The organism is Pseudomonas inefficax (genome assembly GCF_900277125.1).
In the GTDB taxonomy this organism is placed as follows: Bacteria; Pseudomonadota; Gammaproteobacteria; order Pseudomonadales; family Pseudomonadaceae; genus Aquipseudomonas; species Aquipseudomonas inefficax.
Genome location: NZ_OPYN01000207.1, coordinates 284613 through 340735 on the forward strand (window position 1 = coordinate 284613; position 56123 = coordinate 340735).

A 56123-nucleotide genomic window follows, 5' to 3' on the forward strand; every position below is an offset into this window, starting at 1 on the left:
GACAGCAGCTACAACATGAATCCGTTTCACCCTTCACGCTCCGCCAGGCCAGCCTGCTGCCAGGCCTGGAAGGCCGGCCACTGGTAAATGGTTTCGATATAGGTCGCCGCCTCGGCAGGCACTTCCACGCGGTAAGTGCGCAGGCGCACGGCCACCGGGGCGAAGAAAGCATCGGCCAGGCTCGGCTTGCCGAACAGGAAGGGGCCACTGTCCTTCGCCGCAAGGCGGCATTCCGACCACAGCGCAACGATACGGTCGATATCGATTTGAACCTCCAGCGGCACGCTGTCCAGCGCCTGGTCACGCGACAGGTCGAACGGCATGGCGCCGCGCAGGGCGAAGAAGCCGCTGTGCATCTGCGCGCAGGCCGAACGGGCCTGGGCCCGGGCAGCCACGTCGGCAGGCCAGAGCTGGGCGTCGGGGTGGCGTTCGTTGAGGTATTCGGCAATGGCCAGCGAGTCGGCGATCACACCGTGCTCGGTCTTGAGCAGCGGTACCTTGCCGGTTGCGGAGAAAGCGAGGAGGCGCTGACGGGTGTCAGGCTGGTTGAGTTTGATCAGTGTTTCTTCGTAAGGCACGCCAGCCAGTTCGAGGGCCAGGGCGCCACGCAGCGACCAGGAGGAATACAGCTTGTCGCCGATGATCAGGTGATAGCTCATGGTTCGGCTCCATCGGTTTGGGAATTTTGGGGCTGCTCTGCAGCCCTTTCGCGACACAAGGCCGCTCCCACATGGGGCGGTGTACGCAGGTCCTTGTGGGAGCGGCCTTGTGTCGCGAAAGGGCCGCAACGCGGCCCCAACTACATCAGGTACGGTATTCGGCGTTGATCTTCACGTACTCGTGGGACAGGTCGGTGGTCCAGATGGATTCGCTGCACTGGCCACGGCCCAGCTCGATACGGATGGTGATTTCTTCCTGGGCCATTACCTTGGCGCCCTGGTCTTCGGTGTAGCTCGGGCTGCGGCCACCTTTGCTGGCAATGCACACGTTGTCCAGGTACACATCGATCAGGCTCACATCCAGCTCCGGTACGCCGGCACGGCCAACGGCGGCGAGGATACGGCCCCAGTTGGGGTCGGAGGCGAACAGCGCAGTCTTGATCAGCGGCGAGTGGGCCACGGCGTAGCCGACGTCCAGGCACTCCTGGTGGTTGCCACCGCCGTTGACCTGCACGGTAACGAACTTGGTGGCGCCTTCGCCGTCACGGACGATGGCCTGGGCCACTTCCATGCACACTTCGAACACCGCCTTCTTCAACGCTTCGAACAGCGCGCCGCTGGCTTCGGTGACTTCCGGCAGGTTGGCCTTGCCGGTGGCGATCAGCATGCAGCAGTCGTTGGTCGAGGTATCGCCATCGATGGTGATGCGGTTGAACGACTTGTTGGCGCCATCCAGCATCAGGTCCTTGAGCACCGCAGGGGCAACCTTGGCGTCGGTAGCGATGTAGCCGAGCATGGTGGCCATGTTCGGGCGGATCATGCCTGCACCTTTGCTGATGCCGGTGACGGTAACGGTCACGCCATCGTGCTGGAACTGGCGGCTGGCACCCTTGGGCAAGGTGTCGGTGGTCATGATGCCGGTGGCAGCCTCGGCCCAGTGGTTTTCCGACAGGTTGTCAAGGGCGGCCTGCAGCGCGCCTTCGATCTTCTCGACCGGCAGCGGCTCGCCGATCACGCCAGTGGAGAACGGCAGTACCGACTCGGCCGGTACGCCGGCCAGTTCGGCCAGCTTGGCGCAGGTACGCTCGGCGGCGGCCAGGCCTGGCGCGCCGGTGCCGGCGTTGGCGTTACCGGTGTTGGTCAGCAGGTAGCGCACGGTGCCCTGCACGCGCTGCTTGGACAGGATCACCGGCGCTGCGCAGAAGGCGTTGAGGGTGAACACGCCGGCCACGCTGGAGCCTTCGGCGCAGCGCATGACCACCACATCCTTGCGCCCAGGGCGCTTGATGCCGGCAGAAGCGATGCCGAGTTCAAAACCCGGGACCGGGTGCAGGGTGGGCAAAGGACCAAGACCAACAGCCATTAGAGCGCTCCTAGAAATTACGGTTGATATCGAAAAGCGGGGCCGCTTCGCGCCCCATCGCGACACAAGGCCGCTCCCACATAGGACGGCCCAGCGTTGCGGCTGTGCGCTATCCCTGTGGGAGCGGCCTTGTGTCGCGATAGGGCCGCAACGCGGCCCCATTCAGGTCAGATCACTCGATCTGCCCGTGGCAATGCTTGAACTTCTTGCCCGAACCACACCAGCACGGCTCGTTGCGGCCCAGCTTCTGCTCGTTGCGCACAGGTGCCGAGGCGACGGCCACTTCGGCGCCCTCCTCGTTCAGTTGCTCGCTTTCCAGGCCCGGTGCAGCGGCGTGCTGGAACTGCATGCGGCTGGCCAGTTCCTCGGCCTCGCGGCGCAGACGGGCTTCCTCTTCGACCGGGTCTTCGCGGCGTACCTGAACGTGCGACAGCACGCGGATGGTGTCGCGCTTGATCGACTCGAGCAGCTCCTGGAACAGGCTGAAGGATTCGCGCTTGTATTCCTGCTTCGGGTTCTTCTGCGCATAACCACGCAGGTGAATACCGTGACGCAGGTGGTCCATGGTCGACAGGTGGTCTTTCCACAAGTCGTCCAGCACGCGCAGCAGGATCTGCTTCTCGAAGGTACGCAGGGCTTCGATGCCGGCCTGATCTTCCTTCTCGGTGTACGCGGTGGTGATTTCGTTCAGCAGCTTCTCGCGCAGGGTCTCTTCGTAGAGGTGATCGTCCTCGTCGAGCCACTGCTGGATCGGCAGTTTCATGGCGAAATCGCTGGCCAGCGAAGCCTCCAGGCCGGCCACGTCCCACTGCTCGGGCAGCGACTGCGGCGGAATGTGCTGGCTGATGGTAGCGTCCAGCACTTCCTTGCGGAATTCGACGATGGTGTCGCCGATGTTCTCGGCGGCCAGCAGGCTGTTGCGCATGTGGTAGATCACCTTGCGCTGCTCGTTGGCCACGTCGTCGTATTCCAGCAACTGCTTGCGGATGTCGAAGTTGCGGCCTTCGACCTTGCGCTGGGCCTTCTCGATGGCGTTGGTAACCATGCGGTGCTCGATGGCCTCGCCGGACTGCATGCCCAGCGCCTTCATGAAGTTCTTAACCCGGTCAGAGGCGAAGATACGCATCAGGCTGTCTTCCAGCGACAGGTAGAAGCGGCTGGAACCCGGGTCGCCCTGACGGCCGGAACGGCCACGCAGCTGGTTGTCGATACGGCGCGATTCGTGGCGCTCGGAGGCGATCACGTGCAGGCCACCCGACTCGATCACTTGCTGGTGACGCTTCTGCCAGTCGGCCTTGATCTGGGCAATCTGCTCGGCAGTCGGGTTTTCCAGGGCGGCCACTTCGGCTTCCCAGTTACCGCCCAGCAGGATGTCGGTACCGCGGCCGGCCATGTTGGTGGCGATGGTAAGGGCACCTGGCGCACCGGCTTGCGCGATGATCTCGGCTTCTTTCTCGTGGTACTTGGCGTTGAGCACCTTGTGGTCGATACCTTCCTTCTTCAGGAGGTTGGACATGTGCTCGGACGTTTCGATGGTCGCCGTACCTACCAGCACCGGGCGGCCGTGGGTCATGCTTTCCTTGATGTCGGCGATGATCGCGGCGTACTTCTCGTCGGCAGTCAGATACACCAGGTCGTTGAAGTCTTTACGCGCCAACGGCTTGTTCGGCGGAATGACCATCACGTTGAGCCCGTAGATCGACTGGAACTCGAACGCTTCGGTGTCAGCGGTACCGGTCATGCCGGACAGCTTGGTGTACAGGCGGAAGTAGTTCTGGAAGGTGGTCGAAGCCAGGGTCTGGCTCTCGGCCTGGATGTTCAGGTTTTCTTTGGCTTCGATGGCCTGGTGCAGGCCTTCGGACAGACGACGGCCTGGCATGGTACGGCCGGTGTGCTCGTCGATCAGCAGGACCTGGCCGTCCTGAACGATGTATTCGATGTTGCGGTGGAACAGCTTGTGCGCGCGCAGGCCGGCATAGACGTGGGTCAGCAGGCTCAGGTTATGCGCCGAGTACAGGCTCTCGCCCTCGGCCAGCAGGCCGGACTGGGTGAGCATCTCTTCGATGAACTGGTGACCGGCTTCGTTCAGCTCGACCTGACGGCTCTTCTCGTCGATGGTGAAGTGGCCTTCCTGGGTGACCTGGCCTTCGACCTCTTCGATGTGCTGGGTAAGGCGCGGGATCAGACGGTTGATCTCGATGTACAGCTTGGAGCTGTCCTCGGCCTGACCGGAAATGATCAACGGGGTACGCGCTTCGTCGATGAGGATGGAGTCGACTTCGTCGATCACGGCGAAGTTCAGTTCACGCTGGAACTTCTCTTCCTGGCTGAATGCCATGTTGTCGCGCAGGTAGTCGAAACCGAATTCGTTGTTGGTACCGTAGGTGATGTCGGACGCGTAGGCGGCGCGCTTTTCTTCCGGCGGCTGGAAGGCCGAGACGATGCCGACCGACAGGCCGAGGAACTCGTACAGCGGGCGCATCCAGTTGGCGTCGCGGCGGGCCAGGTAGTCGTTGACGGTGACCACGTGCACGCCCTTGCCGGACAGTGCGTTGAGGTACACGGCCAGGGTACCGACCAAGGTCTTGCCTTCACCGGTACGCATTTCTGCGATCATGCCCTCGTGCAGGGTCATGCCGCCGATCAGCTGCACGTCGAAGTGGCGCATGCCCATCACGCGCTTGCCGGCCTCACGGGCCACGGCGAAGGCTTCAGGCAGCAACTGGTCCAGTGTCTCGCCTTTGGCCAGGCGCTCCTTGAACTCTGCGGTCTTGCCCCGCAGTTGCTCGTCGGAGAGGGCCACCATCTTCTCTTCGAAGGCATTGACGATGTTCACCGTCTTGAGCATGCGTTTTACTTCACGCTCGTTCTTGCTTCCAAAAAGTTTCTTTAACAAAGGCGCAAACATATCGGCAGGATCTTCCACACGTAGGGATGGAGGGCGGCCCCATGAGTCGCCCGTGCAGCCCTGAGGCCGCATGCGAACGAGCATTCTACCCGGAAACGATGGTGAGGAAAGTGGTGGATTTCCACGATGCTTGTACAGCGTTTTGGCGGGGGCTGGTTTTAGATAGGGGCATTTTCCCTGAGTTCAAGGTTCGGGAAGATGAAACGTATCGCGAATGAGTCTTGTCTTTTGTTATCTGTGCCGGCCTCTTCGCGGGTAAACCCGCTCCCACAGGACCACCTACACATCAAGGGCAGTGCCGTACCTGTGGGAGCGGGTTCACCCGCGAAGAGGCCAGTGCAGGCTATAGAGATGTTAGACTGCGGACCATGTAACCTCATGCGTACCCCCATGGCCTACAAACCCTCCCCCGCCCAGCCGCCCTCGGCCCTGCTCCGCCAGGTCCGCCCGCTGCGCCTGCTGCTGAACCAGGCCGAACGCCTGGAGCACCTGCAGCGCCTGCTGGAAAGCCAGCTGCAACCGGCCGCCCGCGAGCACTGCCATGTGGCGTCGTGGCGAGATGGCACATTGTTGCTGGTGGTAACCGACGGCCACTGGGCAACCCGCCTGCGTTATCAGCAGAAACGCTTGCTGGCGGCATTGCAGGGAATGGAAGCCTTCGGCAACCTCAGGCGCATCCTGTACAAGGTCCAACCCCCGCTGGTGCCCGCCAAGCGTGGTGGCCATGCGGCAGAACTGTCCAACAACGCAGCCGAGAGCCTGCGCGATACCGCCGGGGGCATCACCGACCCCAAGCTGCGCGCAGCGCTGGAAAGGCTGGCAGCTCACGCCCAGGACAAGCGCTGACACCTTCGGGACTGCTGCGCAGTCCATTCGCGGGTACGCCCGCCCTCTTAGAACTGCACATAACTCATTGAATTAGCGGGGACTCTGTGGGAGCGGCTTTAGCCGCGAACACCGGCGCAGCCGGTGCCATTCACCGCGCTGGATTCTTCGCGGCTAAAGCCGCTCCCACAGGGTACGCGGACCGCTTGCGAATTCGGTTCTCTATGCGACAGCGCAGCCCAAAGACTGGGCGAGCGGGCGTGCCCGCGAATGGCCGGACCTGCCGGGCAAAATGCGTCAGCAATAAAAAAGGCCACCCGAAGGTGGCCTCAATGAACTAGAGAGTGTTCGAACTTACACGGCCGCAACAGGGCGCATGTACGAGATCGGTGCCGTGCTGGCATCTTCGAAAGTGACCACTTCCCAGGCATCGGTTTCGGCAATCAGCTTGCGCAACAGCTGGTTGTTCAGCGCGTGGCCGGACTTGAAGCCCTTGAACTCGCCGATCAGGCTGTTGCCTAGCAGGTAGAGGTCGCCGATGGCGTCGAGAATCTTGTGCTTGACGAATTCGTCTTCGTAACGAAGGCCGTCTTCGTTCAGCACGCCGTCCTCATCAACCACGATGGCGTTCTCGACACTGCCACCCAGCGCAAGGTTGTGCTTGCGCAGGTACTCGATGTCACGCATGAAACCAAAGGTGCGCGCGCGGCTGACTTCCTTCACGAACGAGGTGCTGGAAAAGTCGACGCTGGCGCTCTGGGTCCGGTTGCGAAGCACCGGGTGATCGAAGTCGATCTCGAAGCTCACCTTGAAGCCGTCGAAAGGCAGGAAAGTGGCGCGCTTGTCGCCCTCTTCCACGGTTACCTCACGCAGGATGCGGATGAACTTCTTGGCTGCGTCCTGTTCTTCCAGGCCTGCAGACTGAATCAGGAATACAAAGGGTCCGGCGCTGCCATCCATGATCGGCACTTCCGAGGCGGAGAGCTCGACGTAGGCGTTATCGATGCCCAGGCCCGCCATGGCGGAGAGCAGGTGCTCGACCGTATCGACCTTGACGTCACCGTTGACCAGCGTCGTCGACATGGTTGTCTCGCCGACGTTGGCCGCGCGCGCCGGTATTTCGACCACAGGGTCGAGGTCGGCGCGGCGGAAGACGATGCCGGTGTCAACAGGTGCAGGCTTGAGGGTCAGGTAAACCTTCTCCCCGGAGTGCAGACCGACACCTGTGGCACGGATGGTATTCTTCAGGGTGCGTTGTTTAATCATGGCATTGGCCGCTTCAGCGCAAATTGCGAACAGGTATCAACAAAGGCTGGGGATGATAACAGACCCAACCTTTGATGAATACCAATCACCTTTATACCCCTGATAAATTCCATTAATCAGCCTGACGACGCAGGAATGCCGGGATATCGAGGTAGTCCAGGTCATCCTGAGGGTTCAGTTTAGCGGCTGCAGCAGCACCTGCATGGGCCTGGTTGCGCATTACGGTCGGGCGCTCCAGGTCACGGTAGTTGACCGCAGGCTGCTCCTGACGGACCGGCGCCGGGTTGGAAGCCTCGTACGCCTGCTGGGCAGTCTGCAGGGTGTTGTCGACCACCTTCACAGGCTTCTCGATGCGCGCGCCCAGGCCAGTAGCCACTACAGTCACGTGCAGCTCGTCACGCATGTCCGGGTCGATCACGGTGCCGACCTTGACCATGGCGTGGTCGGAGGCGAAGGCTTCGATGATGCTACCGACGTCGGAGTACTCGCCCAGCGACAGGTCAGGGCCTGCGGTGATGTTCACCAGGATGCCGCGGGCGCCCTGCAGGTTGACGTCTTCCAGCAGCGGGTTGCGGATCGCTGCCTCGGTGGCTTCACGCGCACGGTTCGGGCCGCTGGCGCAGCCAGTACCCATCATGGCCATGCCCATTTCACCCATCACGGTACGCACGTCGGCGAAGTCGACGTTGATCATGCCCGGGCGCTTGATGATATCGGAGATACCGCGCACGGCACCGGCCAGTACGTCGTCGGCCTTGGCGAAGGCAGACAGCAGGCTGGCATCCTTGCCCAGGATGGTCAGCAGCTTCTCGTTGGGGATGGTGATCAACGAGTCGACGCTTTCGGCCAGCATGCGGATGCCTTCATCGGCGATCTGCATGCGCTTGCGGCCTTCGAACGGGAACGGACGGGTCACCACGGCAACGGTGAGAATGCCCATTTCCTTGGCCACTTCGGCGATGATCGGCGCTGCACCGGTACCGGTACCGCCGCCCATGCCGGTGGTGATGAACACCATGTTGGTGCCCTGCAGCACCTCAGCGATGCGCTCACGGTCTTCCAGCGCGGCCTGGCGGCCGACTTCCGGATTGGCACCGGCACCCAGGCCCTTGGTCACGCCAGTGCCCAATTGCAGGATGGTGCGCGCGCCGATGTTCTTCAGCGCTTGAGCATCGGTGTTGGCGCAGATGAATTCCACGCCTTCGATGCTGCTCTTGACCATGTGGTTGACGGCGTTGCCGCCACCACCGCCAACACCGATCACTTTGATGACCGGGCTTTGCGGGACGTTGTCTACGAGCTCGAACATTTTCCCTCTCCTTACAGTTCTCTAGTTGTCGCGCCTACCACTACTGCTTTGAAACTTAGAAGTTGCCCTGGACCCAGCGCTTGAAGCGTTCAAGCACTGGAGCCTTCGGTTCATCGCCATAGCTGTTGTTGCTGCTGTTACCGGTCAGGGGCAAGTCTTCGGTCTGCTTCTGCAGGCCGTAGGTGAGCAAGCCCACGCCGGTGGAATAGATCGGGTTGCGCACCACGTCGCTGAGCCCCCGAACGCTGTGCGGCACGCCCAGGCGTACCGGCATGTGGAAGATTTCCTCGGCCAGTTCCACGGCGCCTTCCATCTTCGCGGTGCCGCCGGTGAGGACGATGCCGGCCGGCACCAGGTCCTCGTAGCCGCTGCGGCGCAGTTCGGCCTGGATCAGGGTGAAGAGCTCGTCGTAACGTGGCTCCACCACCTCGGCCAGGGCCTGGCGCGACAGCTCGCGCGGTGGGCGATCACCCACGCTCGGCACCTTGATGGTCTCGCCGGCGCCAGCCAGTTTGGCCAGGGCGCAGGCGTAGCGGATCTTGATTTCTTCGGCGTACTGAGTAGGGGTACGCAGGGCCATGGCGATGTCGTTGGTCACCTGGTCGCCGGCAATCGGGATTACCGCGGTGTGACGGATCGCGCCCTCGGTGAAGATGGCGATGTCGGTGGTGCCACCACCGATGTCCACCAGGCACACGCCCAGCTCCTTTTCATCGTCGGTCAGCACCGAGTAGGCCGAGGCCAGCTGCTCGAGAATGATGTCGTCGATTTCCAGGCCGCAGCGGCGTACGCACTTCTCGATGTTCTGTGCCGCGTTGACGGCGCAGGTGACCACGTGGACCTTGGCTTCCAGACGTACGCCAGACATGCCCAGCGGCTCGCGCACGCCTTCCTGGTTGTCGATCACGTAGTCCTGCGGCAGGGTGTGCAGCACGCGCTGGTCGGCCGGGATGGCCACGGCCTGGGCGGCGTCGAGTACGCGCTCCAGGTCGGCCAGGCTGACTTCGCGGTCGCGGATGGCGACGATGCCGTGGGAGTTCAGGCTGCGGATGTGGTTGCCGGCCACGCCGACGAAGGCCGAGTGGATGCGGCAGCCGGCCATCAGCTGCGCTTCTTCCACCGCGCGCTGGATCGACTGCACGGTGGACTCGATGTTCACCACCACGCCTTTTTTCAGGCCGCGGGACGGATGGGTACCGATCCCGACGATTTCCAGGGTGCCGTCCTCGCCCACTTCACCAACCAGCGCCACCACCTTGGAGGTGCCGATGTCCAGCCCGACGATCATTTTGCCGCTATGCGCGTTTGCCATGGTCCTGCCTCTCTCTAATTCTTCGCAACGGCGGGTTGGGCCGTCGTCGGTGCAATCGGTTCCCGCCAACCAACGGCAAGTCCGTTGGAATAACGCAGATCAATGCGGGCGATAGTGGTGATCTGGTCTTTGAGTGTCTTGTCGTAAATGGCAATGAAACGGCGCATCTTCTCCACCAGATGGTCGCGCCCCAGCAGCAGCTCGATGCCCGGCCCGGCGCTGCTCGCGCCCGTGGTCAGGAACCAGCTGCCTCGCTCGCGCAGCTCCAGGCGAGCGATGGAAAAGCCCAGGGGGCGCAGCATCTGGCTCAATACCTGATACTGCTGCATCACTTGTTGCTGAGCACGCTGCGGCCCGGCCAGCTGCGGCAGGTGCTCGTAGTTGGCCAGTTCGCGCGGGGTAAAGGCCTGGCCCTGGTTGTTGAGCAAGGCTTCGTCACCCCAGCGCGCCACCGGCAACTGTTCTTCCAGGCGGATCACCACCTCGTCCGGCCACACCCGGCGCACTTCGGCATGGGCGATCCACGGCATCTGCTCGAGCTCCGCGCGCATCGCCGGCAGGTCGACACTGAAGAAGCTCGCTGCCACGTAGGGCGCGATACGCTGCTGCACCGACTGCTGGCTGATGTAGCTGAGGTCACCCTGAACGTCGATCTTGGTGATCGGCCGGTCGGCGTAAGGCATCAGGCGAATGGCGCCCTCGTAGGCGCCAAACCCGGCCGCCACCAGCAGCACCGGCCACAGCAGACGCTTGAGACCACCCAGGCTTGGCCGCGGCAGGCGCGCCGATACGGGCTCGTCGGCCACCAGCCGGCTGGCACCACGCGGCACCGGCTTGCTGCGGCCGGTAACGGGTTGCTGCTGACGTATCATCGCGCCTTGCATGGTTGTTAACCTCGCGTCGCCACGCTTTCGGCCAGGATCGCCAGCACCAGTTGCTGGAAGTCCAGGCCGGCCGCGCGGGCCGCCATGGGCACCAGGCTATGGTCGGTCATGCCGGGTGCGGTGTTGACTTCGAGCAGCCAGAACTGGCCCTGCTCGTCCTGCATCACGTCCAGCCGCCCCCAGCCTTCGATGCCGATGGCATCGCAGGCACGCGCGGTCAGGTCGATCAGTTCCTGTTCCTTGACGCTGTCCAGGCCGCACGGAATGCGGTACTGGGTATCGTTGGCGATGTACTTGGCGTCGTAGTCGTAGAACACGTGCGGCGTACCCAGGGCGATTGGCGGCAGCACCTGGCCGCGCAATACCGCGACGGTGAACTCCGGCCCGTGGATCCACTGTTCCACCAGCACCTGGGAATCGTATCGGGCGGCGTCCTGCCAGGCGGCGACCAGTTCCTGGGCGCTGTTCACCTTGGCCATGCCGATGCTGGAACCTTCATGGGCGGGTTTGACGATAAGCGGGAAGCCCAGTTCCGTGCTGGCCTGCAAACAATCGCTTTCGCTCGCCAGCACCGCATGGCGCGGGGTCGGAATGCCCAGGCTCTGCCACACCTGCTTGGTGCGCAGCTTGTCCATGGCCAATGCCGAGGCAAGGATGCCACTGCCGGTGTAGGGGATGCCCAGGCACTCGAGCAGGCCTTGCATGCTGCCGTCTTCACCGCCACGGCCGTGGAGGATGATGAAGGCGCGGTCGATCTTCTCGTTTTGCAGGCGGTCGAGCAGGTCGTCACCCACGTCGATGGCGACCACGTCGACACCGGCAGTGGTCAGCGCGTCGATCACCGCGGCGCCGGACTTGAGCGACACTTCGCGCTCGGCGCTCTTGCCGCCGTACAGCACCGCGACGCGGCCGAACGCCTTGGCGTCCAGGGTCGAGTGCAGCTTGTCGTAGGCGCTGGTCATTTCGACTTCTCCTGCTTGGCGCCAGCGAACAGCGGGCTTTTCATCAATTGAGGGGCCAGGCCGCCGACATCACCGGCACCCTGGCAGATCAGGATGTCGCCAGCGCGCAGCAGTGGCTTGACCACCGGCGCCAGGTCGACGCCACGTTCGATGTAGATCGGGTCCAGCTTGCCGCGCTGACGGATGCTGTGGCACAGCTGGCGGCTGTCGGCGCCGGGGATCGGCTCTTCACCGGCCGGGTAGACCTCCATCAGCAGCAGCACGTTGGCATCGCCCAGCACCTGGACGAAATCGTCGTACAGGTCGCGGGTACGGCTGTAGCGGTGCGGCTGGTAGACGATCACCAGGCGACGGCTTGGCCAACCGCCGCGCACGGCCTGGATCACTGCAGCCACTTCGGTCGGGTGGTGGCCGTAGTCGTCGACCAGCATCACGCTGCCGCCTTCGACCGGCAGTTCACCGTACACCTGGAAGCGGCGGCCGACGCCCTGGAAGCCGGACAGGCCCTGGACGATGGCTTCGTCAGTGATGCCTTCGTCGGTGGCAATGGCGATGGTGGCCAAGGCATTGAGCACGTTGTGGTTGCCCGGCATGTTCACCGACACCTCCAGCGGCTCGCGGTCGCGACGCAGGACGGTGAAGTGGGTCTGCATGCCCATCTGGCGCACATTGATGGCGCGGATGTCGGCCTCGTCGCTGAAGCCATAGGTCACGGTCGGGCGCTTGACCTGTGGCAGGATCTCGCGCACGACCGGGTCGTCCAGGCACATCACGGCCAGGCCGTAGAACGGCAGGTTGTGCAGGAACTCGACGAAGGTTTTCTTCAGTTTGTTGAAGTCACCTTCGTAGGTCGCCATGTGGTCGGCGTCGATGTTGGTGACCACGGCCACCATCGGCTGCAGGTGCAGGAAGCTGGCATCGCTCTCGTCTGCTTCGGCAATCAGGTAGCGGCTGGTACCCAGCTGGGCATTGGTGCCGGCAGCGGTCAGGCGGCCACCGATGACGAAGGTCGGGTCCAGGCCGCCAGCGGCGAACACCGAGGCCAGCAGGCTGGTGGTGGTGGTCTTGCCGTGGGTGCCGGCAACGGCCACGCCATGGCGATAGCGCATAAGCTCGGCGAGCATTTCGGCACGCGGCACCACCGGAATGCGCCGCTCGAGGGCGGTGGCGACTTCCGGGTTGGCCGGGTTGATGGCGCTGGACACCACCAGCACATCGGCGGTGGCGGCGTTCTCGGCGCGGTGGCCGACGAAGATCTCGGCGCCGAACGATTCCAGGCGCTCGGTGACCGGCGAGGCCTTCAGGTCGGAACCGGACACTTCATAGCCCAGGTTCAGCAACACTTCGGCAATGCCGCACATGCCCACACCGCCGATACCGACGAAGTGGATACGGCGGATACGGCCCATCTTCGGCTGGGGCATGGCTTTCTGGCTCTCAACCATGGGCCACCTCCAGGCAGATATCGACCACGGTGCTGGTTGCGGCAGGTTTGGCCAGGCGCCGTGCGGTGCCTGCCATGACGTTGAGTTTCTCGGGTTGCATCAGCACCTCGTTCAGGCGTTCAGCGAGCTGCGCTGCGCCAGTTGTCGCTTGTGGCATCAGGAAGGCAGCGCCTTCCCGGGCCAGATATTGGGCGTTGTGGGTCTGGTGGTCGTCGATCGCATGGGGCAAAGGCACCAGCATCGAAGGCAGGCCCGCTGCCGCCAGCTCGCTGACAGTCAGGGCGCCGGCCCGGCACACCACAATGTCGGCCCAGCCATAGGCTTGGGCCATGTCCTTGATGAAGGGCTCTACCTGAGCCTCGACGCCCGCCTCGCGATAACGCTCGGCGGTGACCGGCGCGTGTTGCTTGCCGGCCTGGTGGAATACCTCTGGCCGCAGTGCGGCGGGCACTTCGGACAGGGCCTTAGGCAACAATTTGTTCAATGGTTCCGCACCCAGGCTGCCGCCCATCACCAGCAGGCGCGCACGGCGCTCGGCCAGGGGCGCGCGCAGGGCGTCCATGAACAGTTCCGGGCGCACCGGGTTGCCAGTGGTGCGCAGTTTGTCGCTGGCAGCGAAGGTGGCCGGGAAGGCTTCGCACACGCGTGCAGCCAGCGGCAGCAGCAGGCGGTTGGTGGTGCCGGCACGGGCGTTCTGCTCGTGGATCACCAGCGGTACGCCGCACAGGCGTGCGGCGACGCCGCCGGGACCGGTCACATAGCCACCGAAACCGACCACGCATACCGGCTTGAGCTCACGCACGATACGCCGCGCCTGCAGCACGGCCTTGACCAGGGTGAACGGCGCCTTGAGCAACGACAGCTTGCCCTTGCCGCGCAGGCCGCTGACCTGGATCAGGTGCAACGGCAGGCCGGCCTGGGGCACCAGTTCGTTCTCGATGCCACGCGGGGTGCCCAGCCAGTGCACGCTATAACCGCGCGCCTGGAATTCACGGGCGCAAGCCAGGGCCGGGAACACATGGCCCCCGGTGCCGCCCGCCATGATCAGTACGTTCTTGCCGTCAGCGGCCATGATTGGTCTCCTCGGCAAAATCGCTTTCGCTGAATTCGTGTTCCTCACTGCCCAGGTGCGTGCGGCTTTCCCACTCGATACGCAGCAACAGGCCCACGCAGGCACAGCAGATCACCAGCGAGCTGCCCCCGTAGCTGAGGAACGGCAAGGTCAGGCCCTTGGTCGGCAACAGGCCGACGTTCACGCCGATGTTGATCAGGAACTGGCCGATCCACAGGAAGGCCAGGCCGAACGCAACATAAGCGGCAAAGAACTGCTTGGCTTTTTCCGCCCACAGGCCGATGTACAGGGCACGCACAGTCACGAACACGAACAGCGCGATAGTCAGCAGCGAGCCGACCACGCCGAGTTCTTCGGCCAGTACAGAGAACACGAAGTCGGTGTGCGCTTCAGGCAGGTAGAACTGCTTCTGCACGCTGTTGCCCAGGCCAACGCCCAGCCACTCGCCACGGCCGAAGGCAATCAGCGCCTGGGTCAGCTGGTAGCCCGAGCCGAACTGATCGGACCACGGGTCGGTAAAGGTAATCAGACGCGCCATACGGTAGGGCTGCGCCTGTACCAGGACGAACACCGCGACCACCGCCAACACCACCATCAGGCTGAAGCGGAACAGCCCCACCCCGCCGAGGAACAGCATGGCTGCCGCCGCGCCCATCATCACCACGGTGGCACCGAAGTCCGGCTCCATCAGCAGCAAGGCAGCCATGGGCAGCAGCACGATGAACGGCTTGAAGAAGCCCATCCAGGTTTCGCGGACCTCGGTCTGCCGGCGTACCAGGTAGCCGGCCAGGTAGACGACCACGAACACCTTGGCTATTTCCGAAGGCTGGACGTTGAAGAAGCTGAAACCGATCCAGCGCATGGAACCATTCACTTCGCGGCCGATACCCGGCACCAGCACCAGTACCAGCAGGCCGAAGGCGCCCAGCAGCATCAGGAAGCCCATGCGCTGCCAGGTGGCGATCGGTATCAGCATGGTGGCGCCACAGGCGATCAGGCCGAGGAACACGTACACCAGGTGGCGGAACATGTGGTAAAGCGGGTTGCCCGACTGCACCGCAGCCACTTCCGAGGACGCCGAGGTGATCATCACCAGGCCCAGGCCCAGCAGTGCCAGGCAGCCGGCGAGCATGGCGAAGTCCAGGTCGATGCCACGGCCGCTGATCAGCGGCGACGGATAGGGCTTGAGGATGCCGAAGATCATGCAAGGCCTCCCGCTGCCTGGGCGAACAGGCGCCCGCGTTCTTCGAAGTTCTTGAACATGTCGAGGCTGGCGCACGCTGGCGACAGCAGCACGGCATCACCCGCCCGGGCCAGTTCGGCGCATTGCTGCACGGCGTCGTCGAGCGTCTTCACGCGGACCAGTTGCACGCCATCGCCCAGGGCTTCGGCCAGGCGCTCGGCATCACGGCCAAGCAGCACCACGGCACGGCAGAAGCGCTGGACCGGCTCGCGCAGCGCGGCGAAGTCGGCGCCCTTGCCATCGCCACCGGCGATCAGCACCAGCTTGCCTTCGATGTCGGCACCCAGGCCTTCGATGGCCGCCAGGGCAGCACCGACGTTGGTGGCCTTGGAATCGTCATACCAGTTCACGCCATTGCGCTCGCGCACCCACTGGCAACGGTGGGCCAGGCCGCCGAACTCGCGCAGTGCATCGAGCATCGGTTCGAACGGCAGACCGGCAGCATGCCCCAGGGCCAGCGCCGCCAGGGCGTTGCTCTGGTTGTGGGCGCCGCGAACCTTCAGCTCACGTGCCGGCATCAGCGCCTGGAACTCGAACGCCAGGTATTTTTCGCCGTTCACTTCGCGCAGGCCGAAGGCCTTGAAGTCCGGCTGGTTGAGGCCGAAGGTCCAGCATGGGCGGCCTTCCACCGGCAGCGGCCGGCTCAGGGCGTCCTGGCGGTTGACCACGACCTGGCGGGCACCACGGAAGATCCGGTGCTTGGCCAGGTGATAGGCCGGCAGGCCGCTGTAGCGGTCCATGTGGTCTTCGCTGATGTTCAGCACGGTGGCCACTTCGGCGTTGAGCTGGTCGGTGGTTTCCAGCTGGAAGCTGGACAGTTCCAGCACGTAGAGCTCGACGTCATCGGCCAGCAGGTCCAGCGCCGGGGTACCGAGGTTGCCGCCCACCGCCACGCGCTTGCCCGCCTTGGCGGCCATTTCGCCGACCAGGGTGGTGACGGTGCTCTTGGCGTTGGAGCCGCTGATGGCAATGATCGGGGCCTTGGCGTTGCGGGCGAACAGCTCGATGTCGCCGGACAGCTTCACGCCACGCGCGGCCGCCTGCTGCAGGGCCGGGGTGGCCAGGGCCAGACCGGGGCTGACGTACAACTCGCTGGCGCGGCACAGGAAGTCCACATCCAGTTCACCACAGCGCACTTCCACCTGCGGATAATCACGGCGCAGGGTGTCCAGTTCCGGCGGTTGCTCGCGGGTGTCGGCGACCGCAAAGGCAATGCCCCGGCTCGCCAGGAAGCGAACCAGGGACATGCCGCTCTTGCCGAGGCCGACAACGATGCGGAATTGGTCGGAAGCGATCAATGACACGCTCATCTACCTCAGTTTCAGGGTTGCAAGGCCGATCAGCACCAGGATCACGGTGATGATCCAGAAGCGGACGATCACCCGTGGCTCTGGCCAGCCCTTGAGTTCAAAGTGGTGGTGGATCGGCGCCATGCGGAACACGCGCTTGCCGGTCAGCTTGAAGGAGGCGACCTGGATCACCACCGACAGGGTTTCCATGACGAACACGCCACCCATGATGAACAGCACGATTTCCTGGCGGACGATCACGGCAATGGTGCCCAGCGCGGCGCCCAGCGCCAGCGCGCCGACGTCACCCATGAACACCTGCGCCGGGTAGGTGTTGAACCACAGGAAGCCCAGACCGGCACCGATCAGCGCGCCGCAGAAAACGATCAGCTCGCCCGAGCCCGGCACGTATGGGATCAGCAGGTATTCGGCGAACTTCACGTTGCCCGACAGGTAGCAGAAGATGCCCAGGGCACCGCCGACCATCACCGTCGGCATGATCGCCAGGCCGTCGAGGCCATCGGTGAGGTTGACCGCGTTGCTCGAACCGACAATGACGAAGTAGGTCAGCACGACGAAGCCGATGCCCAGCGGAATGGTGACATCCTTGATGAACGGCAGGATCAGCGTGGTTTCGACGCTGGTCGGCGCGGTCTTGTACAGGAAGATGGCCGCAGCCAGGCCGAACACCGACTGCCAGAAGTACTTCCAGCGGCTTGGCAGGCCGCGCGAGTTCTTTTCGATCACCTTGCGGTAGTCGTCGACCCAGCCGATGGCACCGAATGCCAGGGTAACGATCAGCACCACCCACACATAGCGGTTGGTCAGGTCGGCCCATAGCAGGGTACTGATGGCAATGGCGGACAGGATCAGCGCCCCGCCCATGGTCGGGGTGCCGGACTTGGACAGGTGCGATTGCGGGCCGTCGTTACGCACGGCCTGGCCGATCTGGCGGATTTGCAGGGTACGAATCATCCACGGCCCCAGCCACAGCGCCAGGGACAACGCGGTCAGCACACCCAGAATCCCGCGCAGGGACAGGTACTGGAAGACCGCGAAGCCTTTGTGGAACTGTTGCAGATACTCGGCCAACAGCAGCAGCATTAATGTTTCTCCCCGCTGGCACCGCACAAAGCCGCCACGACGTTTTCCATCGCAGCGCTGCGCGAGCCCTTGATCAAGATAGTGGTGTCGCTGGCATTCTCGGCGCCAACCGCGTCGATCAGCTCAGCTTGAGTAGCGAAATGGCGGCCATTGGCGCCGAACGCCTTGACCGCATGTGTCATGTTGGAACCCACTGCATACAGGGCGTCGACCTTACCACGCGCGTAGTCACCCACCTGACGGTGGCCTTCTTCCGCCCATTGCCCCAGTTCGCCGATATCCCCAAGCACCAGGACGGTGCGTCCGGAAAAGCCGGCGAGTATATCAATGGCCGCGCACATGGAGGTGGGATTTGCGTTGTAACTGTCGTCGATCACCCGCACGCCGTTCGGCGCGATCTGCGCCACGGTACGGCCCTTGACCGGTTGCACGGCAGCCAGGCCGGCGGCGATGCCGCTCAGGCTCAGACCAACGGCATGGGCAGCGGCGGCGGCGGCCAGGGCGTTGCTGACGTTGTGCTCACCGAGCACATTGAGCTGCACGTCTACCGCTTCACCGGCACCATGCAGCTTGAACGATGGGCAACCACGGGCATCGCGACCGATATCGGTGGCGTAGAAGTCGGCATTGGCGTTGCTACGGGCGAAGCTGATGACCTGATGCGCGCCGGCACGGGCCTTCCAGACAGCAAAGGCCTTGTCGTCCAGGTTGAGGATGGCGATACCGCCCTCGCCCAGGCCTTCGAGGATCTCGCCCTTGGCTTCGACGATCTTCTCCGGGCCACCGAACTCACCCACGTGGGCGGTACCGGCGTTGTTGATGATGACCACCTGCGGTTGGGTCAGGCCGACGGTGTAGCGGATCTCGCCAATGCGCGAAGCGCCCAGCTCGATCACCGCGGCACTGTGCTCCGGGGCGATCTCCAGCAGGGTCAGCGGCGCGCCGAGGTCGTTGTTCAGGTTGCCGCGGGTGGCGTGCACCAGGCCACGGGTGCGCAGGATGCTGGCGAGCATTTCCTTGACCGTGGTCTTGCCGCTGGAACCGGTGATGGCCACCACCGGCTTGTCGAAGGCAGCACGGTTCAGCGCGCCAAGCTGGCCGAGGGCCAGGCGGCAATCGGCAACCAGCAGCTGCGGCAGGTCGACATCGGCTACTTCACGCTCGACCAGGGCCGCGACAGCGCCCTTGGCCTTCACATCGGCCAGGTAGTCGTGGCCATCGAAGCGCGGGCCGGCCAGGGCGACGAACAGTTGCCCGGCGCCAACACTGCGGCTGTCGATGCTGACGCCGGTGAAGGTGGCGTCGGCACCGATCTGGCGACCACTCAGTGCCGTGGTCAGCTGGCTGAGTGAAAGCGGCTTAAGCATGTGGAGCCTCCCAGGCTGCAAGTGCCTTTTCGGCCTCGGTCAAATCGGAGAAGTCATGGCGCTCGCCATTGATCTCCTGGTAATCCTCGTGCCCCTTGCCGGCCAACACGATCACATCGTTGGCAGCAGCGGTGGCGACCAGGTGCGCGATGGCTTCGCCACGACCGGCAACGAACTCGACCTCGGCAGGCTTGGCGAAACCCGGGCGGATGTCATCAAAGATGCGCAGCGGGTCTTCAGTACGCGGGTTGTCGTCGGTGACCAGCACGCGGTCGGCCAGGCGCTCGGCCACTTCGGCCATCAGCGGGCGCTTGCCGCGATCACGGTCACCGCCGCAGCCGAACAGGCACAGCAGCTTGCCGTGCGCGTGCGGGCGCAGGGCTTCGAGCACTTTCTCCAGGGCGTCCGGTGTGTGTGCGTAATCGACCACCACCAGCGGCTTGTCGCCGCCACCCAGGCGCTGCATGCGGCCTACCGGGCCTTGCAGCTGCGGGGTGACCTCAAGGATCTCGTCCAGCGCATAGTCCAGCGCCAACAGGGTCGCCACGGCGGCGAGCATGTTGCTCAGGTTGAAGCGGCCCAGCAACTGGCTACGCAGGGTACGTTCGCCCTGGGCGGTGACCAGGGTGGCGCGCACGCCATCGTCATTGAACACGGCTTCGCGGCAGAACAGCGAGGCCTCCGGGTTCTCCAGGCTGTAGCTGAGCAACCGGGTTTCGATATGGTCGACACTCGGGCGGCGAGCAAAGTCGTCGGCCAGGCGACGGCCGAAATCGTCATCAAGGTTGACCACCTGGCAACGCAGGCTCGGCCAGGCAAACAGTTTGGCCTTGGCGGCCTCATAGGCCTCCATGCTGCCGTGGTAGTCGAGGTGGTCGCGGGACAGGTTGGTCATGACCGCGATGTCGAATTCCAGCGCGGCGACCCGGCCCTGCTCCAGGGCGTGGGAGGAAACCTCCATGGCCACGGCCTTGGCGCCACCCTTCTTGAGGTCGTTGAGGGTCGACTGCACGGCGATCGGGTCGGGCGTGGTCAGGCGGCCACTCTGCAGCTCACCATAGAAGCCGGTACCCAGGGTACCGATCAGGCCGCAGCGCTGGCCAAGCACGTCCAGCGCCTGGGCCACCAGCTGGGTGACGCTGGTCTTGCCGTTGGTACCGGTCACGCCCACCAGGTTCAGCTGGCGGCTCGGTTCACCATAGAAGCGCCCCGCAATGTCCGAAAGCTGCGCGATCAGGCCCTTGACCGGGATGAGCGGCACATCGGTAATTGGCAGGACCGTGGCGCCCTGTTCTTCATAGGCCACGGCAGCGGCGCCGCGAGCCAGGGCATCGGCGATATGCTCGCGGCCATCGACCTTGGCGCCCGGCACAGCCAGGAACAGGTCACCCGGGCGAACATTGCGGCTGTCCAGGGTCAGTTCACGGATCAGCGGGTCACGGCTGGCGTGGGCGAAAAGCTTGCTCAATGGCATTGTCATCATCCACGCCCTCCTTTGGCGGTTGCTGCTGCATTGACTTGCGACTGTTCGACGGGTGCGGGTGGCGGCAGGTTGTCTGGCGGCACGTTCATCAGGCGCAGGGTGCCGGACATGACCTTGCTGAACACCGGCGCCGAAACCAGGCCACCGAAGTAGCCGCCCTTGCCCGGCTCGTCGATGACCACGACGATGGCGTAGCGCGGGTCGCTCATCGGCCCGAAGCCGGCGAACAGCGAACGGTAGGCGTTTTCGGTGTAGCCCTTGGAGCCCACGGTGGCTTTACGCGCAGTACCGGACTTGCCGGCCACGTGATAGAACGGCACCTGGGCGCGGAACACGCCGCGCGGTGCTTCGATCACCTGTTGCAGCATGCCCTGGACGGTTTCGGCGGTTTCCTTCGGAATGGCCTGCACGGCTTCCGGGGCCTTGTCGACCTTGAGGATCGACAGCGGCACCATCTTGCCGTCGTTGGCCAGCGCCGCGTAGGCATGCACCAGTTGCAGGGCGGTCACCGACACGCCATAGCCATAGGACAGGGTCGCGGTCTCCGCCTTGCGCCACTCGCGGTGGTTGGGCAGGTTGCCGACGCGCTCGCCGGGGAAGCCAAGGCCGGTGTACTGGCCCAGGCCGACCTGGGACATGACCCGGTAGATAGCCTCGCCGCCGATGTCGAAGGCGATCTTGCTCATGCCAACGTTACTGGAGTTGATCAGGATGCCGGTCAGGTCGAGGACCGGGCCCTCGCTCCTGGATACGTCCTTGATGGTGTAGCGGCCGATCTGCAGGCTGCCCGGGTACACCTCGACCTTGTCGGTCGGCTTCCAGCGGCCACTTTCCAGTGCCGCGCTCATGGAGATCGGCTTGACCGTGGAGCCCGGCTCGAACACGTCGATGATCGCGCGGTTACGCATGGCGGCCGGGAACATGCTGCGGCGGTTGTTGGGGTTGTAGGTCGGCTGGTTGACCATCGCCAGGACCTCACCGGTCTTGACGTCCATGATCACCAGGCTGCCGGCCTTGGCGTCCTGTTCGGCAATGGCGTTGCGCAGCTCGCGGGTGGCCAGGTACTGCAGGCGCAGGTCTATCGACAACGCCAAGGTCTTCCCGGCCTTGGCGTTCTTGGTTACCTGGATGTCCTTGATCAGCCGGCCGCGCCGGTCCTTGATCACCTGCCGCTTGCCGGGTACGCCGGCCAGCCACTCGTCATAGGCCAGTTCTACCCCTTCGCGACCGTGGTCATCAAGGTCGGTGAAGCCGACCATGTGCGCGGTGACGTCACCAGCCGGGTAGAAGCGGCGGAATTCTTCCAGGCCATACACGCCCGGCACTTTCAGGTCGAGCACATGCTGGCCCTGCTCCGGGGTCAGGCCGCGGACCAGGTAGATGAATTCCTTGTTGGCCTGCTGGGTCAGACGGTCGATCAGTTGCTGCGGGTTCTGCCCAAGCGCCGCTGCCAGTTGCGGCCAGCGCTCCTTGGAGGCCTGCATTTCCTTGGGGTTGGCCCACAGGGTGGTAACCGGAGTACTCACCGCCAGCGGTTCGCCATTACGGTCGGTGATCAGCCCACGGTGAGCCGGGATAGGGATGTGACGCAGGCTGCGCGCATCGCCCTGGCCCTTGAGGAAGTCACGATCGACCACCTGAAGGTCGATGATACGCCAGCAGATGGCACCGACCATCAGCGCCAGCAAGCCGATCACCACGCGGAAGCGCCACGGGTAGAGTGCGCCTTCGAGCTTCATCATGGCGCCACCATCCGCACTTCGTCAGCAGAAGGCACGCGCATCTTCAGTTGCTCGGAAGCCAGGTTTTCGATGCGGCTGGCAGCGGTCCAGGTGCTTTGCTCGAGGATCAGCCGGCCCCACTCGGCCTGGGCCTTGTCGCGTTCGTTCAACTCGCCGTACAGGGTGTTGAGCAGCTGGCGGTTCCAGTGCGCGCTGTAGGACACGGCAATGGCCGAAACCAGCACGGCAACGAACAGCAGAAGCATCAGGAAGCTTCCGCCTGGCAAGGGTTTGGCAAACAGCCTGCTCACCGCAGCTTCTCCGCCACACGCATCACGGCACTGCGCGAACGTGGGTTGGCCTTGAGCTCGGCTTCGGAGGCGAACTGGGCCTTGCCGATGAGCTTGATTTTCGGCTCGAAGACCTTGTGTTGTACCGGCAGGTTGCGCGGCAGGTTATCCGCCTCACCTTTCACCAGCTTGCGCATGAACAGTTTGACGATGCGGTCTTCCAGCGAATGGAAGCTGATGACCGCCAGCCGACCGCCGACTTCAAGCGCATCGAGCGCAGCCTCAAGACCGGTTTCAAGGTCACCCAGCTCATTGTTGACGTGGATGCGCAGGCCCTGGAAGGCGCGGGTAGCCGGGTTCTTGCCCTTTTCCCAGGCCGGGTTGGCCACCTTGAGCACTTCTGCCAGGTCGGCAGTACGGGTGAACGGCTGCTTTTCGCGGCGCTCGACGACGGCACGCGCCATGCGCCCGGCAAAACGCTCTTCGCCGTATTCCTTGAACACACGGGCGATTTCTTCCACCGGTGCCGTGGCGATGAACTCGGCGGCACTGATGCCCTGGTCCGGGTTCATGCGCATGTCCAGCGGGCCGTCATTGAGGAAGCTGAAACCACGCTCGGGGTCATCCAGCTGCGGCGAGGACACGCCCAGGTCCAGCAGCACGCCGCTGACCTTGCCGTGCAGGCCACGCTCGGCCACTTCTGCGCCCAGCTCGGCAAAGCTGCGCTGCACAATGACAAAGCGGCCGTCTTCGGCCGCCAGCGCTTGCCCCGTGGCAATCGCCTGTGGATCTTTGTCGAAACCCAGCAGCCGCCCTTGCGGCCCGAGCTTGCTGAGAATCAGCCGGCTGTGCCCGCCACGGCCGAAAGTGCCGTCCAGATAGCAACCGTCGGCGCGCAGGGCCAATGCCTCGACAGCTTCGTCGAGCAGGACGGTAATGTGGTTGAAGCCGCTATCTATGGTCACAGGATCAGGTCACGCAATTCGTCGGGCATGGCGCCCGGTTGTTGAATAGCTGCAAGGTCGGCTGCCGAAACCGCGTTCCAGGCATCTTCATCCCACAGCTGGAATTTGTTCAGTTGCCCCACCAGCATCGCCTTCTTGTCGAGCTTGGCGTACTCACGCAGACGGGGCGGCACCAGGAAACGCCCACTGCCATCGAGCTCCAGGTCAACCGCATTACCGATCAGCAAGCGCTGCAGGCGGCGGTTTTCCTCACGCAAAGATGGCAAGGCACGCAACTTGGCTTCTATCTGTTCCCACTCATCGAGGGGGTAAACACACAAGCAGGGGTCAACGGCGTCGATGGTCACGATCAGCTGACCATTGCAACGCGAATCGAGCTCGTCACGGTACCGGCTCGGCATGGCGAGACGACCCTTGGCATCGAGGCTGACGGCGTTGGCTCCGCGGAACACGGCTGCGATTCCCCACAATGTTAGCTTTTTTGTGTCAGAAAACCCACTTCATCCCACTTTCTGCCACTTGCGCACACTATAGGAATCCGCCCGCAGCACCGTCAAGGCACGTTCGGAAGGAAAAGCCTTACAGGACCGAGATTTAGCGCAATAAAAGAATGGGGAAGGACTACCGCGGAGAAAAAAACGCGAGAAAAATCAAACCCACGCAGGCGAATGGAGTTCGAAGTTAAAGTGATTTATCAAGAGTAAGATTTTTTCGGTATTACCAGAGGGCATCTGCTATCGAATAAGCAGGGAAGGAAAGGTGGAGAGTCGATCTGTAAGCCGGGTTTTGTCGAGGACAGTCATTCCTCTACGACGGCCATCACTGGACGCCTCTAGCAACCTACCCGGTTCCGACGCGGGCCACGCCTGATGGAACCCTATTTGGTCTTGCTCCGAGTGGGGTTTACCTAGCCACGAACTGTTGCCAGCCGTGCGGTGCGCTCTTACCGCACCTTTTCACCCTTACCGGCACCGAAGTGCTTAGGCGGTTATTTTCTGTGGCACTTTCCGTAGGCTCGCGCCTCCCAGGCGTTACCTGGCACTCTGCCCTATGGAGCCCGGACTTTCCTCCCCCTGCTGTTGCGGAACAAAAGCAGGCAGCGACTGTCCGATCGACTCTCCGCCGCCAAGATTAACGGCACGCGCGCCCGAGAACAAGCAATACCGGCATTTATATCAATATGCCACTACTCGGCTTTCTGCTTTTCCAGGGCAAGTTGATACAGCAGGTTCTTGCGCACCCCGGTAATTTCCGCAGCCAGCGCCGCCGCCCGCTTGAGTGGCAGCTCGGCCAGCAGCAAGTCGAGCACCCGCTGCGCCTCGGTACTGATCGCCTGCTCGCCCTCCGGCGCGCTCCAGCCACCCACCAACACCACGCACTCACCACGCTGCTGGTTGCTGTCAGCGGCAACGAACGCACGCAACTCGGCCAGGGGCAGGCCCTTGAGGGTCTCGAAGGTCTTGGTCAGCTCGCGCGCCAAAAGCGCCGGGCGCTCGCCACCGAATACCGCCTCCATGTCTTCAAGGCATTCCAGGATACGGTGCGGGGCTTCGTAGAAGATCAGCGTGCGCGGCTCTTCCTTTACCTGCTCCAGGCGTGCCCGGCGCCCCGCCGCCTTGGCCGGCAGGAAGCCTTCGAAGATGAAGCGGTCCGACGGCAGGCCAGCTGCCGACAGCGCGGCGATCAGAGCGCAGGCGCCCGGCACCGGCACCACGTTCACCCCCGCAGCCCGCGCCTGGCGCACCAGGTGGTACCCCGGGTCGGAAATCAGCGGCGTGCCGGCATCGGAAACCAACGCCACATTCTCGCCCGCCAGCAGCTTGGTGAGAAAACGCCCGCCCTCGTCACGCTCGTTGTGCTCATGGCAGGCTGCCAGTGGCGTGTCGATACCGAAGTGCTGCAGCAGGCGGATCGAATGACGAGTGTCTTCCGCCGCGATCAGGGCCACATCCGCCAGCACCTTCAGCGCCCGGGCGCTCATGTCGTCGAGGTTGCCGATAGGGGTTGCGACCACATACAGCGTCCCCACCGTGGATTTCGAAGCCCCTGCCACATCAGTCACTGCGCACACCTGTCGTTCGGATCAAAGGCGCCATTGTAGCCCGAGCGCCTGCAACAGGGCGCAAAGAACTTCGCCGACGACCGATGGCAGGCCACCTATAGTGAAGGATCGACACGGCAACATCGCGCCCCGGCCAGCGCTTGGGTACAATTGCCGGCCACCTTGATCGAGTAACAGGACCTTTACATGATCGCTTGCCTGCGGCTGTTCACAGCCCTCTGCCTTGCTGCCTTGCTGGCAGCCTGCGCCAGCTCGCCCTCATCCAGCCTGGGCGAACTGCCACGCACCCCGGACGCCAGCATCGAGCAACTGCTCGAAAAGGCTGCTTCCAGCAAGTCCGCGGAAGACGCCGCACTGCTGCGCCTGAGCGCAGCCGACCTGGCCTACAGGCAGAAGGACTTCCCACGCGCCGCACGCATCCTCGAGCAGGTGCCGCTGGACACGCTCAAGCCGGCCCAGCAAGTGTTCGCCAGCACCCTGGGTGCCGAGCTGGCCATGAGCCGCAACCAGCCCAAGGCTGCCTTGACCGCCCTGGCCCACCCCAGCCTGCAGCGCGTCGCCGAACTGCCGGAAGAACAGCAAGCGCGCACCTACAGCGTGCACGCCGCCGCCCTCGAAGCCGATGGCCAGGCCTTGGCCGCCGCGCAACAGCGCGTGCTGCTGGCCCCGCTGCTCAGCGGCCAGGCCGCCAGCGCCAACAATGACGCCATCTGGGCTCTGGTCGCCTCGCTGCCGGCAGAGCAACTGCAGCAGCCGGGCAACGACCAGACCCTGGCCGGCTGGACCAGCCTTGCCTTCGCAGTAAAAAGCGCCGGCACCCTGGAGCAGCAGCAAGCGGCGATCGACGCCTGGGTCAAGCAGCACCCGGACCACCCGGCAGCCCAGCAACTGCCGCTGGCGCTGACCAAGCTCAAGGAGCTGGCCAGCCAGCCGCTGACCAAGATTGCCCTGCTGCTGCCTCAGGAAGGCCCGCTGGCCGGTGTTGCCCGCGCCCTGCGTGACGGCTTCATGGCTGCACACTTCCAGGCCCAGCAAGCCGGCCAGCAGGCGCCAGCCGTGCAGGTATTCGACAGCTCGCGCATCGGCTCGCTCGACGACTTCTATCGCCAGGCCCAGGCCGCAGGCGTACAGCTGGTCATCGGCCCGCTGGAAAAACCGCTGGTCAAGCAACTGGCTGCCAAGCCACAACTGCCGATCACCACCCTGGCCCTCAACTACGCCGACGCCGGCCAGAAGGCTCCGCCGCAGCTGTTCCAGTTCGGCCTGGCTGCCGAAGACGAAGCCCGTGAAGTGGCCCGCCGCGCCCGCGCCGACGGCATGGTTCGCGCCGTGGCCCTGGTGCCGAGCGGCGAATGGGGCGACCGCGTGCTTGCCGCCTTCCGCCAGGACTGGGAAGGCAACGGTGGCACCCTGCTTGCCGCGGAGCGCATCGCTCAGCCGGTGGCCCTGGCCCAGCAGATTGCCGACCTGTTCCAGCTGCGCCAGAGCGAAGGCCGCGCCAAGAGCCTGCAGAGCACGGTAGGCGGCAGCATCGCCGCGCAGCCGTCGCGCCGCCAGGACATCGACTTCATCTTCCTCGCCTCGACCCCGCAACAGGCCCAACAGATCAAGCCGACCCTGAACTTCCAGTACGCCGGTGACGTACCGGTCTACGCCACCTCGAACCTGTACAGCGCCAGTGGTGACGTCAACCAGTACAAGGACATGAACGGTATCCGCTTCTGCGAAACCCCATGGCTGCTCGACACCAGCAACAGCCTGCGCCAGCAGGTCGTGCAGCAGTGGCCACAGGCCGCCGGCAGCCTGGGCCGCCTGTATGCCATGGGCGTTGACGCCTACAGCCTGGCGCCGCGACTCGGCCAGCTGAAAGCGCTGCCGGACAACCGCGTACTGGGCCTTTCGGGCAGCTTGAGCATGAACGCCAACCAGCGTGTCGAGCGCCAGCTGCCTTGGGCCGAGTTCGTCGGCGGCCAGGTCCAGCGCCTGCCTGACACCACTCGCTGATGGCAGCAGCGTCGCCCACCAGCGCCGGGCAGGCAGCAGAAACCCAGGCCCTCGAGTACCTCCAGGGGAAGGGCCTGCAACTGCTGGCGCGCAACTGGCGATGCAAAGGCGGTGAGCTTGATCTGGTCATGCTCGACGCCGATACAGTAGTATTCGTCGAAGTCCGCTACCGGTTGCACGCGGGCTTCGGTGGCGCTCTCGGCAGCATCGACGGGCGCAAGCAGAAACGGCTGGTGCTCGCCGCCAGCCTGTTCCTGCAGAAGGAGCCCCACTGGGGCAACCACCCCTGCCGCTTCGACGTAGTCGCCCTGCAGGGCAGCCACCATGCAGGCAGACCGCTTCAATGGCTGAAAAACGCCTTCGAATGCTGAACCCACTCCGATTTTTTTGCTCTATGTTTCGCGGGCTGGTCGTTGTTGCGCGTAGCAAAGACCACCGCCCCACTTAAGGTCACCAGATGGACATGCAATCCCGAATTCGCCGGCTGTTCCAGGCCAGCATCGATACCAAGCAACAGGCAATGGACATCCTGGCACCGCACATCGAGCAGGCCAGCCTGGTCATGGTCAACGCGCTGCTCAACGAGGGCAAGATGCTCGCCTGCGGCAACGGCGGCTCGGCCGGCGATGCCCAGCATTTTTCCTCGGAGCTGCTCAACCGCTTCGAGCGCGAACGCCCGAGCCTGCCGGCCATCGCGCTGACCACCGACAGCTCGACCCTGACCTCGATCGCCAACGACTACAGCTACAACGAAGTCTTTTCCAAGCAGATCCGCGCGCTGGGCCAGCCCGGTGACGTTCTGCTGGCGATCTCCACCAGCGGCAACTCGGCCAACATCATCCAGGCGATCCAGGCCGCACATGACCGCGAAATGATTGTCGTAGCATTGACTGGTCGCGATGGCGGCGGCATGGCTTCGTTGCTGCTGCCCGAAGACGTGGAAATTCGCGTGCCTTCGACGGTTACCGCGCGCATCCAGGAAGTCCACCTGCTGGCGATCCACTGCCTGTGTGATCTGATCGACAGCCAACTGTTCGGGAGTGAAGAATGAACCCTATGCGCCTCGGCCTTATGGCCCTGACCCTGTGCCTGAGCGTCACTGGTTGCAGCTCGGTATTGACATCTACCCGCAATTCGCCGATCGAAGACGATCGGGGCACGCGCACCATCGGCAGCAAGATCGACGACTCGCTGATCGAAACCAAGGCCTCGGTCAACATCGCCAAGGCCAGCCCTGACCTGGACAAAGGCTCGCACATCGTTGTCAGCAGCTACAACGGCATCGTCCTGTTGGCCGGGCAGACCCCGCGCGCCGACCTCAAGAGCCTCGCAGAGCAGACCGCCAGCCAGGTACAGAGGGTCAAGAAAGTGCACAACGAGCTGCAGGTGATGCAGCCTTCCTCGATCCTGGCGCGCAACAACGACGCCTGGCTGACCACCAAGATCAAGACCCAGATGCTGACCGACAATGCCGTGCCAAGCTCGCGCATCAAGGTGATTACCGAGAACGGCATCGTCTACCTGCTCGGCCTGGTGACCCAGCAGGAGGCCAACTCGGCCACTGCCGTGGTACAAGGCGTGTCGGGCGTGCAGAAGATCGTCAAGTTGTTCGAGTACATCGACTGATTCATTGATTGCCTGAGCCGGCCTCTTCGCGGGTAAACCCGCTCCCACAGGGATCTCACGGCTTTCGAGCTTGTGGTATTCCTGTGGGAGCGGGTTTACCCGCGAAGAGGCCAGCACAGGCTACAACCCTGTTCCATCCTTTCAGATACCCAGGAAACACCGCATGAAAAAGCTTCTGCTGCCTGCCCTGCTGTTCGGCACCTTCGCCACCCTGGCCGGCTGCTCCACCCCTAGCCAGATCATCCTCAACGATGGCCGCGAAATCCAGACGGTCGACGTACCGCAGTACGACGCAGACTCCGGCTTCTACGAATTCCAGCAACTCGACGGCAAACGCACCCGCATCAACAAGGACCAGGTACGCACCATCAGCGACCTGTGAGCCAGGCTTGGCGGTAAAGAAAAAGGCGATCCGGTTGGATCGCCTTTTTTTGTTACTTGACCACTTTCAGGCTTGGTCGGCCAGTCGGACGTGGCGGCTGGCCACCACCCCCTGGCGGGCCATCGTCATCCGGCTGCACATCATCATCTTCCTGCTCATCGCCATCCATCAGTGGCGGCTCCAGCTCGAAGACCATGCCCTGGCCATTTTCGCGGGCGTAGATACCCAGGATGGCGCCAACCGGCACGAACAGCGAATGGGCCACACCACTGAAACGGCCCTCGAAGCTGACCGCATCGTTGTCCATGTGCAAACTGCGCACGGCGCTTGGCGAGATGTTCAGGACGATCTGGCCATCACTGGCGAAACCGTCCGGCACCTGAACCTTGGGAAATTCGGCGTTGACCAGCATATGGGGCGTGCAATCGTTGTCGACGATCCACTCGTACAGTGCTCGAACCAGATAGGGGCGACTGGAGTTCATCAACGGCTCCTTAAAGCTTGCGCATTTCACGTTCTACGGAGGACAGGCTCGCCTGGAAAGGCTCGCGGGCGAACTGCCGCTCCATGTAATCCAGCAGCGGCTTGGCTTGCCGCGGCAACTCGATGCCCAACACCGGCAAACGCCAGAGTATGGGCAGTAGACAACAATCGACCAGGCTTTGCTCATCGCTCATGAAACAGGCGAATTCATTGAACAGGGGCGAAACGCCGGTCAGGCTTTCACGCAGGGCCTTGCGCGCCTCGGTGCGGGCAGCCTCGCTGCTGCGCGAATCGAGTACGGTATCGGCCAGAACACACCAGTCGCGCTGAATGCGGTGCATCAGCAGACGGCTGTTGCCGCGCGCAACCGGGTAGACCGGCATCAGCGGCGGGTGTGGGTAACGCTCTTCGAGGTATTCCATCACCACGGTCGATTCATACAACGCCAGGTCACGGTCAACCAGCGTCGGCAGGCTGCCGTAAGGGTTGACCTCGGCCAGCCTGGGCGGCAGGCGGGCGGGGTCGACATCGATGACCTGCACGCTGACGCCCTTCTCCGCCAGCACCAGGCGTACCCGATGGGAATAGTGGTCAGCGGGATCGGAATAGCAGGCTAACCTGTTGGTTGCGCCCATGTAGCGGCTCCTCGCACGAGATGCTTGTGCAACTGTAAATGAAAACGCGCCCGGGGCACCCTCGCATTTCTGCGGGGGCGCCCCGGGCGCGTTCAACAACCAGAAACTACTGCGTGATCAGTGCACGTCCTTCCAGTATTCACGCTTGAGCAAGTAGGCGAATACGAAGAAGAAAGCCAGGTACAGCAACACATAGGTACCGATGCGCTGGCTTTCCAGTTTGACCGGGTTGGCCGAATAGGCCAGGAAGGTCACCAGGTTCTTGACCTTCTCGTCGAACTGCTCGGTCGTCAGGGTACCGGATTTCGGCGTAATGGTCAGCTGGTCGCAGGCTTCATGGGTGATGGGGCTACCGGTCAACGGGTCGAATTGCTTCTTGCCATCGGTCACGGTCTGCACCTGTTTGCAGCCAACCACCTGGTTGCCTTGCAGGCCGACCAGCACGTTAGGCATGCCGACGTTCGGGAACACCTTGTTGTTCACCCCGTAAGGCCGCGATGGGTCCTCGTAGAAGCTGCGCAGATAGGTGTACAGCCAGTCGGTGCCACGCACCCGGGCTACCAGGGTCAGGTCGGGCGGTGCGGCGCCGAACCAGGTCTTGGCATCGCTGGGCTTCATGCCGATCTGCATGTGGTCACCGATCTTGGCACCGGTGAACACCAGCTTCTCGAGCATCAGCTCGTGGGGGATGCCAAGGTCATCGGCCACCCGCTCGTAACGCTGGAACTTGGCGCTGTGGCAACCCATGCAATAGTTGGCAAAGGTACGCGCACCGTCCTGCATGGCGGCCTTGTCGCTCAGGTCGATGTCGACCTTGTCCAGCTCCAGGCCATGTTCGGCCGCGAAGGAAAAGGCAGGCATCACTGCCAGCAAAAATACTGCAATCAACTTTTTCATCAGCCAGTCACCCTTTCCGGAACCGGTTTGGTCTTCTCGAGCCTTGTGTAGAACGGCATCAGCAGGAAGTAGGCGAAGTACAACACCGTGCACACCTGCGACAGCAAGGTACGCCCGGGTGTCGGCGCCAATACGCCGAGCACGCCGAGGATGACGAAGGCCACACAGAACACCAGCAGGAAGAGCTTGCTGATCCAGCCCTTGTAGCGCATGGAGCGCACCGGGCTGCGGTCGAGCCAGGGCAGCACGAACAGCACGGCAATGGCCGCACCCATGGCGATGACGCCCATCAGCTTGTCAGGCACCGCACGCAGGATCGCGTAGAACGGTGTGAAGTACCACACAGGCGCAATGTGCTCGGGGGTCTTGAAGGCGTTGGCCTGCTCGAAGTTCGGTTTCTCCAGGAAGTAGCCGCCCATTTCAGGGAAGAAGAACACCACGGCGCAGAACACGAACAGGAACACCACCACACCGACAATGTCCTTCACGGTGTAGTACGGATGGAACGGGATGCCGTCCAGCGGGATGCCGTTTTCGTCCTTTTTCTTCTTGATGTCGACGCCGTCAGGGTTGTTCGAACCCACTTCGTGCAGGGCGAGGATGTGCAGTACCACCAGGCCGAGGATGACGATCGGCAAGGCCACCACGTGCAGGGCGAAGAAGCGGTTCAGGGTGATGCCCGAGATCAGGTAGTCACCACGGATCCACTGGGTGAGGTCGTCACCGATCACCGGGATGGCACCAAACAGCGAAATGATCACCTGGGCACCCCAGTAGGACATCTGCCCCCACGGCAGCAGGTAACCCATGAAGGCTTCGGCCATCAGCGCCAGGTAGATCAGCATGCCGAACAGCCACACCAGCTCGCGAGGCTTCTGATACGAGCCGTAGAGCAAGCCGCGGAACATGTGCAGGTAGACCACGATGAAGAACGCCGACGCACCGGTGGAGTGCAGGTAGCGCAGGATCCAGCCGTACTCCACGTCACGCATGATGTACTCGACCGAGGCGAATGCCTCTTCTGCCGAGGGCGTGAAGCTCATGGTCAGCCACACACCAGTGACGATCTGGTTGACCAGCACCAGCAGCGCCAGGGAGCCGAAGAAGTACAGGAAGTTGAAGTTCTTGGGCGCGTAATACTTGCTCAGGTGGTCTTCCCACATCTTGGTGGCGGGGAAGCGAGCATCAATCCAGTCCATGAACTTGCTCATCATGCGTTCTCCTGGTCAACGCCGATGACGACGATCTCGTCCGACTCGTAAGAGTGCGGTGGCACGGGCAGGTTGAGGGGCGCCGGCTGCGACTTGTAGACACGGCCAGCCAGGTCGTAGTGGGAGCCGTGGCACGGGCAGAAATAGCCACCGACCCATTTCGGCCCAAGGTCGGCGGGTGCGACTTCCGGGCGGAAGGTGGGCGAGCAGCCCAGGTGCGTGCACAGGCCGACGAGGATGAGGATTTCCGGCTTGATCGAACGGACCTGTGGGTCGACATAGGTGGGCTGTACCGAGGCCTTGGACTCAGGGTCAGCCAGATCACCAACGACCTTTTTCAGGTTACCGAGAATTTCGTCCGTTCGCCGCACGATGAACACCGGCTGGCCACGCCACTCGGCCACCATCTGCTGCCCGGCCTCGACCTTGGCGATATTGACCTTCACCGGTGCACCTGCGGCTTTCGCCTTGGCACTGGGAAACCATGACCCCACGAACGGTACCGCAGCCCCCACTGCCCCCGCCGCCCCGACTACAGATGTCGCGGCTACGAGGAAGCGGCGCCGGCCTGCGTTGACGCCGTCATTGCTCATTCAGTCCTCTCCCATCAGCTTGCTTGGCCTGTTGAACCAGACCCTGTACTTAGGTTGTGTCAGTGGCGCTAAAAATTGGTCGCCATGGTAAGAAACAAATCCACACACTGACAAGGTGAATACCCCAGCCAGGGGGCACTACCCGCGCTTTGCTTGATCTGCGTCTATGCGACAAGTGGTCACTGACATGCTGACAGGTTAGTTCAAGACATAAAAAAAGCCCGGTTCCAAGGAACCGGGCTTTTTTCGACTGCCGAAGCGGTATTAACGCTTGGAGTACTGAGGACGCTTACGCGCTTTACGCAGACCCACTTTCTTACGCTCGACTTCACGAGCGTCGCGGGTGACGTAGCCAGCACGACGCAGAGCGCCACGCAGGGTTTCGTCGTATTCCATCAGAGCGCGGGTGATACCGTGACGGATCGCACCGGCTTGACCGCTGACACCACCACCGGAAACGGTGACGTAGATGTCGAACTTCTCGACGGTTTCGGTCAGCTCGAGTGGCTGACGAACAACCATGCGAGCGGTTTCGCGACCGAAGAACACGTCCAGAGAACGGTTGTTGATGGAAATGTTACCAGTACCCGGACGCAGGAATACGCGAGCGGTTGCGGTCTTGCGACGGCCAGTGCCGTAGTTTTGAGTCGCCGACATAATGAACTATCCCGTTAGATCTTCAGTTCTTGAGGCTGCTGAGCAGTGTGTGGGTGAGCAGCACCCGCGTACACTTTCAGCTTGCGGTACATGTCGCGACCCAGCGGGTTCTTCGGCAGCATGCCTTTGACCGCAGTTTCGATAACACGCTCAGGGGCCTTGGCGATCAACTTCTCGAAGTTGATTTCCTTGATACCGCCCGGGAAACCGGAGTGGGAGTAGTACATTTTGTCGGAAGACTTGGCACCAGTCACACGAACCTGCTCGGCGTTGATAACGACGATGTAGTCGCCGGTGTCAACGTGAGGGGTGTATTCTGGTTTGTGTTTGCCACGCAGACGGCTAGCGATTTCGGTAGCCAGACGACCCAGGGTCTGGCCAGCGGCGTCGACTACGAACCACTCGCGCTTTACTGTTTCCGGTTTAGCAGTAAAAGTTTTCATTCTCTAAAGCCTCAGAGGCCGCCCAGCGAAAAATAGACGGCGAATCTTACTGGATAGTGCACAGCTTGCCAAGGGCAAGCGCGCAGCCGAACGCTGACGCTTTGGGGGCTCGGGTCAGGCACGCCAATGTTCGACGGGGTTCTTCCTGCGTGGTGGTGCATCACTTCCGCCACACGGAGAGCTGCCGAATTATCCAGATTGCGCGAAAAATTTCAACCTGCTTTGATGTTTTCATTTGCCAAGGAGTGTCTATCCGATGGAATACCGCCAGCTCGGCCGTACCGACCTCAACGTCAGCGCCCTGTGCCTGGGCACCATGACCTGGGGCGAACAGAATGACCAGGCCGAGGCCTTCGCGCAGATTGCCCGGGCCAAGGCCGCAGGGGTCAACTTCATCGATACCGCCGAGATGTACCCGGTACCGCCCCGCCCCGAAACCTACGCCGCCACCGAGCGCATCATCGGCAACTGGTTCAAGGCCAATGGTGATCGCGACGCCTGGGTGCTGGCGAGCAAGGTCGCAGGCCCCGGCAACGGCATCAGCCACATTCGCGACGGCCAGCTCAAGCACAACCGCCAGCACATCGTCGCGGCGCTGGACGAGAGCCTCAAGCGCCTGCAGACCGACCGCATCGACCTGTACCAGCTGCATTGGCCGGAGCGCAACACCAACTTCTTCGGCAAGCTGGGCTACCAGCACCTGCCCCAGGACCACTTCACCCCGCTGGAAGAAACCCTCGAAGCGCTGGACGAGCAGGTACGCGCGGGCAAGATCCGCCACATCGGCCTGTCCAACGAAACGCCGTGGGGCACCATGAAGTTCCTGCAACTGGCCGAAAGCCGTGGCTGGCCGCGGGCGGTGTCGATCCAGAACCCGTACAACCTGCTCAACCGCAGCTTCGAGGTGGGCCTGGCGGAAGTCGCTATCCGCGAGCAGTGCGGCCTGCTGGCCTACTCACCGTTGGCGTTCGGCATGCTTTCGGGCAAGTACGAGAACGGCGCACGGCCAGAGAAAGCGCGCCTGACCCTGTTCAGCCGCTTTGCCCGCTATTCCAATCCACAGACCGTGGCGGCGTGCAGCCGTTATGTGCAGCTGGCCCGCGAGCACGGCCTGGACCCGGCGCAGATGGCCCTGGCGTTCGTCACCCGGCAGCCGTTCGTGACCAGCAACATCATTGGCGCGACCAGCCTGGAGCAGCTGGACAGCAACCTGGCCAGTCTCGAGCTGAGTTTGAGTGATGAACTGCTGGCGGCGATCGAGTCGATTCACCAGGAGCAACCGAACCCGGCGCCTTGAGCGGACCCTGTGCGGGCTTCTTCGCGGGCTTGCCCGCTCCCACAGGTACTGCACAGCCCTTGAACGGTGCGCGGTGCCTGTGGGAGCGGGCGAGCCCGCGAAGAAACCAGTGCGGCGCAGCAGGCTAGACACAGTCGCCAAAAAATAAGACGATCCAGCCGGTGATTGACCACTCTACCCTATAAGAACAATGACAATGATGTTTACCCAACCCTCCGCGTCGCTGCGGCGCGTCAGCATCCTGGCCATTGACAAGGTGTTCGCTTCGACCTTGATGCAGGCCAAGGATTTCTTCCACCTCGCCAGCTTGCGCTACAGCAAACAGCTGGGCCTGGGCCTGCAGCCCATGTTCGAGATCCGCCTGGTGAGCCCGGACGGCCAGCCCGTTGACAGCTTCAGCAATGTGCAGCTGCCGGTCGAAGGTGGCCTTGACGACGCCGATGTGATCATCCTCCCGGCCTTCTGGGACGACTTCGACAACCTGCTGCAACGTTATCCACAGGTGCTGCCGTGGCTGCGTGAACAGCATGCGCGTGGCGCGGTGCTGTGCGCCGAGGCCAGTGGCGTCTTCTGGCTGGCCGAGTCCGGCCTGCTCGACGGCAAGGAAGCGACTACCTACTGGCGCTTCTTCACCAGCTTTGCCGAACGTTTCCCGAAGATCCGGCTGAACCAGGACAAGCACCTGACCGACGCCGACAATATCTATTGTGCTGGCGGCGCCACTTCAGCCTGCGACCTGTACATCTACCTGATCGAACGCTTCTGCGGCGCCAACGTGGCCCGCGCCGTATCCCGCGACATCCTCTACGAAGTGCAGCGCAACTACACCCCGGGGCGCATGGGCTTTGGCGGGCAGAAGTTGCACCAGGACCTGATCATCCTGCAGATCCAGCACTGGCTGGAGGAACACTTCGCCGACAAGTTCCGCTTCGAGGATGTGGCTCGCAACCACGGCATGAGCATTCGCAACTTCATGCGCCGCTTCCAGGGCGCGACGGGTGACAAGCCGCTGCATTACCTGCAACGGCTACGGATCGAGACGGCCAAGGGGTTGTTGTCGAGTACGCGCAAGAGCATCAAGACCATCAGTTACGAGGTGGGCTATGACGATGCCAGTTTCTTTGCGCGGCTGTTCCGTCAGCACACCGAGTTGTCGCCGAACCAGTATCGGCAGCAGTTCATGCAGGAAGCTTGAGGACAATGGGGCTGCTTTGCAGCCCATCGCGACACAAGGCCGCTCCTACAGGAGATCGCGTACCCCTGTAGGAGCGGCCTTGTGTCGCGATGGGCCGCAAAGCGGCCCCAAGAATCTTAAGGCTTGTGCGCCCGTGCCAGGAACTCGTGCGACTGCATCTCCAGCAACCGGCTCAGGGTGCGCTGGAACTCGAACGCCAGGCGCCCACCGGTATACAGGTCCTTCAGCTCCACCTCGGCCGAGATGATCAGCTTGACGTTGCGGTCGTAGAACTCATCCACCATGTTGATGAAGCGGCGGGCGATGTCGTCGGTGGTGACCCCCATCTGCTCCACGTTGCTCAACAGTACGGCATGGAAGATCTTGCCCAGTTCGATGTAGTCGTTCTGGCTGCGAGGGCCGTCGCACAGGGCGCGGAAGTCGAACCAGGCCACGTCGTCACAGGTAAGCAGCGCATTGATCGGTCGATTCTCGATCATCAGCACGTCGTTCTCGACCGCCTGGGTGCACTCGGGGGTCAGTGCCTTGAAGCTTGCGCGCAGGCTCTGGTGCGCTGCTTCATCGAGCGGGTAGTGGTAAAGCTCGGCCTGCTCCAGGTGACGCAGGCGGTAGTCGACCCCGCTGTCGACGTTCACCACCTCGGTGTACTGCTTGATCATGGCGATGGCCGGCAGGAATCGCGCGCGCTGCAGGCCGTCCTTGTACAGGCCGTCCGGCACGATGTTGGAAGTGGCCACCAGCGATACGCCGTTCTTGAACAACTCTTCCATCAGGGTGCCGAGGATCATCGCGTCGGTAATGTCCGACACGAAGAATTCGTCGAAGCAGATCACCTTGGCTTCTTCGCTGAAGCGCTTGGCGATGATGGTCAGCGGGTTTTTCTCGCCCTTGAGGGTTTTCATTTCCTCGTGCACACGCTTCATGAAGCGGTGGAAGTGCGTGCGCATCTTCTGCTTGAACGGCAGCGCCTCGAAGAAGGTATCGACCAGGTAGGTCTTGCCGCGCCCTACCCCACCCCAGAAGTACAGGCCCTTGATCGGGGTCTGTTCCTTCTTGCCGAACAGCTTGCCGAACACACCCGGCTTGTTGTTCTGCGCATGTACCAGGTCGTCGTACAGGCGCTGCAGGTGACGCACAGCAGTTTCCTGCGCCGCGTCATGGAAGAAGTCGGGACGTTTCAGATCTGCTTGATATCGTTCTAGGGGCGTCATGATTCGTTAGCGAGGCAACAAAAAACGGGCCGTCACTGTAGCGACAGGCCCGCTTAATGGCAATGCGACTTGCGTCAATATGCCTCATTTACGCTGTATGGCACCGGCGTTGCCGGTGTTCGCGGGTGAACCCGCTCCCACAGGAGAAATACCTGTAGGAGCGGGTTCACCCGCGAATAGACCAGTACAGGCAGGTGCGATATTTCAGTCCTGCTGTGGTGCCAGGGCTGCACGCAGGCTTTCGATGGCCGCATCACGAGCTTCGGCGCTGTCGAACTGCGCCCCGTCGGCAACCTGCTCGCCGTTCAGCCACAGGCCGAAGCCCAAGCCTTCGACGCGCACATCCGCCTCGCCACCCTGCTGCAGCTGCTTGCTCACGGCGCCGGCGCTCTTGCCGTCGGCGAAGCTGCGCGACAGCAGCAGTTGTTCGCCGTCAGCGGCCAGCAGACGGAAGCGGAAGCTGCCGTCTTCATCACGGAAGCTGACGAAACGCGCGCTCTTGGCGGCCTTTTTCTTCACTTCGGTGCTGGCCTGCACGCTGCTGCGGAACGACCGCAGGCCAACAGCCTCGCGCAGCTGCTCGAGGAACGGCGTGGCGATCTTGCGGGCCTTGGCGGCGCCAGCCAGCAGGATGTCTTCCAGGTCCGCCGGGCGGGCGATCAACTGGTGGTAGTACTCGCGCTTCTCGGCCAACTGGCCGTCCAGCAGCTGGAACAGGCGCTGCTTGGCCTCGCCCCAGCCCAGGCCCTGCAGCAGCTCTTCACGGAACTCGGCGCACTGCGCCTGCGTCGAGAAGGCCTGGAAAAGGGTGAACAGGTGCGCGTTGTCCGGGTCTTTCGCTTCGCCAGGCGCGCGCGAGTCGGTGACGATGCGCGAGATCGCGTCTTTCATCTCCTTGGCGCTGGTGAACAGCGGGATGGTGTTGTCGTAGCTCTTGGACATCTTGCGCCCGTCCAGGCCCGGCAGGGTCGCCACGCTCTCTTCGATCACCGCTTCCGGCAGGGCGAAGAAGTCCTTGCCCTGGCCGAAAAGGTGGTTGAAGCGCTGGCCGATGTCGCGGGCCATTTCCACGTGCTGGATCTGGTCACGGCCGACCGGCACCTTGTTGGCATTGAACATCAGGATGTCCGCAGCCATCAGCACCGGGTAGCTGTACAGGCCCATGGTCACGCCGGCATCCGGGTCTTCGCCGTTTTCCAGGTTCTTGTCCACCGAGGCCTTGTAGGCATGTGCGCGGTTGAGCAGGCCCTTGGCGCTGACGCAGGTCAGCAGCCAGGTCAGCTCGGGGATTTCCGGGATGTCAGACTGGCGGTAGAAGGTCACCTTGTCCGGATCGAGGCCACCGGCCAGCCAGGTAGCGGCGATTTCCAGGCGCGAACGCTGGATGCGCAGCGGGTCGTCGCACTTGATCAGGGCGTGGTAGTCGGCCAGGAAGTAGAACGAGTCGACACCGGGCTGCTGGCTGGCACGGATCGCCGGGCGGATGGCGCCGGCATAGTTGCCCAGGTGCGGAGTGCCGGTGGTGGTGATACCGGTGAGAATGCGCGTGGTCATGGGTGTTCGCTTATTCAGGCTTGGCTCAGTTCGAAAGGCGCGGCAGCAGCAGATCCTTCAGATCGGTCAGCTTGCCATGGAAGAAGTGTCCGCATTCTGCCACTTTCAGCAGCTCATGGGGGCGCGACAGGCTGTCAGACCAATCGTAAACCAGCTGCGGCGCGACCACTTCGTCAGCGTCCGGCTGCACCACGGTGATCGGGCAGCGCTGTGGCACCGGGTCTTCCGGCGTCAGGCGCATTACCGCCGGGGCGATCATGAACAGCTGCTGCAGCTCTACTCCAGTGGCCTCCAGGCGGCCTGCCAGGCTGGTGGCGACGAAGCCGCCGAACGAGAAGCCCATCAGTACCAGCGGCAGGCCCAGATGTTTTTCGCGCAGCCAGGCCGCAGCGGCCTCGGCATCGGCCACCTCGCCAGCGCCCATGTCATGGCTGCCGGCGCTCTGGCCGACGCCACGGTAGTTGAACCGCAGGGTCACGTAGCCTGCGTCGCGGGCGGTGCGTTGCAGGGTCGAGACTACCTTGTTGAGCATGGTGCCACCCTGGACCGGGTTGGGGTGGCAGATCAGCACCGCGCCACGTGCATTGGCCACGTCCAGGTACAAGGCTTCCAGCTGGCCGCTGGGGCCATCGATGAACAAGGGGGTTTCGCGGACAAGCAAGGCACTACTCCGTGACCTCGGGAGGGGTCGATTCGTCTAGGTGAGGAATTCTGTTCTGATTTGCGATCGCTCGCGGTATACAGCGCAGGTCTGAGCCGTTAACGTAAAGCAAAGCCGTTTATAGAGGAAGGACTCGTGGAACTCTCGCTCCTTGTTTGGTTGTTGCCGACCCTGGCCCTGGTCATCGGCGTCGTGGTCGGTTTCGTCGTCGCTCGCCTGCTGCCCAACGCTGCGCCGAGCAGCACCCAGCGCCAGCTGGATGACATCCAGAAGCGTTTCGACAGCTACCAGAACGAAGTGGTCACCCACTTCAACAGCACCGCCGTGCTGGTCAAGAAACTGACCCAGAGCTACCAGGACGTCCAGGATCACCTGGCCGAAGGCGCCAACAGCCTGGCCCTTGATGACGTTACTCGCCAACGCCTGCTGGCGGCCCTGCATTCCGAGGGCGCGCAAGGCCCGCGCGACCGCCTGACCCCGCCGAAGGACACCGCCGAAGTGCCACGCGACTACGCGCCGAAAGCGCCGAACTCGCCGGGCATGCTCGACGAGAGCTACGGGCTCAAGCGCTGACCTGCCGAACATGACAAAGGCCTCGCTAGAGGCCTTTTTTGTGGGCTGGATTCACTGGCCTCTTCGCGGGCACGCCCGCTCCCACAGGTATTCCACAGATTTCAAATGCTGTGGTGTACCTGTGGGAGCGGGCGTGCCCGCGAAGAGGCCAGCCCAGGCCACCTAGCTGCAAGCCTGCAACGCCTGCTCGACATCCGCCAGCAGGTCCTCCACATCCTCGAGCCCCACCGACAACCGCACCAACCCTTCCGATATCCCGTGATGCGCCCGCTCCTGCGGGGTATAGCTGGAATGGGTCATGCTCGCCGGGTGCTGCGCCAGCGACTCGGCATCGCCCAGGCTAACCGCGCGGGCGAACAGCTGTAACGCGTTCATGAAGCGCCGGCCAGCCTCGATACCACCCTTTAGCTCGAAGCCAATCATCCCGCCCGGCAAACGCATCTGCCGCTGCGCCACCTCGTACTGGGCAAACGACGGCAACCCTGGGTAGTGAATCAGCTCCACCTGCGGCTGCCGTGCCAGAAACTCGGCCACCTGCAGGGCATTGGCGCAATGGCGGTCCATGCGCAGGGCCAAGGTCTTGATCCCGCGCATCAGCAGCGCCGCATCGTGGGGCGACAGCACCGCCCCGGTCATGTCCTTCAGCCCTTCCAGGCGAATGCGGTCGACCAGCGCCTTGCGCCCGATCACCAGGCCGGCAGTGATATCACCGTGGCCGCTGAGGTACTTGGTCGCCGAATGCACCACCAGGTCCGCCCCCAACTCCAGCGGCCGCTGCAGGTAGGGCGTGCAATAGGTGTTATCGACCACCACATGCACATCATGCCCGCGCACCGCCTCGGCCACCGCGGCGATATCCACCAGTTGCATGTTGGGGTTGGCCGGCGTCTCAAAGTAGATCATTCGCGTTTTGCCGTTGATCGCCGCTTTCAGGGCCTTGGCATCGTTCAGGTCGACATGACGAATCTTCACACCGAACTCGCCAATGCCATGGTGCAGGAAGGCAAAGGTGCAGCCGTACAACGTGCGCCCGACGATCAACTCATCGCCGGGGCGCAGCAAGGTCCAGATCGTCGAGGTGATGGCGCCCATGCCCGACGCCAATGCCAACCCCGCCTCACCGCCCTCCAGCGAGGCCATGCGCTGTTCCAGCAGGGCCAGGGTAGGGTTGGAGATACGGCTGTAGAAATGCCCCGGTTCTTCTCCGGCGAAGCATGCAGCGCCATATTCCACAGTAGGGAAGGCGTAGGTGGCGGTCTGGTACACCGGCGGCACCAGGGCGCCACCGTGAGAAAGCGGGTCGTAGCCATGGTGAATGGCCCGCGTGGAAAAACCGGTGTTGTTATGGGAGTCGCGCATGGCAACAGCCTCTTGTGGTTTGTTATAAGCTTATGCCACCGAGCTGCCCGATTTTTTCCAAAATTGCCCACGCATCTGCGTGCTTGCTGGAACAAAAACAATAATTACCGGACCAGGAGGGCAAAACATGCCTTCAAGCCTCGACCGAACCGACCGCGCCCTGCTCGCCGCCCTGCAGGACAACGCCCGCCTTACCGTTGCTGAACTCGCCGACCAGGTAGCGCTGACCACCTCGCCGTGCTGGCGACGGGTCAAGTTGCTGGAGGACAACGGCTACATCACCGGCTACCAGGCCATCCTCTCGCCCAAGTCGCTGGGGTTTGGCGTGACCGCGTTCGTCAGCATCATGATGGACTCGCACACCAAGGACATGGCGCTGGCGTTCGAGCGACGGCTGATGGAGATTCCCGAGATTGTCGCCTGCCACAACATTTCCGGGCGCTATGACTTCCTGCTGGAGATCCTCGCGCGGGACCTGGAGTCGTTCGGCGAGTTCACCCGCGAAGTGTTGCAGCGGTTGCCGGGGGTGAAGGAGATCTACTCGAGTTTTTCCTACAAGGCGGTGAAGGAGCGGCGGGTGATACCCGTGTCCGAAAAGCATATCTAAGCCCCGCCACGGCGGGGCCTTCAATACTAGTGCGAGCCCCCTGGGTTTTCCAAAGCGGTGATGCGGCGATCCAATTCACGAACCGACTCGATCAAAGGCACTACCAGCTTTTCGTAATCCACTGTCAGCAACCCGTCTTTTTCATGCACCAACTCCGGATACACCTTCTGCACCTCTTGGGCGAGCACAGCAATGTCGTCCCTGCCGGACTCTTTCCACTTCATCCGTACCCCATGAATTTTCAACAGGGTATCGGTGGAGCCCAGCAGCTCTGTGATATCGGTCTTCAGCCGAGCATCGCTGAATGGGCAACACTTTGCCCCAAGATCGGCGTTTGCCGTACCCGATAATCCAGCAGCCAATACCAGCGTACATGCCGCCAAATGATGAGAAAATTTCACCGCTAGACCTCCTTAGTTGTCAGAGCATCTAGAGTGAACGGCGGGCTTCCTACCCAACAGTCCGTTTTTTCGCCCACCATCGTAGGAAAAGGCGGCGCAACACGTAGGGCGAAGCGCAGAAAGCGGCCAAACCATACAAGGTACGCTGTCCTTCAGGGTCTACGTGCACGGCAAGATGCCAATAAAAAACCCCGCCGAAGCGGGGTTTTCCTTGCTGGCTAGCGCTTAGATCGCGCCACGCTGACGCAGCACATCCAGTACCAGCTTCACGCCTTCGTCGACGCTGACCGACTGGGTGTCGATCACAAGGTCGGCGTCCAGCGGCACATCGTACGGGAAGCTTTCGCCCGGGATGTTGTCGCCACCGGCAGCGTACAGGCCTTGCGGGTCACGCTCACGGCAAGCCAGCGGCGAGGCCTGGACGTAAACGGTCACCAGGCGCTCCTTGCCGATCAACGCCTTGGCCTGTTCGCGGCCTTCGGCATCCGGGGCCACGAACGCGGCCAGGGTCAGCAGGCCGGCTTCGTTGAACTGGCGCGCCACATGGGCGGCGCGGCGCCAGTTCTCGGTGCGGCCGGCGCGGTCCTGTGGCAGGCCCTTGTTCAGGTCGTGGCGCAGGTTCTGGCCGTCGAGCACGTACACCGCACGGCCCATGTCGAACAGCTTGCGCTCCACGGCGTAGGCCAGAGTGCTCTTGCCAGCGCCGGACAGGCCGCTGAACAGCACGGTGGCAGGCTGCTGGCCGAAGCGCAGGGCGCGCTCTTCGGTGGCCACATGGCACAGCTTGCCATGATGACCGGTGCTGCCGTGCGGCAGGACTGGCGGGGCGATGATCATGCCGGCACCGACAGTGCCGTTGGTCAGCCGGTCGATGACGATGAACGCACCGGTGGTGCGGTTGCTGTCGTAACCGTCCAGGGCGATCGAGGCGTCCAGGGACACCTTCACGCGGCCGATCTCGTTCAGTTGCAGCGCGCTCGCGGCGCCCTGCTCCAAGGTGTTCACATCGACCTTATGGGTGATGCTGGCAATCGAGCCCGGCACGTAGCTGGTGGCGCGCTTGATGTCGTATTTCTTGCCCGGAAGCATCGGCTCCTCGGCCATCCATACCAGCATGGCGTCGAACTGGTCGGTTACAGGCGGGACGTTGTCGGCATGCACCAGCAGGTCGCCACGGGAGATGTCGATCTCGTCTTCCATGGTCAGGGTCACGGCCTGGCCAGGGCCCGCGTTTTCCAGCTCGCCTTCGTAGGTGACGATGGACTTGACGCGGCTGCTCTTGCCCGACGGCAGCACGACGATTTCGTCGCCCTTGTGCACCACGCCGCTGGCGATGGTGCCGGCGAAGCCACGGAAGTTCAGGTTCGGACGGTTGACGTACTGCACCGGGAAGCGCAGGTCGGTGAAGTTGCGGTCGGCCGAAACTTCGACGGTTTCGAGGATTTCCATCAGCGTCGGGCCGGCGTACCACGGCGAACGCTCGCTGTGGTTGACCACGTTGTCGCCCTTGAGCGCCGACATCGGCACGAAGTGCAGGCTGCTCGGGGTCAGGTTGATGGCTTCGGCGAACTTCAGGTAGTCGGCCTTGATCGACTCGAAGACGTCCTGATCGAAGCCCTTGAGGTCCATCTTGTTGACCGCGACCACGATGTGCTTGATGCCCAGCAACGAGGCAATGTAGCTGTGGCGGCGGGTCTGCGTCTGCACGCCGTAGCGGGCGTCGACCAGGATGATCGCCAGGTCGCAGGTGGACGCACCAGTGGCCATGTTGCGGGTGTACTGCTCGTGGCCCGGGGTGTCGGCAATGATGAACTTGCGCTTGGCGGTGGAGAAATAGCGGTAGGCGACATCGATGGTGATGCCCTGCTCGCGCTCGGCCTGCAGGCCGTCGACCAGCAGCGCCAGGTCGACTTCCTCGCCGGTGGTGCCGACTTTCTTCGAATCACGGGTGATGGCCTCGAGGTGGTCCTCGTAGATCATCTTCGAGTCATGCAGCAGGCGCCCGATCAGGGTGCTCTTGCCGTCATCCACGTTACCGCAGGTGAGGAAACGCAGCAGTTCTTTACGCTCGTGCTGAGCCAGATAAGCGAGGATGTCTTCGCTGATCAAATCGGATTGGTGCGACATGGAGTAACCCTGAAAATTAGAAGTAGCCCTGACGTTTCTTGTCTTCCATGGAACCGGCGCCATCGTGGTCGATGACCCGGCCCTGGCGCTCGGAAGTGCGCGTCAGGAGCATTTCCTGAATGATGTCGGTGAGCGTTTCGGCTTCCGACTCGACAGCACCCGTCAACGGGTAGCAGCCAAGGGTACGGAAACGCACCTTCTTCTTGACGATGCGGGCTTTCTCTTCCTCGGAGAGGTGCTCGAGAATGCGCTCGTCGTCGATCATGATCAGGGTGCCATTCTTCTCGATTACTTCACGCTCGGCGGCGAAGTACAGCGGCACGATCGGGATGCCTTCGAGGTAGATGTACTGCCAGATGTCCAGCTCGGTCCAGTTCGACAGCGGGAAGACGCGGATCGACTCGCCCTTGTTGACCTTGCCGTTGTACACGTTCCACAGCTCGGGGCGCTGGTTCTTCGGGTCCCAGCGGTGCTTGCTGTCACGGAACGAATACACGCGCTCCTTGGCCCGCGACTTCTCTTCGTCGCGGCGCGCACCACCAAAGGCGGCATCGAAACCGTGCTTGTCCAGCGCCTGCTTCAGGCCCTGGGTCTTCATGATGTCGGTGTGCTTGGAGCTGCCATGGGTGAACGGGTTGATGCCCTGCGCCACACCCTCGGGGTTGACGTGGGTGATCAGCTCCAGGCCCATTTCCTCGACCATCTTGTCGCGGAAGCTGTACATCTCCTGGAATTTCCACTGGGTGTCGACGTGCATCACCGGGAACGGCAGCTTGCCCGGGAAGAAGGCCTTGCGCGCCAGGTGCAGCATCACGGCGGAATCCTTGCCGATCGAGTACAGCATCACCGGGTTGTCGAACTCGGCGGCCACCTCGCGGATGATGTGGATGCTCTCCGCCTCCAGCTGTTTCAAGTGCGTCAGTTTGTCGACCATGGCTACTCACGAAAAACGATCTTATGGACGGCCTGCGGGCCGTGTTCGAGCGAGCCACTTTATCACAGCGGCTTCTTCTATTTAGGAGGCTGGCTAGATCGAAAGAGTCTAACGATATGACTGCGGGTTTGGGCTGGCAGGCCTGGCCCTTTCGCGGGTAAACCCGCTCCCACATGACCGGTATAGGCCTCTGGACAATGACCAGGATCTGTAGGAGCAGCCTTGTGCTGCGAAGAGGCCATTACTGCCAAAAAGCTCTTTTTGCCTCACTGGCCTCTTCGCAGCACAAGGCTGCTCCTACAGGGAACCGCCAGGCCTGGGATCAGCGGAGAAGGCGATACCGATCTCAGATCGGATTCGGGCAATCGATGAACAGGTGTTCCACGGCAAACCGCCGTGCCAGGTAATCACCCAGCGCCTGCACCCCATAGCGCTCGGTGGCATGGTGCCCGGCGGCAATGAAGCTGACGCCATTCTCGCGGGCGCTGTGGTAGGTCTGCTCCGATGCCTCGCCCGTCAGGTAAAGATCCACCCCGGCCGCGATCGCCGTGTCGATGTAGCCCTGCCCGCCCCCGGTGCACCAGCCGACCCGTCGGATCATCTGCTCACCTTCGACCAGCAGAGGCTCACGCCCCAGCACCTCACGCACCCGCCGGGCGAAGTCGCCGGCGGTCATCGGCTCGGCCAGCGAGCCGACCAGCCCGACCACCTTGGGGTTCTCCGGATCCAGCGGCCCTTCGACGGTGATGTCCAGCTGCCGCGCCAGTTGCACGTTATTGCCCACATCCGGGTGCACATCCAGCGGCAGGTGGAACGCCAGCAGACTGATGTCGTTGTTCAACAGGGTCTTCAGCCGGCGCTGCCGGATGCCGGTGACGCACGGGTTCTCACCCTTCCAGAAGTAGCCATGGTGCACCAGCACCAGGTCGGCCTCGGCCTCGACTGCCGCATCCAGCAACGCCTGGCTGGCGGTAACGCCGCTGACGATGCGGCTGACCTGCGGCCGGCCTTCGACCTGCAAGCCATTGGGGCAATAATCCTGGATCTTCGCGCTGCCCAGGTAACGCTCGGCTTCCTCGACCAGGGTGTTCAGAGCGACAGCCATGAAAATCTCCTCGAAATCTGCGTTTTTCTCGGGCACAACGCCCATGCAACGCCCGTATAATGCCGGCCATTATGGGCCGTCGCCGGCACTGGGGGAACCGGTGTATGATCGCGCGCGCTCATGCCCCACCGCACGGTCACCGTCCCCGGCTCTTTCCAGGATTCATTCATGTTCAAGGCTTTGCGTTATTTTGGCTGGCCCCTGCTTACCGGCGTACTGATCGCCATGCTGATCATCCAGCGCTTCCCGGAATGGGTCGGCCTGCCCAGCCAGGACGTCAATCTGCAGCAGGCGCCGCAGACCTCGCGGATCATGCAGGGCCCGGTATCCTACGCCGACGCCGTGACCCTGGCCGCCCCGGCGGTGGTCAACCTGTACACCACCAAGGTGGTGAACAAGAGCGCCCACCCGCTGTTCGAAGACCCGCAGTTCCGCCGCTTTTTCGGTGACAACCTGCCCAAGCAGCGCCGCTGGGAGTCGAGCCTGGGCTCGGCGGTGATCATGAGTCCCGAGGGTTACCTGCTGACCAACAACCACGTCACCAGCGGCGCCGACCAGATCGTCGTGGCCCTGAAGGATGGCCGCGAGACCTTGGCCCGGGTCATCGGCAGCGACCCGGAAACCGACCTGGCGGTGCTGAAGATCGACCTGAAGAGCCTGCCGGCGATCACCATCGGCCGCTCCGACACCATTCACATCGGCGACGTGTCGCTGGCCATCGGCAACCCGTTCGGGGTCGGCCAGACCGTGACAATGGGCATCATCAGCGCCACGGGCCGCAACCAGCTGGGCCTGAACAACTACGAGGATTTCATCCAGACCGACGCGGCGATCAACCCGGGTAACTCCGGCGGTGCGCTGGTGGATGCCAACGGCAACCTGATCGGCATTAACACGGCGATCTTCTCCAAGTCCGGCGGTTCGCAGGGTATCGGTTTCGCCATCCCGGTGAAACTGGCACTGGAGGTGATGAAGTCGATCATCGAGCACGGCCAGGTGATCCGTGGCTGGCTGGGCATCGAAGTACAGCCGCTGAGCCAGGAACTGGCCGAATCGTTCGGCATGAAGGACCGCCCGGGCATCGTGGTGGCGGGTATCTTCCGCGAAGGGCCGGCGGCAAAGGCTGGGCTGCAGCTGGGTGACGTGATCCTGAGCATCAACGGCGAGCCGGCCGGTGACGGGCGCAAGTCGATGAACCAGGTGGCGCGGATCAAGCCCAACGAGAAGATCACCATCGAGGTGATGCGCAATGGGCAGCAGTTGAAGCTGATCGCCGAGGTGGGCCTGCGGCCGCCACCGGCGCCGGCAGTGGCCAAGGAAGAGAAGTAACGCTTCGATCGGGTGTCTGGGGCTGCTTCGCAGCCCATTCGCAGCACAAGGCTGCTCCTACAGGAGATCGCATTTCCCTTGTAGGAGCAGCCTTGTGCTGCGAATGGGCCGCGAAGCGGCCTCTACAGCATCAATGCAGGATCTGGCTCAGGAACAACTTGGTCCGGTCACTGCGCGGCCGGTCGAAGAAGTCATCCGGCGCCGCCTGCTCGACGATCTCGCCCTTGTCCATGAAGATCACCCGGTTCGCCACAGTCCGGGCAAAGCCCATCTCGTGGGTCACGCAGAGCATGGTCATGCCATCCTCGGCCAGGCCCACCATGGTATCGAGCACTTCCTTGACCATTTCCGGGTCCAGCGCCGAGGTCGGTTCGTCGAACAGCATGATCTTCGGCTTCATGCACAACGCGCGGGCAATCGCCACACGCTGCTGCTGGCCACCGGACAACTGCCCCGGGTACTTGTGCGCCTGCTCAGGGATACGCACCCGCTCCAGGTAGTGCATGGCGATTTCCTCGGCCTTGCGCCGTGGCATCTTGCGCACCCACATCGGTGCCAAGGTGCAGTTCTCCAGAATGCTCAGGTGCGGGAACAGGTTGAAGTGCTGGAACACCATGCCGACTTCACGGCGAATGGCCTCGATCTGCTTGAGGTCATTGGTAAGCTCCACACCATCGACCACTATGCGCCCCTGCTGGTGCTCTTCCAGGCGGTTGAGGCAACGGATGGTGGTGGACTTGCCGGAGCCGGACGGCCCGCAAAGCACGATGCGCTCGCCCTGGCGCACGTTCAGGTTGATGTCCTTGAGCACATGGAACTGGCCGTACCACTTGTTCACGCCCTGCATCTGGATGATGCCTTCGGGGCTGGCAGGCTGCTTGATCGCTTCACTCATTTCGAAACTCCTAACGCTTGTGGCCAGTGTCCAGCTTGCGCTCCAGGTGCATGGAGTAGCGGGACATACCGAAACAGAAAATCCAGAACACCAGGGCGGCGAACACGTAGCCCTCGGTAGCCATGCCCAGCCAGGCCGGGTCGGCGGCGGCTTGCTTGACGCTGTTCAGCAGGTCGAACAGGCCGATGATGATCACCAGGCTGGTGTCCTTGAACAGGGCAATGAAGGTGTTGACGATGCCGGGGATCACCAGCTTCAGCGCCTGCGGCAGAATCACCAAGCCCATCGCCCGCCAGTAGCCGAGGCCCATGGCCGCGGCGGCTTCGTACTGGCCCTTGGGGATGGCCTGCAGGCCCCCGCGCACCACCTCGGCGATGTACGCCGACTGGAACAGGATCACGCCGATCATGGCCCGCAGTAGCTTGTCGAAGCTCATGCCTTCGGGCAGGAACAGCGGCAGCATCACCGACGACATGAACAGCACGGTGATCAGCGGCACGCCGCGCCAGAACTCGATGAAGGTCACGCAGACCACCTTCACCGCCGGCATCCGCGAACGCCGGCCAAGGGCCAGCAAAATCCCCAGTGGCAAGGCGCCGACGATACCCACGGTGGCAATCACCAGGGTCAGCATCAGCCCGCCCCACTGGCTGGTCGGTACGTTTTCCAGGCCCAGTACGCCGCCGTGCAGCAGGGTGTAGGCCAACAGCGGGTACAGCACCAGGAAGCCCAGGCCATAGAAGGCCTTGCGCGGGAAACGCTTGATGAACAACGGCGCGGCGCCAAGCACGGCAAGCCACACGGTCAGGTCCACGCGCCAGCGCAACTCGGCCGGGTAGTAGCCGTACATGAACTGGCCAAAGCGCTGCTGCACGAACACCCAGCAGGCGCCTTCCTTGGTGCAGTCGGCGCGGGTGGTGCCGACCCAGTTGGCGTCAAGCAACGCCCACTGCAGCAACGGTGGCACGATCAGCCACACCAGGTAGATGGCAAACAGGGTCAGCAGCGTATTGAGCCAGCTGGAGAACAGATTGGCACGCATCCATGCGAGCACGCCGACGGTTTTCACCGGTGGCGGCATGTCGGGTTTGAAAACATGGGCATTCACAGGCGTATCCTCACCGCTCGATCAGCGCAATGCGCTTGTTGTACCAGTTCATCAGCAGCGAAATGCTGATGCTGATGGCGAGATAGACACTCATGGTGATGGCGATCACCTCGATGGCCTGACCGGTCTGGTTGAGCACGGTACCGGCGAACAGCGAGACCATCTCCGGATAGCCGATACCGGCTGCCAGCGACGAGTTCTTCGCCAGGTTCAGGTACTGGCTGGTCAGCGGCGGAATGATCACCCGCAGTGCCTGGGGAATGATCACCTTGCGCAGGGTCGGGCCCTCGCGCAGGCCCAGCGAGCGCGCGGCCTCGGTCTGGCCATGGCTGACCGAACGGATACCGGAACGCACGATCTCGGCGATGAACGCAGCGGTGTAGATGGTCAACGCCAGAGTCAGCGCCAGCAGCTCGGGGATCAGTACCCAGCCACCGACGAAGTTGAATCCTTTCAATTGCGGCACTTCCCAGTGCACCGGGCTGCCGAACAGCAGTGCGCAAACGCCCGGAATGGCGATGAACAGCGCCAGCCCCACCCAGAACTTGTGGAACGGCACGCCGGTCTCGTCGAAGCGCTTGTTGGCAAAGCGCACCATGGTCACGATGGCCAGCAGCGCCAGGGCCAGGGCCACGACGAACGGCCAGAAGCCTTCGGCCATGGACGCGCCGGGCATGTTCAGGCCACGGTTGCTGATGAAGAAGGTGTCGTCGATATTGATACTGCCCCGCGGTCCCGGCAGGGTCAGAAACACGGCGAAGTACCAGAACAGGATCTGCAACAACGGCGGGATGTTGCGGAAGGTTTCCACATACACGGTCGCCAGCTTGTTGATCATCCAGTTCGGCGACAACCGCGCCACACCGATGATGAAGCCGAGGATTGTCGCCAGCACCACGCCGATGAAGGTCACCAGCAGGGTGTTGAGCAGGCCGATGACGAACACCCGCGCATAACTGTCGGATTCCACGTAGGGGATCAGATGCTGGGCGATGCCGAAGCCGGCACTGCGGTCGAGGAAGTCGAAGCCCGAGGTGATGCCCCGGTGTTGCAGGTTGGTTTGCGTGTTGTGGAACAGATACCAGCCCAGACCCACCACGAAGACTATCGTGAGAATCTGGAACAGCCACGCGCGCACACGTGGATCGCTCAGGGATAAACCCTTTTGTGCGCCGATTCGATTTTGCATGAAGTGCCCCGGAAAGTAGGGTTCCGAACAGCCTGCGGCGGCGGGATGCCGCCGCAGGGTGCAACCATCAGCGCACAGGTGGCGCGTACTGGATGCCGCCGTTGTTCCACAGGGCGTTCATGCCACGGTCGATCTTCAGGTCGGTGCCCTGGCCCAGGTTCTTCTCGAACACTTCGCCGTAGTTGCCGACTTGCTTGACGATCTGCACTACCCAGTCCTTGGGCAGCTTGAGGTCCTTGCCGTACTCGCCGTCGGCACCCAGCAGGCGGGCGACATCCGGGTTCTTGGTGCCTTTGGCCTCGGCCTCGACGTTCTTCGAGGTGATGCCTGCCTCTTCGGCGTTGAGCATGGCGAACAGGGTCCACTTGACGATGCTGAACCACTCCTCGTCGCCCTTGCGTACCACCGGGCCCAGCGGTTCCTTGGAGATGGTTTCCGGCAGTACCACGTAGTCGGTCGGCGCGGCCAGCTTGGAGCGCTGGGCGAACAGCTGCGACTTGTCCGAGGTCAGCACGTCGCAACGGCCGGACTCCAGCGACTTGGCGCTTTCGTCAGAGGTATCGAAGGTGATCGGGGTGTACTTCAGGCCATTGGCGCGGAAGAAGTCCGACACGTTCAGCTCGGTGGTGGTACCGGCCTGGATGCAGATGGTTGCGCCATCGAGCTCCTTGGCGCTGGAGACACCCAGTTTCTTGTTGACCAGGAAGCCGACGCCGTCATAGTAGGTAACACCGGCGAATACCAGGCCCATGCCGGCATCACGCGAGCTGGTCCAGGTGGTGTTGCGTGACAGCACGTCGACTTCACCCGACTGCAGTGCGGTGAAGCGTTCCTTGGCGTTGAGCTGGCTGAACTTGACCTTGGTGGCGTCGCCGAACACGGCGGCGGCCACGGCGCGGCACACATCGGCGTCGATACCCACGATCTTGCCCTGCGCATCAGGTACCGAGAAGCCTGGAAGACCGTCGCTCACGCCACACTGGACGAAGCCCTTCTTCTTTACCGCATCGAGGGTGGCGCCAGCCTGGGCGTTGCTCACGGCGCCCAGCGCGGCGGCAGCGGTCAGGACTGCCAGGGTGGTTTTCAACATCTTCATTCACAACCTCCAAATCGCTCTTGTTGTATCGAGCCGGAATTGCACCGCACCCTTTTGAGGCGTATCCGACCCGTATTGGCTTGTTATTGGGTCAATTGGCGCAATGGACTGTTCTGTGACAGCCTTCGCGTGCAAAGGGTGTTACCGTCGCGGCCTGCCCTTTGCATCACAGGTTGGATTGCAAAGCGCGTACCAGCTTCGCTGGCTGTAGCGTTTAAGCGCTCGTCAAGTAGGGAAAGTTGTATCGTTGCGACATTCTTTTTCCGACAATCATTTGCAGCGCCTTCTTTTTACGCACGCCATAACAAGACCCGCACACTTTCGGAGCAGTCATGACCAACCCGCTGATTCTCGAACCGCAGAAAACCGCAGATGCCTGTGTGATCTGGTTGCACGGCCTGGGTGCCGACCGTTACGACTTCCTACCAGTGGCCGAATTCATGCAGGAGCGCCTGCTCGGTACCCGTTTCGTCATGCCCCAGGCTCCCACCCGCCCGGTAACCATCAACGGCGGCTACGCCATGCCCAGCTGGTACGACATCAAGGCCATGACCCCGGCCCGCGCCATCGACGAAGCGCAGCTGGAAGAATCGGCCGAGCAGCTCATTGGCCTGATCAAGGCCGAGCAGGCCAAAGGCATCAGCTTGTCGCGGATCTTCCTGGCCGGTTTCTCCCAAGGTGGCGCGGTGGTACTGCACACTGCCTATATAAAGTGGCAAGAAGCGCTGGGTGGCGTGATCGCCCTGTCCACCTACGCCCCCACCTTCAACGACCAGCATCAGTTGAGCGCCTGCCAGCAGCGTACGCCGGCCCTGTGCCTGCATGGCGTGCACGACCCGGTGGTGATCCCGGCGATGGGCCGCACCGCCTTCGAGTACCTGAATACCTGGGGCGTCGCCGCTCGCTGGCACGAATACCCGATGGAACATGAAGTGGCGGTGGAAGAGCTGAACGACATCCACGACTGGCTGGCCGAACAACTGCAATAAGCCGCAGCCGCCTGTAGTTGTAAGGCTATTCCACTACGCCGCGCCCGAAACTTGCATTACACTGCCCGGCGTACATTCCTTAACCAGTTGATGAGACGATCGTGCTCAAGGCACTCAAGAAAATTTTCGGCAAGGGAGACGCCGCGCCACAGGCCGTCGCTCCTGCTGCCAGCGTGTCGCCGCCTGCGACCGCACCCGCCAGCGAGGCCAGGCCTGCGGCAAAACCGGCCGCGCCACGCGCCAACCCCGCCCCCCTGGCCGAACAGCCTGCCGCCGTTACGCCAGCCGCCGACAAGCCGGCCAAGGACAAACCGCGTCGCGAGCGCAAGCCCAAACCACAGGCCAGCCTGTGGAAACCGGAAGACTTCGTGGTCGAGCCGCAGGAAGGCAAGACCCGCTTCCACGACTTCAAGCTGTCCAACGAACTGATGCACGCCATCCACGACCTGGGCTTCCCGTACTGCACGCCGATCCAGGCACAGGTACTGGGTTACACCCTGCGTGGCCAGGACGCCATCGGCCGGGCCCAGACCGGTACCGGCAAGACTGCGGCGTTCCTGATCTCGATCATTTCCCAGCTGCAGCAGACGCCGCCGCCGAAGGAACGCTACATGGGCGAGCCACGCGCGCTGATCATCGCGCCCACCCGCGAGCTGGTGGTGCAGATCGCCAAGGATGCCGTCGCCCTGACCAAGTACACCGGCCTGAACGTGATGAGCTTCGTCGGCGGCATGGACTTCGACAAGCAGCTCAAGGCCCTGGAAGCGCGCCATTGCGACATCCTGGTGGCCACTCCGGGCCGCCTGCTGGACTTCAACCAGCGCGGTGAGGTGCACCTGGACATGGTCGAGGTGATGGTGCTGGACGAAGCCGACCGCATGCTTGACATGGGGTTCATCCCGCAGGTGCGCCAGATCATTCGCCAGACGCCGCCGAAAAGCGAGCGCCAGACCCTGCTGTTCTCCGCCACCTTCACCGACGACGTGATGAACCTGGCCAAGCAGTGGACCACCAACCCGGCCATCGTCGAAATCGAGCCGGAGAACGTTGCCAGCGAAACGGTGGAACAGCACGTCTATGCGGTGGCCGGCAGCGACAAGTACAAGCTGCTGTACAACCTGGTGACCCAGAACAAGTGGGAACGGGTAATGGTGTTTGCCAACCGCAAGGACGAAGTGCGGCGCATCGAGGAAAAACTCGTGCGCGATGGCATCAACGCCGCGCAGTTGTCAGGCGACGTGCCGCAGCACAAGCGTATCCGTACCCTGGAGAGCTTCCGCGAAGGGCGCATCACCGTGCTGGTGGCCACCGACGTGGCGGGGCGTGGCATTCACATCGATGGCATCAGCCACGTGATCAACTTCACCCTGCCGGAAGACCCGGACGACTACGTACACCGCATTGGCCGGACCGGCCGTGCAGGCACCAGTGGTGTTTCGATCAGCTTTGCCGGTGAAGATGATTCGTACCAACTGCCAGCGATCGAAGAGCTGCTGGGGCGCAAGATCAAGTGTGAAATGCCGCCGGATGAGCTGCTCAAGCCGGTGCCGCGCAAGCATCACTGATTCATCAGCGCTGGCCTGCCCTCTGTAGGAGCGGCCTTGTGTCGCGAAAGGGCCGCATCGCGGCCCCAGGATTTCAGCATTAATGCAGAGATTGCTGGGGCCGCGATGCGGCCCTTTCGCGACACAAGGCCGCTCCTACAAGGAATCAGCGCAGCCTTGGCTACCAGCGCCCAGCCGCATCCTGGTCACTCTGCTTCCCTTCCACCCACCGCGCCCCTTCCTGGGTATTTTCCTTCTTCCAGAACGGCGCCCGGGTCTTCAGGTAATCCATGATGAAGTTGCAGGCATCGAACGCCGCCTGCCGATGAGCACTGGCCACGCCGACGAACACGATTGGCTCGCCCGGCTCCAGCGCACCGATGCGGTGCAGCACCTCCACCTTGAGCAGCGGCCAGCGCTGCTCGGCCTCGACCACGATCTTGGCCAGGGCCTTCTCGGTCATGCCCGGATAGTGCTCGAGGAACATCC

General features: G+C 62.8%; 54 protein-coding genes and 1 other RNA gene (2 of these 55 cut by a window edge). 13 read left to right on the forward strand and 42 right to left on the reverse strand.

Annotated features, from left to right (window positions below; genetic code table 11):
* From JV551A3_RS26330 to secA, 4 genes are all read right to left on the reverse strand, one after another.
* Nucleotides 1–30: the start of a Nudix family hydrolase gene (locus tag JV551A3_RS26330; protein ID WP_133975262.1), read on the reverse strand. 915 nt of this gene lie to the left of the window's left edge; the window shows 30 of its 945 coding nt (coding positions 1–30); it begins with the start codon at nt 28–30; its stop codon lies beyond the left edge, outside the window.
* The gene (locus tag JV551A3_RS26335; protein WP_112250324.1) at nt 27–659 is read right to left on the reverse strand and encodes a glutathione S-transferase family protein; all 633 of its coding nucleotides are present in this window, start codon (nt 657–659) and stop codon (nt 27–29) included. The genes JV551A3_RS26330 and JV551A3_RS26335 overlap by 4 nt, the downstream gene beginning before the upstream one ends.
* Before the next feature lie 145 nt (nt 660–804).
* Nucleotides 805–2022 (reverse strand): bifunctional glutamate N-acetyltransferase/amino-acid acetyltransferase ArgJ, encoded by a 1218-nt coding sequence (gene argJ / locus JV551A3_RS26340; RefSeq protein WP_133975264.1) that lies wholly within the window; start codon nt 2020–2022, stop codon nt 805–807.
* Nucleotides 2023–2194: 172 nt separating this feature from the next.
* Entirely contained in the window at nt 2195–4930 is a 2736-nt protein-coding gene (gene secA / locus JV551A3_RS26345) for a preprotein translocase subunit SecA (protein ID WP_133975266.1), read from the reverse strand.
* 390 nt (nt 4931–5320) lie between these two features.
* On the opposite strand from secA, the gene JV551A3_RS26360 reads away from it, so the two are divergent.
* The gene (locus JV551A3_RS26360) at nt 5321–5776 is read left to right on the forward strand and encodes a DUF721 domain-containing protein (RefSeq protein ID WP_133975270.1); all 456 of its coding nucleotides are present in this window, start codon (nt 5321–5323) and stop codon (nt 5774–5776) included.
* A gap of 333 nt (nt 5777–6109) precedes the next feature.
* Here JV551A3_RS26360 and lpxC read toward each other — a convergent pair whose 3' ends face one another.
* The 18 genes from lpxC to rsmI form a co-directional block, all read right to left on the reverse strand.
* Entirely contained in the window at nt 6110–7021 is a 912-nt protein-coding gene (gene lpxC / locus JV551A3_RS26370) for a UDP-3-O-acyl-N-acetylglucosamine deacetylase (protein WP_112250319.1), read from the reverse strand.
* A gap of 112 nt (nt 7022–7133) precedes the next feature.
* Nucleotides 7134–8330: a cell division protein FtsZ gene (ftsZ, locus tag JV551A3_RS26375; protein ID WP_003251871.1), complete on the reverse strand. Its 1197-nt coding sequence runs from the start codon at nt 8328–8330 to the stop codon at nt 7134–7136.
* Between the two features lie 55 nt (nt 8331–8385).
* A complete protein-coding gene (ftsA, locus tag JV551A3_RS26380) occupies nt 8386–9642 on the reverse strand; it encodes a cell division protein FtsA (RefSeq protein ID WP_015271706.1) in 1257 nt (418 codons plus the stop codon).
* 14 nt (nt 9643–9656) lie between these two features.
* Nucleotides 9657–10526, reverse strand: a complete 870-nt coding sequence (locus JV551A3_RS26385; protein WP_012274056.1) for a cell division protein FtsQ/DivIB — start codon at nt 10524–10526, stop codon at nt 9657–9659.
* Between the two features lie 5 nt (nt 10527–10531).
* On the reverse strand, nt 10532–11488 hold the full coding sequence (locus tag JV551A3_RS26390; RefSeq protein WP_133975272.1) for a D-alanine--D-alanine ligase: 957 nt from the start codon (nt 11486–11488) through the stop codon (nt 10532–10534).
* On the reverse strand, nt 11485–12933 hold the full coding sequence (gene murC / locus JV551A3_RS26395) for a UDP-N-acetylmuramate--L-alanine ligase (RefSeq protein WP_046616527.1): 1449 nt from the start codon (nt 12931–12933) through the stop codon (nt 11485–11487). The genes JV551A3_RS26390 and murC overlap by 4 nt, the downstream gene beginning before the upstream one ends.
* Nucleotides 12926–14005, reverse strand: a complete 1080-nt coding sequence (murG, locus tag JV551A3_RS26400) for an undecaprenyldiphospho-muramoylpentapeptide beta-N-acetylglucosaminyltransferase (protein WP_133975274.1) — start codon at nt 14003–14005, stop codon at nt 12926–12928. The genes murC and murG overlap by 8 nt, the downstream gene beginning before the upstream one ends.
* Nucleotides 13995–15209, reverse strand: a complete 1215-nt coding sequence (gene ftsW / locus JV551A3_RS26405) for a putative lipid II flippase FtsW (protein ID WP_133975276.1) — start codon at nt 15207–15209, stop codon at nt 13995–13997. The genes murG and ftsW overlap by 11 nt, the downstream gene beginning before the upstream one ends.
* Nucleotides 15206–16552: a UDP-N-acetylmuramoyl-L-alanine--D-glutamate ligase gene (murD, locus tag JV551A3_RS26410; protein ID WP_133975316.1), complete on the reverse strand. Its 1347-nt coding sequence runs from the start codon at nt 16550–16552 to the stop codon at nt 15206–15208. The genes ftsW and murD overlap by 4 nt, the downstream gene beginning before the upstream one ends.
* 6 nt (nt 16553–16558) lie before the next feature.
* Nucleotides 16559–17641, reverse strand: a complete 1083-nt coding sequence (gene mraY, locus JV551A3_RS26415) for a phospho-N-acetylmuramoyl-pentapeptide-transferase (protein WP_112250311.1) — start codon at nt 17639–17641, stop codon at nt 16559–16561.
* Nucleotides 17641–19008 (reverse strand): UDP-N-acetylmuramoyl-tripeptide--D-alanyl-D-alanine ligase, encoded by a 1368-nt coding sequence (locus JV551A3_RS26420; RefSeq protein WP_133975278.1) that lies wholly within the window; start codon nt 19006–19008, stop codon nt 17641–17643. Before JV551A3_RS26420 ends, mraY begins: the two co-directional genes overlap by 1 nt.
* Complete coding sequence (locus JV551A3_RS26425; protein ID WP_177421368.1) at nt 19001–20491, reverse strand: UDP-N-acetylmuramoyl-L-alanyl-D-glutamate--2,6-diaminopimelate ligase; 1491 nt, start codon at nt 20489–20491, stop codon at nt 19001–19003. Before JV551A3_RS26425 ends, JV551A3_RS26420 begins: the two co-directional genes overlap by 8 nt.
* Nucleotides 20488–22230 (reverse strand): peptidoglycan D,D-transpeptidase FtsI family protein, encoded by a 1743-nt coding sequence (locus tag JV551A3_RS26430; RefSeq protein WP_166674303.1) that lies wholly within the window; start codon nt 22228–22230, stop codon nt 20488–20490. The genes JV551A3_RS26425 and JV551A3_RS26430 overlap by 4 nt, the downstream gene beginning before the upstream one ends.
* Entirely contained in the window at nt 22230–22523 is a 294-nt protein-coding gene (ftsL, locus tag JV551A3_RS26435; protein ID WP_003260787.1) for a cell division protein FtsL, read from the reverse strand. The genes JV551A3_RS26430 and ftsL overlap by 1 nt, the downstream gene beginning before the upstream one ends.
* Complete coding sequence (gene rsmH, locus JV551A3_RS26440; RefSeq protein ID WP_133975282.1) at nt 22520–23467, reverse strand: 16S rRNA (cytosine(1402)-N(4))-methyltransferase RsmH; 948 nt, start codon at nt 23465–23467, stop codon at nt 22520–22522. The genes ftsL and rsmH overlap by 4 nt, the downstream gene beginning before the upstream one ends.
* A complete protein-coding gene (mraZ, locus tag JV551A3_RS26445) occupies nt 23464–23919 on the reverse strand; it encodes a division/cell wall cluster transcriptional repressor MraZ (protein WP_004575120.1) in 456 nt (151 codons plus the stop codon). The genes rsmH and mraZ overlap by 4 nt, the downstream gene beginning before the upstream one ends.
* 307 nt (nt 23920–24226) lie before the next feature.
* Nucleotides 24227–24586: RNase P RNA component class A (rnpB, locus tag JV551A3_RS26450), an RNA gene on the reverse strand.
* 67 nt (nt 24587–24653) lie between these two features.
* Nucleotides 24654–25529 (reverse strand): 16S rRNA (cytidine(1402)-2'-O)-methyltransferase, encoded by an 876-nt coding sequence (rsmI, locus tag JV551A3_RS26455; RefSeq protein WP_133975284.1) that lies wholly within the window; start codon nt 25527–25529, stop codon nt 24654–24656.
* Nucleotides 25530–25715: 186 nt separating this feature from the next.
* Here rsmI and JV551A3_RS26460 point away from each other — a divergent pair, with 186 nt between their 5' ends.
* The 5 genes from JV551A3_RS26460 (at nt 25716) to JV551A3_RS26480 (ending at nt 29541) form a co-directional block, all read left to right on the forward strand.
* Nucleotides 25716–27533: a penicillin-binding protein activator gene (locus JV551A3_RS26460; RefSeq protein ID WP_133975286.1), complete on the forward strand. Its 1818-nt coding sequence runs from the start codon at nt 25716–25718 to the stop codon at nt 27531–27533.
* Nucleotides 27533–27904 (forward strand): YraN family protein, encoded by a 372-nt coding sequence (locus JV551A3_RS26465; RefSeq protein ID WP_112250299.1) that lies wholly within the window; start codon nt 27533–27535, stop codon nt 27902–27904. Before JV551A3_RS26460 ends, JV551A3_RS26465 begins: the two co-directional genes overlap by 1 nt.
* 86 nt (nt 27905–27990) lie before the next feature.
* Nucleotides 27991–28584 carry a phosphoheptose isomerase gene (locus tag JV551A3_RS26470; RefSeq protein ID WP_056801807.1) on the forward strand — a complete coding sequence of 198 codons (594 nt, stop codon included), beginning with the start codon at nt 27991–27993 and terminating at the stop codon, nt 28582–28584.
* Complete coding sequence (locus JV551A3_RS26475; protein ID WP_112250297.1) at nt 28581–29159, forward strand: BON domain-containing protein; 579 nt, start codon at nt 28581–28583, stop codon at nt 29157–29159. Before JV551A3_RS26470 ends, JV551A3_RS26475 begins: the two co-directional genes overlap by 4 nt.
* A 163-nt stretch (nt 29160–29322) precedes the next feature.
* A complete protein-coding gene (locus JV551A3_RS26480; protein ID WP_112250295.1) occupies nt 29323–29541 on the forward strand; it encodes a YgdI/YgdR family lipoprotein in 219 nt (72 codons plus the stop codon).
* Between the two features lie 52 nt (nt 29542–29593).
* On the opposite strand, the gene JV551A3_RS26485 is transcribed toward JV551A3_RS26480, so the two are convergent.
* The 7 genes from JV551A3_RS26485 to rplM form a co-directional block, all read right to left on the reverse strand.
* The gene (locus JV551A3_RS26485; protein ID WP_133975288.1) at nt 29594–30025 is read right to left on the reverse strand and encodes a ClpXP protease specificity-enhancing factor; all 432 of its coding nucleotides are present in this window, start codon (nt 30023–30025) and stop codon (nt 29594–29596) included.
* 10 nt (nt 30026–30035) lie between these two features.
* A complete protein-coding gene (locus tag JV551A3_RS26490) occupies nt 30036–30659 on the reverse strand; it encodes a glutathione S-transferase N-terminal domain-containing protein (protein WP_112250291.1) in 624 nt (207 codons plus the stop codon).
* A gap of 117 nt (nt 30660–30776) precedes the next feature.
* A complete protein-coding gene (locus tag JV551A3_RS26495) occupies nt 30777–31556 on the reverse strand; it encodes a cytochrome c1 (RefSeq protein WP_133975290.1) in 780 nt (259 codons plus the stop codon).
* Nucleotides 31556–32767: a cytochrome b gene (locus JV551A3_RS26500; protein ID WP_024717460.1), complete on the reverse strand. Its 1212-nt coding sequence runs from the start codon at nt 32765–32767 to the stop codon at nt 31556–31558. The genes JV551A3_RS26495 and JV551A3_RS26500 overlap by 1 nt, the downstream gene beginning before the upstream one ends.
* A complete protein-coding gene (gene petA, locus JV551A3_RS26505) occupies nt 32767–33360 on the reverse strand; it encodes a ubiquinol-cytochrome c reductase iron-sulfur subunit (protein WP_015271723.1) in 594 nt (197 codons plus the stop codon). The genes JV551A3_RS26500 and petA overlap by 1 nt, the downstream gene beginning before the upstream one ends.
* 264 nt (nt 33361–33624) lie before the next feature.
* Nucleotides 33625–34017, reverse strand: coding sequence for a 30S ribosomal protein S9 (rpsI, locus tag JV551A3_RS26510; protein ID WP_003260797.1), 393 nt, complete (start codon nt 34015–34017; stop codon nt 33625–33627).
* 14 nt (nt 34018–34031) lie between these two features.
* On the reverse strand, nt 34032–34460 hold the full coding sequence (rplM, locus tag JV551A3_RS26515) for a 50S ribosomal protein L13 (protein ID WP_003260798.1): 429 nt from the start codon (nt 34458–34460) through the stop codon (nt 34032–34034).
* 256 nt (nt 34461–34716) lie between these two features.
* On the opposite strand from rplM, the gene JV551A3_RS26520 reads away from it, so the two are divergent.
* Entirely contained in the window at nt 34717–35757 is a 1041-nt protein-coding gene (locus tag JV551A3_RS26520) for an NADP(H)-dependent aldo-keto reductase (protein WP_133975292.1), read from the forward strand.
* Between the two features lie 274 nt (nt 35758–36031).
* Nucleotides 36032–36952 carry a GlxA family transcriptional regulator gene (locus JV551A3_RS26525; protein WP_177421376.1) on the forward strand — a complete coding sequence of 307 codons (921 nt, stop codon included), beginning with the start codon at nt 36032–36034 and terminating at the stop codon, nt 36950–36952.
* A 116-nt stretch (nt 36953–37068) separates the two neighbouring features.
* On the opposite strand, the gene zapE is transcribed toward JV551A3_RS26525, so the two are convergent.
* The 3 genes from zapE to JV551A3_RS26540 form a co-directional block, all read right to left on the reverse strand.
* Nucleotides 37069–38163 (reverse strand): cell division protein ZapE, encoded by a 1095-nt coding sequence (gene zapE, locus JV551A3_RS26530; protein WP_112250287.1) that lies wholly within the window; start codon nt 38161–38163, stop codon nt 37069–37071.
* A 204-nt stretch (nt 38164–38367) separates the two neighbouring features.
* The gene (locus JV551A3_RS26535) at nt 38368–39717 is read right to left on the reverse strand and encodes a tryptophan--tRNA ligase (protein WP_133975294.1); all 1350 of its coding nucleotides are present in this window, start codon (nt 39715–39717) and stop codon (nt 38368–38370) included.
* A gap of 25 nt (nt 39718–39742) precedes the next feature.
* A complete protein-coding gene (locus JV551A3_RS26540; RefSeq protein WP_133975296.1) occupies nt 39743–40378 on the reverse strand; it encodes an alpha/beta hydrolase in 636 nt (211 codons plus the stop codon).
* Nucleotides 40379–40513: 135 nt separating this feature from the next.
* On the opposite strand from JV551A3_RS26540, the gene JV551A3_RS26545 reads away from it, so the two are divergent.
* Nucleotides 40514–40951 (forward strand): Z-ring associated ZapG family protein, encoded by a 438-nt coding sequence (locus tag JV551A3_RS26545; protein WP_085626500.1) that lies wholly within the window; start codon nt 40514–40516, stop codon nt 40949–40951.
* Nucleotides 40952–41113: 162 nt separating this feature from the next.
* Here the strand turns inward: JV551A3_RS26545 and JV551A3_RS26550 are convergent, their stop codons facing one another.
* Nucleotides 41114–42310, reverse strand: coding sequence for a methionine gamma-lyase (locus tag JV551A3_RS26550; protein WP_133975298.1), 1197 nt, complete (start codon nt 42308–42310; stop codon nt 41114–41116).
* Nucleotides 42311–42437: 127 nt separating this feature from the next.
* On the opposite strand from JV551A3_RS26550, the gene JV551A3_RS26555 reads away from it, so the two are divergent.
* Nucleotides 42438–42917 carry an Lrp/AsnC family transcriptional regulator gene (locus JV551A3_RS26555; protein ID WP_085626497.1) on the forward strand — a complete coding sequence of 160 codons (480 nt, stop codon included), beginning with the start codon at nt 42438–42440 and terminating at the stop codon, nt 42915–42917.
* 26 nt (nt 42918–42943) lie between these two features.
* Here the strand turns inward: JV551A3_RS26555 and JV551A3_RS26560 are convergent, their stop codons facing one another.
* From JV551A3_RS26560 to JV551A3_RS26575, 4 genes are all read right to left on the reverse strand, one after another.
* Nucleotides 42944–43318, reverse strand: coding sequence for a tail fiber domain-containing protein (locus JV551A3_RS26560; RefSeq protein ID WP_133975300.1), 375 nt, complete (start codon nt 43316–43318; stop codon nt 42944–42946).
* 225 nt (nt 43319–43543) lie between these two features.
* A complete protein-coding gene (cysN, locus tag JV551A3_RS26565) occupies nt 43544–45445 on the reverse strand; it encodes a sulfate adenylyltransferase subunit CysN (RefSeq protein ID WP_133975302.1) in 1902 nt (633 codons plus the stop codon).
* 16 nt (nt 45446–45461) lie between these two features.
* Nucleotides 45462–46379 carry a sulfate adenylyltransferase subunit CysD gene (cysD, locus tag JV551A3_RS26570; protein WP_003251799.1) on the reverse strand — a complete coding sequence of 306 codons (918 nt, stop codon included), beginning with the start codon at nt 46377–46379 and terminating at the stop codon, nt 45462–45464.
* Between the two features lie 346 nt (nt 46380–46725).
* A complete protein-coding gene (locus JV551A3_RS26575) occupies nt 46726–47484 on the reverse strand; it encodes a Nif3-like dinuclear metal center hexameric protein (protein ID WP_133975304.1) in 759 nt (252 codons plus the stop codon).
* 168 nt (nt 47485–47652) lie between these two features.
* On the opposite strand from JV551A3_RS26575, the gene algW reads away from it, so the two are divergent.
* Nucleotides 47653–48813, forward strand: coding sequence for a Do family serine endopeptidase AlgW (gene algW / locus JV551A3_RS26580; RefSeq protein WP_112250273.1), 1161 nt, complete (start codon nt 47653–47655; stop codon nt 48811–48813).
* Nucleotides 48814–48943: 130 nt separating this feature from the next.
* On the opposite strand, the gene JV551A3_RS26585 is transcribed toward algW, so the two are convergent.
* From JV551A3_RS26585 to JV551A3_RS26600, 4 genes are all read right to left on the reverse strand, one after another.
* Entirely contained in the window at nt 48944–49708 is a 765-nt protein-coding gene (locus JV551A3_RS26585; RefSeq protein WP_133975306.1) for an amino acid ABC transporter ATP-binding protein, read from the reverse strand.
* A 10-nt stretch (nt 49709–49718) separates the two neighbouring features.
* The gene (locus JV551A3_RS26590; protein WP_133975308.1) at nt 49719–50816 is read right to left on the reverse strand and encodes an amino acid ABC transporter permease; all 1098 of its coding nucleotides are present in this window, start codon (nt 50814–50816) and stop codon (nt 49719–49721) included.
* A 10-nt stretch (nt 50817–50826) separates the two neighbouring features.
* On the reverse strand, nt 50827–52005 hold the full coding sequence (locus JV551A3_RS26595) for an amino acid ABC transporter permease (RefSeq protein WP_133975310.1): 1179 nt from the start codon (nt 52003–52005) through the stop codon (nt 50827–50829).
* A gap of 67 nt (nt 52006–52072) precedes the next feature.
* On the reverse strand, nt 52073–53101 hold the full coding sequence (locus JV551A3_RS26600) for an amino acid ABC transporter substrate-binding protein (RefSeq protein ID WP_075046278.1): 1029 nt from the start codon (nt 53099–53101) through the stop codon (nt 52073–52075).
* A gap of 332 nt (nt 53102–53433) precedes the next feature.
* Here JV551A3_RS26600 and JV551A3_RS26605 point away from each other — a divergent pair, with 332 nt between their 5' ends.
* A complete protein-coding gene (locus JV551A3_RS26605; protein WP_133979229.1) occupies nt 53434–54090 on the forward strand; it encodes an alpha/beta hydrolase in 657 nt (218 codons plus the stop codon).
* Nucleotides 54091–54191: 101 nt separating this feature from the next.
* On the forward strand, nt 54192–55655 hold the full coding sequence (gene rhlB, locus JV551A3_RS26610; RefSeq protein WP_133975314.1) for an ATP-dependent RNA helicase RhlB: 1464 nt from the start codon (nt 54192–54194) through the stop codon (nt 55653–55655).
* A gap of 160 nt (nt 55656–55815) precedes the next feature.
* On the opposite strand, the gene moaE is transcribed toward rhlB, so the two are convergent.
* Nucleotides 55816–56123: the 3' portion of a molybdopterin synthase catalytic subunit MoaE gene (moaE, locus tag JV551A3_RS26615; RefSeq protein WP_025340575.1), read on the reverse strand. Its footprint extends 139 nt past the window's final position; the window shows 308 of its 447 coding nt (coding positions 140–447); its start codon lies off the right edge, out of view; its stop codon occupies nt 55816–55818.

What these genes read in the sequence shown, in the direction of transcription:
- JV551A3_RS26335 (WP_112250324.1), bottom strand. Translation starts at nt 659, where the DNA reads ATGAGCTATCACCTGATCATCGGCGACAAGCTGTATTCCTCCTGGTCG.
- argJ (WP_133975264.1), bottom strand. Translation starts at nt 2,022, where the DNA reads ATGGCTGTTGGTCTTGGTCCTTTGCCCACCCTGCACCCGGTCCCGGGT.
- secA (WP_133975266.1), bottom strand. Translation starts at nt 4,930, where the DNA reads ATGTTTGCGCCTTTGTTAAAGAAACTTTTTGGAAGCAAGAACGAGCGT.
- JV551A3_RS26360 (WP_133975270.1), top strand. Translation starts at nt 5,321, where the DNA reads ATGGCCTACAAACCCTCCCCCGCCCAGCCGCCCTCGGCCCTGCTCCGC.
- lpxC (WP_112250319.1), bottom strand. Translation starts at nt 7,021, where the DNA reads ATGATTAAACAACGCACCCTGAAGAATACCATCCGTGCCACAGGTGTC.
- ftsZ (WP_003251871.1), bottom strand. Translation starts at nt 8,330, where the DNA reads ATGTTCGAGCTCGTAGACAACGTCCCGCAAAGCCCGGTCATCAAAGTG.
- ftsA (WP_015271706.1), bottom strand. Translation starts at nt 9,642, where the DNA reads ATGGCAAACGCGCATAGCGGCAAAATGATCGTCGGGCTGGACATCGGC.
- JV551A3_RS26385 (WP_012274056.1), bottom strand. Translation starts at nt 10,526, where the DNA reads ATGCAAGGCGCGATGATACGTCAGCAGCAACCCGTTACCGGCCGCAGC.
- JV551A3_RS26390 (WP_133975272.1), bottom strand. Translation starts at nt 11,488, where the DNA reads ATGACCAGCGCCTACGACAAGCTGCACTCGACCCTGGACGCCAAGGCG.
- murC (WP_046616527.1), bottom strand. Translation starts at nt 12,933, where the DNA reads ATGGTTGAGAGCCAGAAAGCCATGCCCCAGCCGAAGATGGGCCGTATC.
- murG (WP_133975274.1), bottom strand. Translation starts at nt 14,005, where the DNA reads ATGGCCGCTGACGGCAAGAACGTACTGATCATGGCGGGCGGCACCGGG.
- ftsW (WP_133975276.1), bottom strand. Translation starts at nt 15,209, where the DNA reads ATGATCTTCGGCATCCTCAAGCCCTATCCGTCGCCGCTGATCAGCGGC.
- mraY (WP_112250311.1), bottom strand. Translation starts at nt 17,641, where the DNA reads ATGCTGCTGCTGTTGGCCGAGTATCTGCAACAGTTCCACAAAGGCTTC.
- JV551A3_RS26420 (WP_133975278.1), bottom strand. Translation starts at nt 19,008, where the DNA reads ATGCTTAAGCCGCTTTCACTCAGCCAGCTGACCACGGCACTGAGTGGT.
- JV551A3_RS26425 (WP_177421368.1), bottom strand. Translation starts at nt 20,491, where the DNA reads ATGATGACAATGCCATTGAGCAAGCTTTTCGCCCACGCCAGCCGTGAC.
- JV551A3_RS26430 (WP_166674303.1), bottom strand. Translation starts at nt 22,230, where the DNA reads ATGAAGCTCGAAGGCGCACTCTACCCGTGGCGCTTCCGCGTGGTGATC.
- JV551A3_RS26460 (WP_133975286.1), top strand. Translation starts at nt 25,716, where the DNA reads ATGATCGCTTGCCTGCGGCTGTTCACAGCCCTCTGCCTTGCTGCCTTG.
- JV551A3_RS26465 (WP_112250299.1), top strand. Translation starts at nt 27,533, where the DNA reads ATGGCAGCAGCGTCGCCCACCAGCGCCGGGCAGGCAGCAGAAACCCAG.
- JV551A3_RS26470 (WP_056801807.1), top strand. Translation starts at nt 27,991, where the DNA reads ATGGACATGCAATCCCGAATTCGCCGGCTGTTCCAGGCCAGCATCGAT.
- JV551A3_RS26475 (WP_112250297.1), top strand. Translation starts at nt 28,581, where the DNA reads ATGAACCCTATGCGCCTCGGCCTTATGGCCCTGACCCTGTGCCTGAGC.
- JV551A3_RS26480 (WP_112250295.1), top strand. Translation starts at nt 29,323, where the DNA reads ATGAAAAAGCTTCTGCTGCCTGCCCTGCTGTTCGGCACCTTCGCCACC.
- JV551A3_RS26485 (WP_133975288.1), bottom strand. Translation starts at nt 30,025, where the DNA reads ATGAACTCCAGTCGCCCCTATCTGGTTCGAGCACTGTACGAGTGGATC.
- JV551A3_RS26490 (WP_112250291.1), bottom strand. Translation starts at nt 30,659, where the DNA reads ATGGGCGCAACCAACAGGTTAGCCTGCTATTCCGATCCCGCTGACCAC.
- JV551A3_RS26495 (WP_133975290.1), bottom strand. Translation starts at nt 31,556, where the DNA reads ATGAAAAAGTTGATTGCAGTATTTTTGCTGGCAGTGATGCCTGCCTTT.
- JV551A3_RS26500 (WP_024717460.1), bottom strand. Translation starts at nt 32,767, where the DNA reads ATGAGCAAGTTCATGGACTGGATTGATGCTCGCTTCCCCGCCACCAAG.
- petA (WP_015271723.1), bottom strand. Translation starts at nt 33,360, where the DNA reads ATGAGCAATGACGGCGTCAACGCAGGCCGGCGCCGCTTCCTCGTAGCC.
- rpsI (WP_003260797.1), bottom strand. Translation starts at nt 34,017, where the DNA reads ATGTCGGCGACTCAAAACTACGGCACTGGCCGTCGCAAGACCGCAACC.
- rplM (WP_003260798.1), bottom strand. Translation starts at nt 34,460, where the DNA reads ATGAAAACTTTTACTGCTAAACCGGAAACAGTAAAGCGCGAGTGGTTC.
- JV551A3_RS26520 (WP_133975292.1), top strand. Translation starts at nt 34,717, where the DNA reads ATGGAATACCGCCAGCTCGGCCGTACCGACCTCAACGTCAGCGCCCTG.
- JV551A3_RS26525 (WP_177421376.1), top strand. Translation starts at nt 36,032, where the DNA reads ATGCAGGCCAAGGATTTCTTCCACCTCGCCAGCTTGCGCTACAGCAAA.
- zapE (WP_112250287.1), bottom strand. Translation starts at nt 38,163, where the DNA reads ATGACGCCCCTAGAACGATATCAAGCAGATCTGAAACGTCCCGACTTC.
- JV551A3_RS26535 (WP_133975294.1), bottom strand. Translation starts at nt 39,717, where the DNA reads ATGACCACGCGCATTCTCACCGGTATCACCACCACCGGCACTCCGCAC.
- JV551A3_RS26550 (WP_133975298.1), bottom strand. Translation starts at nt 42,310, where the DNA reads ATGCGCGACTCCCATAACAACACCGGTTTTTCCACGCGGGCCATTCAC.
- JV551A3_RS26555 (WP_085626497.1), top strand. Translation starts at nt 42,438, where the DNA reads ATGCCTTCAAGCCTCGACCGAACCGACCGCGCCCTGCTCGCCGCCCTG.
- cysN (WP_133975302.1), bottom strand. Translation starts at nt 45,445, where the DNA reads ATGTCGCACCAATCCGATTTGATCAGCGAAGACATCCTCGCTTATCTG.
- cysD (WP_003251799.1), bottom strand. Translation starts at nt 46,379, where the DNA reads ATGGTCGACAAACTGACGCACTTGAAACAGCTGGAGGCGGAGAGCATC.
- JV551A3_RS26575 (WP_133975304.1), bottom strand. Translation starts at nt 47,484, where the DNA reads ATGGCTGTCGCTCTGAACACCCTGGTCGAGGAAGCCGAGCGTTACCTG.
- algW (WP_112250273.1), top strand. Translation starts at nt 47,653, where the DNA reads ATGTTCAAGGCTTTGCGTTATTTTGGCTGGCCCCTGCTTACCGGCGTA.
- JV551A3_RS26585 (WP_133975306.1), bottom strand. Translation starts at nt 49,708, where the DNA reads ATGAGTGAAGCGATCAAGCAGCCTGCCAGCCCCGAAGGCATCATCCAG.
- JV551A3_RS26595 (WP_133975310.1), bottom strand. Translation starts at nt 52,005, where the DNA reads ATGCAAAATCGAATCGGCGCACAAAAGGGTTTATCCCTGAGCGATCCA.
- JV551A3_RS26600 (WP_075046278.1), bottom strand. Translation starts at nt 53,101, where the DNA reads ATGAAGATGTTGAAAACCACCCTGGCAGTCCTGACCGCTGCCGCCGCG.
- JV551A3_RS26605 (WP_133979229.1), top strand. Translation starts at nt 53,434, where the DNA reads ATGACCAACCCGCTGATTCTCGAACCGCAGAAAACCGCAGATGCCTGT.